Consider the following 57671-nt stretch of genomic DNA (forward strand, 5'->3'; position numbering starts at 1 on the left):
GGCCGGTCCGGTCTCCCGCCGGGTCCTCCAGGTCCTCGACGGTGACCCGGACCGGGTAGAGCTGTTCGAAGGCGACCCAGAGCCGGTCCAGGTCCCACTCCTCGGGGAAGCCCTCGGCGGTCTCGACGGCGACGTACGCGCGGATGGTGTCGTCCATGAAGTGGAGGATCTGTTCCCGCAGGTCCTCCCCGGCCAGCACCCGGCGGCGTTCCGCGTAGATGAGGGTGCGCTGGCGGTTGAGCACCTCGTCGAACTTGAGCACGTCCTTGCGGGACTCGAAGTGCTGCTGCTCCAGCTGGGACTGGGCGGAGGCGATGGCGCGGGTGACCATCTTGTTCTCGATGGGGACGTCGTCGGGGACGTTCGCCATCGACATGACGCGCTCGACGACCTGGGCGCGGAACAGCCGCATCAGGTCGTCCCCGAGGGAGAGGTAGAAGCGGGAGGCGCCCGGGTCGCCCTGGCGGCCTGAGCGGCCGCGCAGCTGGTTGTCGATGCGGCGGGACTCGTGGCGCTCGGTGCCCAGCACGTACAGGCCGCCGAGTTCCTTCACCTCGTCGTGCTCGGCGGCGACGGACTCCCTGATCCGTTCCAGGGTCTGCCGGTGTTCGTCCCGGTACTCGTCCGGGTTCTCCTCGGGGGTGAGGCCGCGCCGGTCCAGCTCCGCGAGCGCCATGGCCTCCGGGTTGCCGCCGAGCATGATGTCGGTGCCCCGGCCGGCCATGTTGGTGGCCACGGTGACCGCGCCCCTGCGGCCCGCCTGCGCGACGATCTGGGCCTCACGCCGGTGGTTCTTCGCGTTGAGCACCTCGTGCCGTATGCCGCGCTTCTTCAGCTGTGCGGCGAGCAGCTCGGACTTCTCGACGGAGGTGGTGCCGACGAGGACCGGCTGGCCCTTCTCGTGCTTGTCGGCGATGTCGTCGAGGATCGCCGTGTACTTGGCGTCGACGGTCCGGTAGATCTGGTCGGGGTCGTCGGCGCGGGCCATCGGCCGGTTGGTGGGGATCGGCACCACGTGGAGTTTGTAGATCTGGTGGAACTCGGCGGCCTCGGTCATGGCGGTGCCGGTCATCCCGCCGAGCTTCTCGTACAGGCGGAAGAAGTTCTGCAGGGTGATGGTGGCGAGGGTCTGGTTCTCGTCCTTGACCGTCACCCCTTCCTTCGCCTCGATGGCCTGGTGCAGGCCCTCGTTGTAGCGGCGTCCGGCGAGGATGCGGCCGGTGTGCTCGTCGACGATGAGGACCTCGCCGTTGACGACGACGTAGTCCTTGTCGCGCTTGAAGTGCTCCTTCGCCTTGAGCGCGTTGTTGAGGTGGCCGATGAGGGGCGTGTGGTCGGACTCGTAGAGGCTCTCGATGCCGAGCTGGTCCTGGAGGAACTCCACTCCGGGGTCGAGGATCGCGACCGTGCGTTTCTTCGGGTCGTACTCGTAGTCGTGGGTGGCGCGCAGCCGGGCGAGGCGGTCCTTGTCGGCGGGCGTGGTGAAGTTCTCGTCCTGGACGGCGACTCCGCGCATGCGGGTGACCATCGTGGCGAACGCCTCGTACCAGTGGGTGGGCTGGTCGGCCGGGCCGGAGATGATCAGCGGGGTGCGGGCCTCGTCGATGAGGATCGAGTCGGCCTCGTCGACGATCGCGAAGTGGTGTCCGCGCTGGACGAGTTCGTCCCTCGACCAGGCCATGTTGTCGCGCAGGTAGTCGAAGCCGAACTCGGTGTTGGTGCCGTAGGTGATGTCGCGGGCGTACTGCTCGCGCCGCTCGGCCGGGGTCGACTGGGTCCTGATGACGCCGACGGTCAGCCCGAGGAAGCGGTAGGCGCGGCCCATCCAGTCGGCGTCGCGCTGGGCGAGGTAGTCGTTGACCGTGACGAGGTGGACGCCCTTGCCGGTCAGCGCGTTCAGGTACACGGGCAGGGTGGCGACCAGGGTCTTGCCCTCACCTGTCTGCATCTCGGCGATGTTGCCGAGGTGGAGGGCCGCGCCGCCCATGAGCTGTACGTGGAAGTGGCGCATCCCGAGGGTGCGGCGGGCGGCCTCGCGCATGGCGGCGAAGGCCTCCGGCAGCAGGTCGTCGAGGCTCTCCCCGGCCTCGTACCGTTCCTTGAACTCGGGGGTGAGGGATTGCAGTTCCTCGTCGGTCAGTTGCTCGAAGTCCGGTTCGAGGGAGTCCACCTGGTCGGCGATGCGCTGCAGTCTGCGGACGATTCTTCCCTCGCCGGCCCGCATGATCCTGCCGGTGATGTTGTCGAGACCTAGTACCGGCACTGGGACTACCCCCTGACACGGATTCCACTGACCCGGACCTGATGACTCTTCGGGGGCCGGCCGGCGGGGGGCCCGTCGCTCCCCCGCGGCGGGGCCGCACATACCGCGGGCCCCGCGCCCCTGAAGGGCGGCCATCGTGGCGCACGATTTGTCCCCGTTCGCCATTCCGCTCATTGTTGACGCACACCTTTCGTGCGGCAAGCAGCAGAATGACGACGGGGACGGGAGTGCGTTCCTGGGGAAAAGGTCAGCGGATGGGGCGGTGGACATTCTCCTTCTCGGACGCTCCGGGTGTCGCGTCGGCGATCCAGGGACCGTCGCCCGACGGGTCGACGATCCCGTTCTCCAGCCAGGTGTAGGCGCCGCCGAGGACGCCCTTGACGACCTTGTGGTCGACGTCGTCGGTGTTGGACCACAGGCGGCCGAAGAGTTCCTCCACCCGGATACGGGACTGGCCGCAGAAGGCGTCGGCCAGTTGGTAGGCCTCGCGGCCGTGGGCCTCGGTGGTGCGCAGGAGTTCGGCGCGGACGCAGGCGGCGCTCATCGCGAACAGTTCGGCGCCGATGTCGACGATCCGGCCGAGGAAGCCCTGCTTGGTCTCCATCCGGCCCTGCCAGCGGGACATGGCGTAGAAGGTGGAGCGGGCGAGCTTGCGGGCGGAGCGTTCCACGTACCGGAGGTGGCCGGACAGGTCCACGTGGCCCGCCGGGTGGAAGTCGCCGTACGAGCGCGGGAGCTGGCCCGGTCCCGCGATCAGTTTGGGGAACCACTTGGCGTAGAAGACTCCCGCGTTCGCGCCCGCCCTCGCCTTGTCCGACAGGGACTTGTCCGGGTCGATGAGGTCACCGGCGACGGAGAGGTGGGCGTCGACGGCCTCGCGGGCGATCAGCAGGTGCATGATCTCCGTCGAGCCCTCGAAGATGCGGTTGATGCGCAGGTCGCGCAGGACCTGCTCGGCGGGGACGGCCCGTTCGCCGCGGGCGGCGAGCGAGTCGGCGGTCTCGAAGCCGCGGCCGCCGCGGATCTGGACCAGTTCGTCGGCCATCAGCCAGGCCGTCTCGGAGCCGAACAGCTTGGCGAGGGCGGCCTCGATACGGATGTCGTTGCGGTCCTCGTCGGCCATCTGGGACGACAGGTCGAGGACGGCCTCCAGGGCGAACGTGGTCGCCGCGATGAAGGAGATCTTCGCGCCCACGGCCTCGTGGTGGGCGACCGGCTTGCCCCACTGCTCCCGCACGGACGACCACTCGCGGGCGATCTTCAGACACCACTTGCCGGCGCCGACGCACATGGCGGGCAGCGAGAGGCGGCCGGTGTTGAGGGTGGTCAGCGCGATCTTGAGGCCGGCGCCTTCCGCGCCGATACGGTTCGCGGCGGGGACCCGGACCTGGTGGAAGCGCGTGACGCCGTTCTCCAGGCCGCGCAGCCCCATGAACGCGTTGCGGTTCTCGACGGTCACGCCCTCGGCGGCGGCCTCCACGACGAAGGCGGTGATGCCGCCCTTGTGTCCCTCGGACTTCGGCACGCGCGCCATCACCACGAGCAGGTCGGCGACCACACCGTTGGTCGTCCAGAGCTTCACCCCGTCGAGGACGTAGTCGTCCCCGTCAGGCACCGCGCTGGTCGCGAGCCGCGCCGGGTCGGAGCCCACGTCCGGCTCGGTGAGCAGGAAGGCGGAGATGTCGGTACGGGCCAGGCGCGGCAGGAAGGCGTCCTTCTGCTCCTGGGTGCCGAAGATCTTCAGCGGCTGCGGTACGCCGATCGACTGGTGCGCGGAGAGCAGCGCGCCCAGCGCCGGGTTCGCGGAGCCGACCAGGGCGAGCGCCTTGTTGTAGTAGACCTGCGTCAGGCCGAGGCCGCCGTACTTCGTGTCGATCTTCATACCGAGGGCGCCGAGCTCCTTGAGCCCGTTGATCACCTCGTCGGGGATGCGCGCCTCCCGCTCGATGAGCGCGGAGTCGATCCTGGTCTCGCAGAAGTCGTGCAGTTTGGCGAGGAACTCCTCGCCGCGCTCGGCGTCCTCGTCCGGGGGCATGGGGTGGGGGTGGATCAGGTCGAGCCGGAAGCGGCCGAGGAACAGCTCCTTGGCGAAGCTGGGTTTGCGCCAGTCCTGCTCCCGCGCGGCCTCGGCGACCTGACGGGCCTCACGTTCGGAGACAGCGGGCTGGTGGGGTGTTGCGGACAAGAGGCTCACCTCGCCGCGAATAGGGATCTTGGTCCGGTTACGTTACTCACCGGTGCTACTCGATCGTATGTACCCGATAACGACCCCGCTCACCAGTCCTCGCGCACCATTTGGGGGCAGGGCAGGCCCACAGGGCCGTCCTGCCAGGGGCGCGGGGAACTGCGCGCCCGACCCCCACCGGCCCGCACCCGCCAAACACACCCCGTCCCCCACCCCGGTGGGCACCCCCGCATCAGACGGAGTCGAAGCGCTTCGACAACCTATGGACACCCACTCGCCATCAAGCTACTGTCGAGCCACCCTCACTCGCCCCTGTCCTCAACGCGCACTGTCGAAGCGCTTCACACGGTGCCTTTCACACAACGCTTGGAGAGCTGGATGGTCACCCTCGCCGAGGTCGCCCAGCACGCCGGAGTCTCGGCGAGCACGGTGAGCTATGTCCTCAGCGGCAAGCGGTCCATCTCCGCGGGCACGCGGCAGCGGGTCGAGGAGAGCATCCAGCAGCTCGGGTACCACCCCAACGCGGGAGCCCGGGCGCTGGCAAGCAGCCGGTCCAACATCATCGCGCTGATGATCCCGCTCCGCACGGACATGTACGTACCCGTGATGATGGAGATCGCCATCGCGGTGACGACCTCGGCGCGCTCCCACGGGTACGACGTGCTGCTGCTCACCGGCGAGGAGGGTCCCGACGCCGTGCGCCGGGTCACCGGGAGCGGGCTCGCCGACGCGATGATCCTGATGGACGTCGAGCTCGACGACGAGCGGCTGCCGCTGCTGCGGGGCACCGACCAGCCGTCCGTGCTCATCGGGCTCCCCGCCGACACCAGTGGTCTGACCTGCGTGGACCTGGACTTCGGCGCGACGGGCGCGCTGTGCGCCGAACATCTCGCGATGCTCGGCCATCGTGACATCGCTGTCATCGGTGAGGCGCCCGCGGTGTACGAACGGCACACGGGGTTCGCCGAGCGCACGCTCGACGGGCTGCGGACCCGGTCGCGGGAGCTGGGCCTGCGGGTGCTGCACCGCCCGTGCGAGGGCGGCTTCGACGCCATGTCCCTGACCCTGGCCAGGGTCTTCGACGAGCGCCCCGGCACCACGGGCTTCGTCGTGCAGAACGAGTCCGCGGTCGAACCGCTGCTCGCGCTGCTGCGCAGGCAGGGCCGGGCCGTGCCGGAGGACGTGTCGGTGATCGCGATCTGCCCGGACCAGGTCGCCGTCCAGGCCTCGGTGCGGCTGACCTCGGTCGCCATCCCCGCCCAGGAGATGGGCCGTAACGCGGTGGAGCAACTGATCGCCAAGCTGGAGGGGCACGGCAAGGGCGAAGTCGTGCTCATCGCACCCGAGTTGACGGTCCGGGCGAGCACGGGCCCGGCCCCGGCCGCTTCCTGACCCGACCGACTTCCGGCCCGACCGCTACCCGGCCCGGCCGCCCGGCCCCGCCTCCCCCGCATGCCGCCGGGTCCTGTCGCCATTCCTTCCTTCAGGAGCACCCCGTATGAATCAGCCTGCCGAGAACCAGCACGGACGACCGGGAATGCCCGTACAGCCGGGACAGTCCGGCCCGGGGTCCGCCAGTCTCGCCCAGTCCTCCCCCACCGTCGGCACGTTCCGTGAACGCGACGGCGCGCTGGAGTGGAGCGGCCGCCAGGAGACCGTCCGCATCGAGCCGTGGGGCCCCGACGCCGTGCGGGTCCGGGCCAGGCTCGGCGGACCCGTCCTGGAGGGCCTGCCCGCCGCCGTGCTCGACGAGGCGCCCGCCACCGAGGCGACCGTCAAGATCGAGGGCGGGCGCGGCCTGCTGACCGTCGGCGCGCTGACCGTGGAGGTCGACGCCGAGGGCCTGATCCGTTTCGTCCGCACCGACGACGGCGCCGAACTCCTCACCGAGGAGCGCGCCCACTTCTGGTGGCCCGGCCCCCGTCTCTACACACCCGTCGGCAACGGATACCACCGCCTGGAGCAGCGCTTCGCCGCCTACGAGGGCGAGAAGCTGTACGGCCTCGGACAGCACCAGCACGGGCTGCTCGACCAGAAGGGCGCCGTCCTCGACCTGGTGCAGCGCAACGCCGAGGTGACCATCCCGGTCCTCACCTCCAGCCGCGGCTACACCCTCCTGTGGAACAGCCCGGCGATCGGCCGCGTCGAGCTGGCGGGCAACGGCACGCGCTGGGTGGCGGACTCGGCCCGGCAGATCGACTACTGGATCACGGCGGGCCACCCGGCCGACGCGCAGCGCCGGTACAGCGCGGTGACCGGCCGTACGCCGATGCTGCCGGAGTGGGCGGCGGGCTTCTGGCAGTGCAAGCTGCGCTACCGCACCCAGGACGAACTCCTCGGTGTGGCACGGGAGTACAAGCGCCGCGGGCTGCCCATCGACGTCATCGTCTGCGACTTCTTCCACTGGACGCATCTGGGCGACTGGAAGTTCGACCCGGCGGAGTGGCCGGATCCGGCGGGGATGCAGCGGGAGCTGGCGGAGCTCGGCATCAAGCTCGTCGTGTCCGTCTGGCCGTCGGTCTCGCCGCTCTCCGAGAACCACCGGCTCATGGAGCAGCGCGGCTGGTTCATCGGCACGCAGTACGGTCCCGTGGCGCACGCCGACTGGCCGGACAAGGAGGTCGCCTCCACCGTCCAGGTCGCCTTCTACGACGCGACGAACCCCGAGGCGCGCGACTTCCTGTGGTCGAGGATCAAGGACAACTACCTCGACCGGTACGGGATCACGTCCTTCTGGCTGGACGCCTGCGAGCCGGAGCTGAAGCCGGGCTTCCAGGAGAACCTGCGGTACTGGGCGGGCCCCGGGCTCGAAGTGGGCAACATGTACCCGCGCGAGAACTCCCGCACCTTCCACGAGGGCATGCTGGCGGCCGGCGAGAGCGAGATCGTCACCCTCAACCGCTCGGCGTGGGCGGGCAGTCAGCGGTACGGGGCGGCCCTGTGGTCCGGCGACATCGGCACGGACTTCGCGACGCTGCGCCGCCAGATAGCGGCAGGCCTCAACACCTCACTGTCCGGCATCCCCTGGTGGAACACCGACATCGGCGGCTTCCACGGCGGCGACCCGGACGACCCGGCGTACCGCGAGGTGATGATCCGCTGGTTCCAGTTCGGCGCGCTGTCCCCGCTGATGCGCCTGCACGGCTTCCGTGACCCGGGCACCCCGCTCGGCCCGGAGATGACCGGCGGCCCGAACGAGGTGTGGTCGTACGGCGAGGAGGCCCGACCGATCCTGGAGAAGTACCTCCACCTGCGCGAACGTCTGAAGCCTTACGTCCTGGAGGTCATGCGGGAGGCGCACGAGGAGGGGCTGCCGGTGATGCGGCCGCTGTTCCTGGAGTTCCCCGAGGACCAGGCGGCCTGGTCGGTGGACGACGCGTACCTCTTCGGGCGGGACCTGCTGGTCGCGCCGGTGCTCACGGCGGGCGCGACGGTCCGTACGGCGTACCTTCCGGCGGGCGCGCGCTGGACGGACGCGTGGACCGGCGAGTCGTACCCGGGGGGTGCGGCCGTGACCGTGGACGCCCCGCTGGACCGCATCCCGCTGTTCCTGCGGGACGACGCGAGGCTGCCCGTGACGGAGTAGTCAGGACATGACGGTGCGGCCGACTCCCCGAAGGGCGTCGGCCGCACCGTCACGCGCGGTGCGGGTCCGTCAACTGCTGCTGACCGTCAGGTTGTTGGTGACGAAGTCCAGGCCGCCGGACGAGGAGGTGACCTCGAAGCCGAACTGGACGTCGCCGATGGTCTCGTTGCCCATCCAGCCCTTGGTGTCCTTGATCCACTTGAGGATCGGCAGGATGCTGACGGAGCCGGAGTTCGAGTCCGAGGTGCGCAGGAACGAGAAGACCTCGTTGGCGCCGTTGTTGCCCTTGTAGACGGCCCAGGTGTGACCGCCGAGCGTGACGTTGCCCTGCGAGGTGCCGAGCGGACCGACGGCTCCGTTGTAGTTGACCCAGAGCATGATCTCGTAGTCGTAGTCGGTGTCCCAGATGTCGTACGAGGTGTTGTACGCGCCGGCCGACGGGACCGTGACGTTGTAGCTGCTGGAGAGCGAGCCGAGCGAGGTGATCGTCTTGTTGATCACCTTCTTGGAGTTGGGGTACGACTTGATGCCGCCGGTGCCCGGGTGGTTGGCCCAGACTCCCCAGTTGGTACCGGAGTTGGCCCAGATGCACTGGCTGCCGGCGCCGGAGCCCCAGATGTTGTTGTAGAGCGTGTAGCCGTTGAGGCTGGTGTTGCCCCACTGGTCGCAGGAGTTCCAGACCGCGGCGGAGGCGGGGGCGGAGGCCAGCCCGACGGTCGCTCCGAGAGCGAGCGCGGGAGCCAGCAGTGCCTTGGTGATCCTGTTCCTCTTCGACTTCATGGTCAGCGTGCGTGTTGCCATGGTGTCCCTTCCATGGGTGGGGGGATGTGGGGGATGGCTGCGCCGTGCGTGTGCCGCGGCCCCAGGGTGAGGACGCGGTCCTCTCCGGCACGCAGGGAGAGCTCTCGCGTACCGGAGGGAGTTCTCAGGTCGATGGAGCGGGTGCGGGTGGGCCGGAGCACCGCCCGGGCCTCCCGCGGACTCCAGCTGAGGTCGACCTCGGCGCCGAACCTCGTCCGTACGCCCAGGAGTTCGCCCGCGAGGAGACCTGCGGGCAGTGCGGGGAGGAGGACCAGCCGGTCGGGGGTCGACTGGATCAGCGTCTCGACGATCAGGGCGGGCAGGGTGTGGGCGGCGTCCGCGTTGTAGACGTCGCGGTGCGGGTAGTGCGCGCTCATGAGGGAGGTGTGGAAGAAGTCGCCCTCCAGCACCTCGCCGAGCGCGTGCGCGACCCGCTCGCCGTCCCGCAGCCGGGCCGCTACGAGGGCGTGGTGGAGATGGCCGTGCGCGGAGTCGTTCTCGGCGCCTCGCAGTTCGAGCGCCCGGTGCGCGGCTGCCGCGAGCGCCGGGGTGTCGTAGGGGTTGATCTCGTCGAGGGGCCAGACACCGTACAGATGGCTGAGGTGCCGGTGGTCGTACGTGTCGTCGAGGCCGGGCCACGCCCACTCGGCCAGCGCCCCGTCGTCGTTGACGCGGTGCGGGGGCAGCCGCCCGGCCAGCGCCCGCCAGCGGTCGGCGTCGGGGCCCGGGTGGTAGGCGGCCGCGGTGAGCAGGGCGTGCCGGGCCGCCGAGAGGTCCATGGCGGCGTTGACCGCGCCCCAGCTCGCGTTCGCAGGGCGGTTCTCGGGCGAGTAGGAGGGGACGACGACGAGATGCCCGTGCTCGTCGGTGCGGGTGAGGAAGTCCTCGTAGAACAGCGCGACTTCGGCGAGGACGGCGGCCAGCCGCGGGTCCCGCTTCCCCCGGGCATCGTCGTGGTCGACGAGCGGTTTGAGCAGCCAGTCGGCGCCCGCCGTCCACAGGTGCAGGGGGTATTCGCGGCTGAAGTGGTACGTGTGCCCGGACTCGCCGTCGGTGTGGGGCGGGGCGACCACTCCGCGCGCGCCGAAGACGGCCCGGGCGTTGTCCCGCCAGTGCGGCAACTGGCCGTGGATCAGCGTGGCGTGGGCCTCGACGACCTCGGGCAGAGCGGCCGCGACGGCCGACGCGGTCTGCAGGTTGAGGTTGGCGTCCGTGGTGAAGGCGCCGGACCAGGCCGTGTCCCAGTCTCCGGTCCACAGCCCGGTGAGTCGCGGTGGCAGCATCCCGCCGGCCGACAGCAGGTGGTAGCGGCCCGCCGCGAAGAGCCGTTCGAGAAGGGCCGGGCTCTCGGGCCGCCTGAGCAACTCGGAGCCGGGGAGCGCGCGTTCGGCGTCGTCGGCGCCGAGGGCGAGCGAGGTGCGGGTGTACGCGGTGCGGTGGAGGCGCAGGTGGCGTTCCAGGAGGCCGCCGTACGGGTCGGCGCCGTCCGGCAGCAGCTCGCGCAGGGCCTGCGCCCGCGCCACCGTGTCCATTTCCCCGGTGTGCCGCTCCACGCGCGTCAGCAGCAGGACCGGCCCGGCGCCCGCCACACGCATGCCGGGCGGGGTCAGCGTCGTCCGGCCGCCGGTGACCACGGCCAGCGTCACGCCGGTGTACGCGCGGTCGCTGCCGGGATAGCGGGCGCTCAGGGTGAGCACGGCGCCCTCGGGGGTGAGGACCGCTCCGTCGCTGACCCGCAGCCCGTCGGGGGCGCCCGGGAGCCGGTGGTCGAGCGTGATGTCCAGGGCGGGCCCCGGCGAGCTCACGTACTGGACGATCACGTCGTCGGCGCGGGAGACGAAGACCCGGCTGCGCCAGCCCGCGCAGTGCGCCTCGGCGACCCCCGTAGTGAAGTCGACCGTACGGCGGTAGTCGCGCTCCCCGTCGGACGGCCGCCGCATCCGCACCTGGAAGGCCGGGTGGAAGGGCTGCACCCACTGCAGGGGGCGCCCGTCCGTGAACTCCTCGGCCGCGGTCGGGTCACCGGCGAGCAACCTGTCCTGGAGGGAGGCAAGTTGGGCCGCCAGCTCCGGAGGTCGGGCGTGCTCGCCGCCGTTGGGCCGGACGAGGGTGTGATGGGTGACGATCACCCGGTCGTCGTTCGGATCGCCGAACACAAGGGCGCCATGCCGGCCGTTGCCGCTCAGGAAGCCGTCCTCCCAGCGCCCGGCCGGGCTCGGCTCCCAGGTGCCGTGCGACGAGGGAAGCGGGGCTCCGGAACCGGAACCGGTACCGGCGTCGGCGCTGATACTCATCGTGCGAGCACCGCCACTCCGTACCGGCCCAGCTCCAGCGAGTCCGTGACCTGTTGTGCACCGAGCAGGTCCCGGTACGTCCCCGGCACCGCCGCCGTGACCGGGTCGCGCCCGTGGTTGAGGACGAAGAGCAGGTCCCCCCGGCGTACGGCCTCCACCTGCGCGGGCAGTCCTTCGAGCACCGGCCGCACCCCCGCGTCGGCGGCCACGCCCTCCAACAGCGCGCGCAGCGCGTCGGGTTCGGGGAGCGTGGAGACGTACCAGGCCCGCCCTCTGCGCAGCACGGCGGGCAGTCCGTCGAGTTCGCCGCCCTTGTAGAGGGAGTGCGCGACGACGTCCCCGGCCTCGGTCAGGGGCTCGATCTCCTCCGACCACAGCGTGCCCCGGAAGCCGTCGCACTCGGCGTGCTCGCCGGGGCCGAGCGGCCACCGCTCGTGCAGGATCCGGATGCCGAAGAGCTCCCGCAGCCGGGCGTCCATGCCACCGGTCCGTACCCGGTCGTCCTCGTCCGCGACCCCGGTCAGGAAGCCGCAGACCAGGGTGCCCCCTCCTCGTACGTACGCGACGAGGTTGCCGATCGCGGTGTCGGTGAGCAGGTAGAGCTGTGGCACGACGACGAGCTTGTACGCGGACAGGTCGTGCTCGGGGTGCGCGAAGTCCGTGGTGATGTGCGCTTCCCACAGGGCGCGGTGCCAGGCCCGCACGATCTGCGGGTGGTCGACCTCCTGGGAGAGCCGGCCGTCCTGCGCGCCCGCCCACCAGGCGTTCCACTCGTGGAGAATGGCGACTTCGGAGGTCGAGTGACTGCCCGTCACCTCACCTCCTATGCGGGCGAGTTCGGCGCCGAGCTGCTTGACCTCCTGGTAGGTGCGCCCCTGCTCCCCCGCGTGGCCGACCATGCCCGAGTGGAACTTCTCCGCGCCCTGCCGGGACTGCCGCCACTGGAAGTAGCAGACGGCGTCGGCACCCCGGGCGACGGCCTGGAGGGACCAGAGCCGGTTGAGGCCGCGGGGCTTGGGGTGGTTGACACCCCGCCAGTTGACCGAGCCCGCGGCCTGTTCCATCAGCATCCACGGCCCGCGGGCCTGGGAGCGGGTCATGTCCTGGACGAGCGCGCCGTCCTGCGCGCCGAAGGGGTCGCGCGGATCCGGATAGAGGTCGACGGAGACGACGTCCTCCTCCCGCGCCCACCGCCAGGCGTCCTGGCCCGCCCACATCGGCATGAAGTTGGTGGTCACCGGCAGGTCCGGGGAGTACCGGCGGACGATGTCGCGCTCGGCGACGTAACACTCCAGGAGCATGTCGGACGTGTAGCGCTTGAAGTCGAGCACCTGGCTGGGGTTGTTCATGTAGTGGGCGCGGCGCGGGGGCAGGATCTCCTGCCAGTCGCCGTATCCCTGGCTCCAGAAGGCCGTTCCCCAGGCCGTGTTGAGCGCGTCGAGGGTTGCGTACCTGTCCCGGAGCCAGCGGCGGAAGGTGCCGGCCGCCTCGTCGCCCCAGTCGTAGGTGCAGTACTCGTTGTTGACGTGCCACATCGTGAGGGCGGGGTGGCTCCCGTAGCGGGCGGCCAGGTCCTCGGTGATGGCGGCGGCGTAGCGGCGGTAGGTGGCGCTGGAGTGCGAGAAGTGCTGGCGGCCTCCCCACCACTCGGTGCGGCCGTCCGCGTCGACGGGCAGGGTGTCCGGGTGTAGCCGGCCCAGCCAGGGCGGGGGCGAGGAGGTGGGCGTGGCGAGGACGACCCCGATGCCGTTCTCGTGCATGAGGTCCGTCAGCCGGTCCAGCCAGCCGAACTCCCGGACCCCTGGGCTCGGTTCGAGCTTCGCCCAGGAGAAGACGCCGAGAGTGACGGAGTTGACGCCCGCCTCCCTCATCAGGCGTACGTCCTCGTGCCAGGTGTCCTCGGGCCACTGCTCGGGGTTGTAGTCGCCGCCGAAGAGGACGCGGCCACGGGCGGCGCCGGCGAGACCGGGGCGCGCGCGGCCTTCGTCCACGGTTGTCGGCCCGGTCATCGGGCGGGCTCCCCGTACTGGATGCCGCGCCCGTTGGTCGCCAGGTACACCCGGCCGTACACGCGCGGGTCGCCCACGACGGTCTCTCCGGTCCAGCCCCACTGATGGGCGTCGTCGTTGATCCGCGTCCAGGTACGCGCCTCGTCGTCGGAGCGGTACACGGCGGTGACGGTCTCCGTGGCGCCGACCTGGTAGACCGCCGGATACCCGCCGGCGTCACCACCGTCGGCGGCCTTGCCGAACCCGAGGGTGTACGAGGCCCAGCAACTGTCCACCTTCGAGAAGCTCACGCCTCCGTCGGTGGACCGGTAGAGCCCGTTCCACTTCACCGAGAGCCACAGGTCGCCGGAGCGCCCGGGAGCCGCGACCACCTTGAACTGGCTGTCCCCCGACGGCAGTCCGCCCGCGCGCGGCGTGAACGTACGACCGCTGTCGGTGCTGCCGTACAGGGTCCCCGCGTCGGTGTCGTACGCGTAGAAGAGTGTCGGGTCGACCGGGTCGGCGACCGGTGTCGCGCCCTTCGGGAAGGAGTCGACCTCGGACCAGGTCGCGCCGTCGTCCGTGGAGCGGTGGGCCGGATGCTTCGTGCCGTCCCAGTGCACGAAGGACCACAGCAGCACGCCGCCGTCCGCGTTGACGGCGATCGGGCCGGGCGCGTCCTTGGCGAGGGCGGGCTGGGCCGCGAAGGGCGTCCAGGTCCGTCCGCCGTCGCCGGAGCGGGCGCCGTTCCCGTGGTCGCCCCAGCCCGTCCGGACGACGTAGGACGGTTCCGCGGCTGCCTGGGCGAGTCCTGTCGCCGTCCCGAAGACGGGGTTCGACGCCATGCCGCGCGACGGGGACGCGGTGAGCCGCTCGTGGTACATCACCCCGATGTCCCCGAGCCCGCTGAGCAGGTGCGCCCGCCCGGCCGGGGGCGAGATCAGCTGCCGTACGGAGGTCTCCTCCAGCCCCCTGACCTGCGGCGCCCAGCGCTTCAGATCACGGGTGCCGTAGAGGGTCGCCCCGGTCCCGTACACGATGTGCCGCGAGTCGTACGGGTCCACGGCCAGCGCCTGGATCCACCAGCCGAACTTCGGTTCGTCGCCGCCCCACTTGAGGTAGGGGGTCTCGGACACGTCGAGGACGGCGGTGTCCTTGAGGGACGTCCAGGTACCGCCGCCGTCGGTGGAGCGGTACAGCGTGTCGACGGCGGCCCAGCGGTTGTTGGTGGAGACGACGACGGTGCCCGGGCGGCGGGCGTCGACGGCGACCCCGCCGTAGCCGAAGGTGTCGGCGGACCCGTCGGGGTTCGTACCGCCGGGCTCGACCGGGGTCACCTCGGCCCACTCGCCGGTCACGGTACGCAGCTTGTGCACGCTGCCGCCGGACTGGCCGTTGGGGCCGGGCGCGTCGGCGTAGGTCACGTACAGCTCGCGCGTGTGCCTGTCGTGGGCCGCCCGGAGCGGGACCTTGGCGGACGTGCCGGAGGGCTGCCCGGGAACGGCCTCCCACGCCGTTCCGTCGGCGGTGCGGTAGAGGTTCGCCGTGCCCGGGGTACCGTCGCCGTCACCCCAGCCGGCATAGACGGACCGCCCGGCGGCGACCAGGAACACGACGCCCTGCCCGGCCGCGCCCGGCTTCGCCGGGAAACCGTGCGCGACCGTCCAGGTGGCCCCGCGGTCGGTGGACTTCAGCAATCCGTCGTGCCGCGTCCCCAGCCACAGCGTGTCGCTGTCCCGCGGATCGACGAGCAGCCGCTCCCCGGCGCCCCGCCCGTCCTCGTTGGCCCCGAGCTTCACATCGAGGTCGGTCCGGCTCCAGGTGACCCCACGGTCCTCGGACCGCAACACAGCCCCGTTCCCGGCCCACGACTGCGCGTACGTACCGAGGGCGAGGTAGACCCGGTCGGGATGCGCGGCGTCGACGGCGACCGCCTCCACCCCGAGCAGGTTCCAGTCGGCCCACCCGAGATGGTCGGTGAGCGGGATCCACCGGGCGGCCCGGTCGTCCCACCGATAGGCCCCGCCGATATCGGTACGGGCGTAGGCGAGCCCTCGTACGGACGGATGGAACAACACCCCGGTGACGAACCCGGTCCCCCCGATGACGACATTGCGCCAGCGATAGGCGGGCGCGTCCGTCGCGGGGGCGGCCGCCGCGGGGGCGGCCGCCGCGGGGGCGGCGACGGCGGGGACGGCGACGGCGGGGACGGCGATCACGGCAGCGGCGGCCGTGCTCCCTGCGATAACGGCTCGCCTGCTCGGGCGGGGCGTGCGCATGACATACCTCGTTCTAAGAGAGGAGAGGTTCAAAAGGAGGAGCGGCCAAGGCTCCCAAGGGGCGCGGGGCTGTGACATGTGCGGCTCCGCCGCGTGGGCGCGACCAGCCACAACGGACCCGCACCCGACAATCGACGAGCAGTCCCCATCCGTCGGAGAAACAGCGGGCCGACCGGCGCCGAAGGCGCAAGGTCAGCCTTTGACCGCCCCGGTCAACATCCCCTTCTTGAAATGCTTCTGGACGAACGGCGAAAGAAACGCCACAGGCAACAACGCCAGCACCATCACAGCCATCTGCACGGCGAGCGCGGACAGTTGCCCCGTCTTGATCGCCTGCCCCAGCCCCACCGGAGGTTCCTGCTTCTGGACGAGCTGGATCATGACGTTCTGCAGCGGCATCATGTCCTGATCGCTCAGATAGATCGACGCGTTGAACCAGGCGCTCCAGTACCCGACGGCGTAGAAGAGCGTGATCACCGCGATGACGGCGCGGGACAGCGGGATCACGATCTGCCAGAGGATCCGCCAGTCCCCCGCCCCGTCGATCCGCGCGCTGTCGGTGAGTTCCGGCGAGATGCCCATGAAGAACGCGCGCAGCACCAGGATGTTGAAGACACTGATCGCGCTCGGCAGGATCAGCGCCAGATACGTGTCCGTCAGCCCCAGCGACTGCACCAGCAGATACGTGGGGATGAGCCCGGCGCCGAAGAACATCGTGGCGAGCAGGATCATCAGGAACCAGCGGTGCCCGAGCGACCCGATGCGCGAGAGCCCGTACGCGGAGAGGATCGACACCGTCATCGAGAACAGCGTGCCGACGAGGGTGACGCCCAGGCTGACGACGGTGGCGCGGGTGACCTGGCCGCCGCTCAGCAGCTCCTGGTAGGCGATGAAGGTGATGTCCCGGGGGATCAGCACCAGCCCGCCGGCCTCGCTGATGGTCTGCTTCGTGGACAAGCTGGTGACGACGACGATCCACAGCGGGAACAGCACGCCCAGGCAGGCGATGGTCAGGGCGATGCCCTTGCCCGCGAGCCCGGCCTTGCGCGGCTCCTCCTCCCAGACGGGCCTCGGCGGGGCCGCCCAGCGGCCGAGCCCCTCGGGGCCGGAAGCCTTCCGCCCCGCGGCCTTCGGCCGATCCTCGGTCACGGAGCCCTCCGTCACGGCACTCATTTCTTGTACACCCCCTGCTCGCCCATGAGATGGGCGATCTTGTTCGCGGCGAGGACGAGTCCGAGACTGACCACACCCTTGATCAGGCCGGCCGCCGCCGCGTAACTGAAGTCCTGGTTGCGGACGCCGTTCCACCACACATAGGTGTCGAGGACCTCCGCCGCGCCCGGTCCCACCGCGTCCCTCTGGAGCAGGATCTGCTCGAAGCCGACCGTGAGCGCGTCCCCGACGCGCAGCACCAGGAGCAGGGCGATCACCGGACGGAGCGCGGGCAGCGTGACGTGCCACATGCGGCGCCACCGGCCGGCGCCGTCCATCGCGGAGGCCTCGTACAGGTCGGGGCTGACGGAGGCCAGCGCGGCGAGGAAGACGATGACGCCCCAGCCGGCGTCCTTCCACACGCCCTCCGCCGTCACCAGGAACTTGAAGATCCCCGGGTCGGTCATGAGGTCGAAGCCCTCGTGGCCGTGCTCTCGCAGGGTCTGCGCGATGATGCCGGCGCCGCCGAAGATCTGCTGGAAGACGGTGATGACCAGCACCCAGGAGAAGAAGTGCGGGAGATAGAGGATCGCCTGGGACACCGCCCGCACCCGGGGTCTGATCACGCTGTTGATGAGCAGCGCGAGCAGGACCGGGACCGGGAAGAAGAGCAGCAGTTGCAGCCCGAACAGGACGAGGGTGTTCTGGACGGCGTCCCAGAACGCCGAGTCCTCGAACAGCCGCGAGAACTGCTCGAAGCCGACCCAGGGGCTGTGGAAGATGGCGACGAAGCCGTTGTCGCTGATGTACGGGTCGTACTCCTGGAAGGCGACGACGTTGCCCAGGATCGGTATGTAGTTGAAGACCAGGACCAGCAGGACGGCCGGCAGGGTCATCAGGACCAGCGTGCGGTCCCGCTTGAGGCGGGCTTTGAACGTGCCGCCGTTCGCGGCCTTCCTCGATGCCCTCCTCGACGCCTTGCGCAGGGTCCTCCGCTCGGCCTCGGAGACCCCCGCGTCGGGCGGTGCGTCGGTGACCGAGGTGGCGCCGCGCGATGCGGTGCCGCGCGGAGTGCTGCCGTGGGGAGTGCTGCCCTGTGGTGAAGTGCCGCCGCGTGAAGTGGTGCCGTGTGCCACCGCGTCACCCCTGCGCGGATCCGCTGTCGTCCAGCAGTTTCCCGTACCAGTCCCGCAGCTTGTCGCCGCCCTGGCTCTTCCAGTCCGACACCGCCTGCTGCATGTCGCTGATCTTCTTGCGGCCGCGGACGATGTCGTCCTCCAGCTGCTCGAAGTCGTTGGAGAGGTTGGTGTAGCGGGCCGGCTCGATGATCTGGAGACCGTAGAAGGAGGACTTCTTGGTGAAGGCGCCCATCCGCTGCTGCCATTCGACCTGCGCCTTCGCGACCTCCGGGAGGTCGGGGTGCGCGATCGTCGAGGCGGGGCTCGCCAGCATCACGAAGGCGTTCAGGACCTCCTGGTTGCCCTTGTCGTTCTTGGTGGGCGTGCCGTCCTTGAGCGTGTAGTGCGTGCCCTCGACCCCGTAGTTGGTGAGCATGTACTCCTCGGTGCCGTACGGCGCGGCGGTGACGTTCGCGGCGGCCAGCACGTCCTGGATCACGGCCTTCGACGCCTTCTTGTTGACGAAGGCGAAGATGCTCGCGGGCGCGCCGGCCCACAGCGTGGGGTCCCCGCCGTCGTGGCCGAAGATGTCCATGCCCGCGATGCGGAAGTCCTTGTTCTGGGCGGCCTGTTCGGCGGTCTTGGCCCACCAGTGCGAGATGTCGTTGTTGTAGAAGAGGACCTCGCCCGAGGCGAAGCGCAGGGACGAGTCGCCCTGGTTCTGCGCCTTGGCGTCCGGGTGGACGACTCCGGCGGCGTACAGCTTGCGCGTCCACTCCAGCGCTTCGAGGTACTCGTCGGTCTCGACGCGGTAGACCAGTTTGCCGCCGACGGAGTTCCAGCCGAGCGACTTCTCGCTGCCGGACAGCACACCGAAGCTGTTGAAGGCCGTCCACTTCATGTCGTCGCAGGCCCACACCTTCGCCCTGGCGTTGGTGATCTCCTTGGCCAGGGCCAGGAACTCGGCCGCCGAAGTGGGGAGTTCGTAGCCCTTCTTGTCGAAGATGTCCTTGCGGTAGTACGGCACGATGTTGGCGACGTACGAGCTGGGCATCGGCAGGCCGCGCAGCTTGCCGCCGAAGATGGAGCGCTGCCAGGCGTCGGTCGGGACGGCGGCGAGGTTCGGGTACTCCTTGACCTTGTCGCCCGAGAGGTAGGGGCCGAGGTCGGCCATCTTGCTGATGATGGCGCTGGGTATCTTGCCGCCCATGTTCCAGCCGGGGATCACCACGACGTCCGGCATGTCGCTGGAGGCGAGCACCGCGCCGAGCTTCTCGTCGTACGTGTTGCCGTCCTGGTTCTGCCAGACGACCTTCGCGCCGATCTTCGCGTTCATCGCCTCGTAGTAGGGGTTGTCGCCCTTCGGCGGCGTGCCCCAGAACGGCGACATGATCTTGATGGTGCTGCCCTTGCCGAGTTTCCCGGACACCGAGGTCTTCAGGTCGGCGAGCGAGAGCTTGCCGGTGAAGCCGAGCGAGGACCCGTTCTTCGACGCGATGTCCGGCGTCACCACGTTCTGCGCCACGAAGGTGGGAAGGATCTTCTTCGCGTCCTTGCCCGAGGTCGTGCCCTCCTTCTTGCCCCCGTCGGAGCCACCGCAGGCGGCCAGCAGCGGCATCCCGCCGGCCACCGCGGCGGTGGCGACCGCCGTGGAGGCGAGGAAGCTTCTCCGGCTGGGGCCGGAGGCGGAGGTGTTCGGCGTCATTGCGTCAACCCTTCGTGGCGCACAGCAGGACACCCGGCGGTGTGGCCGTCGGCTGCGGTGTCTTGAGTGGAACTGGCTGAGCCGAAGCGGAGCCGGCTGAGCTGAAGGACCTCGGAGGTCTGCGCACTCAGCAGCGGCGTCTTCGACGGTCGAAGAGAGTCGAAGCGCTTCGATGTTGCTGCGAGGTTAAGTGAACACCTGAGGGTGCACAAGGGCCGATTCAAACATTCCTCGGAGGTGTGAAGGTCTGTACCGGTCGCTTCCACCCCCGCGAATCCCCTTGGAATCTCCGTGAGATGACGGTGAGGATCAGGAGTTGTCGCGGCTGGGTGTCTTGACACCCGACCACTCGTCGAATGAGCATCGAAGCGCTTCGAAAGCTCGGTACCGCTCCTCCTCGTCTTCCGTAAAGGGATCCTCGCGTGACTGCACAAACGCCGCCTTTCCGCGACTCGCAGCTGCCGTTCGCGAAGCGCATCGACGATCTTCTGTCGCGACTCACCCTCGACGAACGGGTGGCGATGCTGCACCAGTTCGGGCCCGCGGTGGAGCGCCTCGGCATCGCCGCGTTCCGCACCGGCCAGGAGGCCCTGCACGGGGTGGCCTGGATGGGCCCCGCGACCGTGTTCCCGCAGGCGGTCGGCCTGGGCGCGACCTGGAACGAGGAGTTGGTGCGCCGGGTCGGCGAGGCCGTCTCCACCGAGACCCGCGCCATGCGCTCGCGCGACGACCGCGTCGGCCTCAACGTCTGGGCGCCCACGGTGAATCTGCTGCGCCACCCCCTGTGGGGCCGCAACGAGGAGGGCTACTCGGAGGACCCGAAGCTGACCTCGGCGATCGCCACCGCGTACACCCGGGGGCTGCGCGGCGACCATCCCGCCTACTGGCGCACGGCGCCGGTCCTCAAGCACTGGCTGGCGCACAACAACGAGACGGACCGCGCCACCGCGTCGAGTTCGGTGCGCCCCAGGGTGCTGCACGAGTACGATCTGCGGGCCTTCCGCGAGACGGTCGAGGCGGGCGCGGTGGCCGGTGTGATGCCCGCGTACAACCTGGTCAACGGCCGCCCCAACCATGTGTCGCCGTATCTGGGCGAGCATCTGCGCGCCTGGACGGACCAGGACCTGCTGGTCTGCTCGGACGCGGGCGCGCCCTCGAACCTGGTCGACTCCGAGCACTACTTCGACACGCACGAGGAGGCGACGGCCGCGTCGCTGCTCGCCGGCGTCGACAGCTTCACCGACCACGGCACGGACAGCTCGAAGATCGTCGAACGTGTCCAGGGCGCCCTGGAACAAGGCCTGTTGACCGAGGCAGACATCGACGCGGCGGTCCGCCGCCAGCTCGCGGTCCGCTTCCGCCTCGGTGAGTTCGACCCGCTCCTGGACCCGTACGCGGACTCCAAGGACTTCGACACGCCCGCGCACCGGGCCCTCGCCCGGGAGGCCGCGGAGCAGGCGGTCGTCCTGCTCAAGAACGACGGCCTGCTCCCCCTCACCGGGACAGGCACCCGTATCGCGGTGGTCGGCCTCCTCGCCGACGAGTGCAAGCTCGACTGGTACAGCGGCACCCTCATCCACCGCTCCACACCGCTGGAGGGCCTGTACGACCGCTTCGGCGCCGACCGCGTGCACTTCGCCGAGGGCGTGGACCGCGTACGCCTGAAGACCTCCGACGGTACGTATCTGAACGTGCCGCGGGCCGACGACGCGGGCGACGAGGTCCGCGGGGCCGAGGGCGCGCTGGACCCGGCCCTCCTCGCGGGCCGCACCGACCTGCCCCCGCTCACCACCGACGCCACGGGCACCGAACTCGCCCTGATCGACTGGGGCGAGGGCGTCCTCACGTTCCGCGCTCCCGACGGCCGCTACCTCTCGGTCGCCGAGGACGGCTTCGTGCGCGCCTCCGCGGACCAGCCCGGCGGCTGGGTCGTCCAGGAGACGTTCCGGCTGGAACCCGTCGGTTCCGCGGAGACCGGGACCGGAACTCGGCACGGGAACGGGCACCTCCTGAAACATGTCGGTACGGGTCGCTACGTCTCTGTCACCGCCGACGGCGTAAAGGTTGCCGACGAGAACCCGGCGATCCTCGAACTGGAGATCACGGAACGCGGCGAGGCCGCGGTGGCCCGTGCGGCGGCCTCGGCCGACGTCGTCCTCGTGGTCGCGGGCAACGACCCGCACATCAACGGGCGCGAGACGGAGGACCGCACCACCCTCGCCCTCCCCGCCCACCAGCGGCGGCTGCTGGACGCGGCACGGGCCGCCAACCCGCGCACGGCCCTGATCGTCACGTCCTCGTACCCCTACGCCTTCGACCCCGCCGACCTCCCCGCCGTCCTCTGGACGGCCCACGGCGGCCAGGCGGCCGGCACCGCGCTGGCCCGCGTCCTGGCGGGGGACGTCTCCCCGGCGGGCCGACTGCCCCAGACCTGGTACGCCTCCGACGCGGACCTGCCGGACCTCCTCGACTACGACGTGATCGGCGGCCGACAGACGTATCTGTACTTCGAGGGCACCCCGCTCTTCCCGTTCGGCCACGGCCTGTCGTACGCGTCCTTCACGTACGGGGACTTCGCGGCGAGCGTCAGGGAGGAGTCCGCGCACGTCACCTTCACGGTCACCAACACCGGTGACACGGCGGCCGACGAGGTGGCGCAGCTCTACGGCCGCCCCGTGGCCCCGTCCGTGCCACGCCCCCGCCGTGAACTGCTGGCCCACCGCCGGGTCCACGTTCCCGCGGGCGCCTCCACGGAACTCTCCTTCGAACTCCCGCTCTCCGCCTTGGAGTTCTGGGACGTGGCGCACGGCGGACGGCGTCTGGAGCCCGGCGGGTACGAACTTCTCGCGGGCGCGTCCGCCGAGGACATCCGCCTGAGCGGGACGATCGAGCCGGCCGGAACCCCGTCCGCCCCGCGCCCGGTCCTCGAACTCGGCCTGGACGCGGCCGGTTTCGACGCGCAGACGGGCGCCGGGATCGTCGACCGTACGAAGCTGTCGGGCGACGCGGTGACGCCCACGAACCCGGACGCGACCGGTGGGGCCGCGGAACTCGTCTACCGGGCCTGTGACTTCGGCCCGGCGGCCCGGTCCGTCACGGTCGAGGTGTCGGGCGAGGGCACCCTCGAACTGGCCCTGGGCGACGGGCAGGTGATCGCCCACCTGGACATCGCCCCCACGACGGGCCCGTACGCCTACACGTCCGTGACCACCCCGTTCGACGCGTCCGGCGTCCACGACCTGCGCGTCGAACTGCGTGGCCCGCTGCGGCTCTCGCGCGTCGGCTTCTCCGGCTGAGGACCCGGAGCCCGCCTGCGGCACGGAGTGCTCCGGCGGCACAGGGAAGGGGCCCGGCACCGTAAGGCAGCGGTGCCGGGCCCCTTCGTCCGGGGGTGCTTCGTCCGGGGGTTGTGCGTCCGGAGGTCGGGCGGTGTCACCCCTCGGGCTGGATGAGCCCGCGCTCGTAGGCGCGGATCAGCCTGCGGGGTACCGCGTACTCGCGCCCGTCGACGTGGAAGGGGACGAGATCGGGTGTCGCCGCCTTCCACTGGGAACGACGGTGCCGAGTGTTCGAACGGGACATCTTACGCTTCGGGACTGCCATGCCCGGCACACTACATGAAAATGATTGTCACTAGCCATAGGGCAGCCGCGGAGCTTCGGTCCCCGGCCTCAGAGGGCGAGCCCCGTGAGGACCAGCACGCGCTCGTAGGTGTAGTCGTCCATGGCGAACCGCACGCCCTCCCGCCCGACACCGGACTGCTTCACCCCGCCGTACGGCATCTGGTCGGCGCGGTACGAGGGAACGTCACCGATCACCACACCGCCCACCTCCAGCGCCCGGTGGGCCCGGAAGGCAGCCTGCAGATCGTGGGTGAACACCCCGGCCTGCAGCCCGTACTTGGACTCGTTGACGGCGGCGAAGGCGGCGGCCTCCCCGTCCACCTTCTGCACGGTGAGGACGGGCCCGAAGACCTCCTCGCAGGAGATGGTCACCCCGTCCGGTACGCCGGCCAGCACGGTCGGCGCGTACGAGGCACCGTCCCGCTTGCCGCCGGCGAGCAGCTCGGCCCCGGCCGCGACGGCCTCGTCGACCCACGACTCGACACGCCTGGCAGCGTCCTCGCTCACCAGCGGGCCGACGTCGGTCGTGTCGTCGGACGGGTCCCCGGTCACCTGGGCCTCGACCGCGGCGACGATCCGGGGCAGCAGCCGGTCGTACACCGAGGCGTCCGCGACGACGCGCTGCACGGAGATGCAGGACTGGCCGCCCTGGTAGTTGCTGAAGGTCGCGATGCGCGTCGCGGCCCGGTCGAGGTCCTCGTCGCTCGCCCAGTCGGCGAGCACGACGGCCGCGCCGTTGCCGCCGAGCTCCAGGGTGAGGTGCTTGCGCGGTACGGAGTCCATGATCGCGTAGCCGACCTTGTCGGACCCGGTGAAGGAGATGACGGGCAGCCGCTCGTCCCGCACCAGCGCGGGCATCTTGTCGTTGGCGACGGGCAGCACGGACCAGGAGCCGGCCGGCAGCTCGGTCTCGGCCAGCAGCTCGCCGATGACCAGGCCGCTCAGCGGGGTCGCGGGCGCGGGCTTCAGGATGATCGGCGCGCCTGCCGCGATGGCCGGGGCGATCTTGTGGGCGCACAGGTTCAGCGGGAAGTTGAAGGGCGCGATGCCGAGCACGACGCCCTTCGGGAAGCGCCGGGTGAGGGCGAGCCGTCCCTGGCCCCCGAGGTCGGTGTCGAGCCGCTGGGCCTCGCCGCCGTTGAACCGGCGGGCCTCCTCGGCGGCGAACCGGAACACGGACACGGCCCGGCCGACCTCGCCGCGGGCCCACTTGACCGGCTTGCCGTTCTCGGCGGAGATGAGCCGGGCGATCTCCTCGGTCCGCTCCACGAGCCGCTTGCTCACGTGGTCCAGGGCGGCGGCCCGTACGTGGGCCGGTGTGGCGGCGAACTCGTCGCGCACGGCGTACGCGGCGGCGACGGCCTCCTCGACCTGGGCGTCACTGGGGACGCCGACCCTGCCGACGAGGTGCCCGTCCCAGGGGGACGTGACGTCGAAGGCGGTCTCACCGGTGGCCTGGCGCCCGGCGAGCCAGAAGGCGTGGGTGGAAGTCATGAGGGCCCGGCCCTTCCATAAAGTAGGTCAACTGCTCGACCACCCCACGGTAGGCCCGGAGCCCCGCACACCCACTTGTCCAAGACGTAGCAGTGCTCCCCGACACAGCTCCACTTCGTCAGACACCGTGAGGGGCTCCCACCCAGGGGCGCGGGGAACCGCGCGCTCCACCACGACGCGCCCGCACGCGACACTCCAGGCCCCCCACCGCCAAGGGGCGCGGGGAACTGCGCAACACCTCAGCCCTCACTCACCCGCACCCGGCAAAGAGCCCGACAAGAACCGCCTACTGCTCCCTCGAAGGCGAAGCCGCAGCCGTCGCTTTCAACGCCAACCACAACTCCATCCGCACATCCGGATCATCGAGAGACCTCCCGAGAATCTCCTCGACCCGCCGCATCCGGTACCGCAACGTATGCCGGTGCACCCCCAGATCCGCCGCGGCCGCATCCCACTGCCCGTGCCGCGACAACCACGCCCGCAGCGAGGCGACCAGATCCCCCCGCCCGGTCGCGTCGTGCTCGTGCAACGCCCGCAGCAGCCCGTCGGCGAACGCCCGCACCGCGTCGTCCGCCAGCAGCGGCACCACCGACCCCGTGGCCACGTCCTCGTGCTCGACCAGCACCCGCCCCCGCCGCCGGGCGACGGACAGCGCCTGCTCGGCCTGCTTGTAGGCGGCCCCCGCGGCGACCGGCCCGGCGGGCGCGGACACCCCCACGACCAGCTCGTCCTCGTCGGTCCCCTGTTCGGAACCGCTGCGCGCGATACCGACGGTCTCCGCGTACCGGGTGCAGGCGGCGACCACCGCGCCCCCGTCCGCGGCGAGCACCACGAGCCGCTCCCCGTCGGGCACGACCAGCACGGCCTCGCCGGACCGGGCGGCGGCTGCCTCCGCGACCTCGACGAAACCGCCCACCAGATCTCCCCCGGCGTCGGCGAGCATCATCCGGTAGGGCGCGTCCAGCAGCCCTCCGTACAGGTCCCCGGCGACCCCGCGGGCGTGGTCGGACTGTCCGGCGAGCAGCATGCGCAGCACGGCCGCGCCGATCCGCTGCTCGGCGGAGTACAGCGACCGGGAGCGTTCCGTGACGAGTGTCAGGAGGGCGATCGCGGAGTGCACGGCGTACCGCTCGGCCGTGCCCAGCGCGGACGCGGTCCCGACGGCGAGCGCGCCGCGGGCGCGGCGCCCGGTCCCCAGCGAGTGCAGCTCGACCCGGTCCTCGCCGTCCGTGCCGTCCGCGGGGTCCCCGCCGACGACGGAACTCGCGGGCGCGGGCCGGTCGCGCAGCCGCTCCACGTCGGCGGTGATCCGGGCGGCCCTGCGTCCCGCCCATTCGGGTGCGGTGGCGACGACGGCCCCGGAGGCGTCGTACAGCGCGGCCCATCCGTCGACCTGTGAGGCGAGTGCGGACAGCAGTCCTTCGGGGCCGTCGCTCAGTGCCTGCCGGGTCAGTTCGCGCTGCGCGGCGAACCCGGCGGTCACCGCCCGGTACTGGTCGGCGGCGATGGCCGCGGAGACGGCTTTGCTGATGGCCAGAAAAGGCGTGCGCCGGGGGACCTCCAGGAGCGGCAGCCCCTCTTCCACCGCCGCTTCGACCAGTGCCCCCGGGATCTTCTCGTAGTGCACTCCGACGGCGAAGCCGAGCCCGGCCACCCCGGCGCCGACCAGCCGCTTCACGTACCGGCGCATGGCGTCGGCGTCCTCGGCGTCCAGCTTGAGCGCCGTGATGAGGAGGAGTTCCCCGCCCTCCATGTACGGCACGGGGTCGGCGAGCTCGCTGGCATGGACCCAGCGCACGGGGGTGTCCAGCCGTTCCTTGCCCGCGCGGACGGTGAGCTTGAGCGTCGAGTGATGGACGAGCGAGGCGAGCGTGGGGGGCATGAGGCCTTCAGGTCTTCACAGGTTCTTCGACAGTCACGGACGAGGTGATCCTTTGGCCGCGATGTATGAACGACCTTCGCCGATTCTGCCTCACCGTACGGTCGACCAGTGACCATATGTCCAGACACCTTGCCCGCGTACCGCTGAAGGCTCCGGCGCGGCTCAGCTTCCCGGGTTCCGCAGGTCCACCAGCAGGGGCGGAGCGTGCTCGCCGCGCACGCTGGTGAGCGAGAGCACCGCGTGCCCCGGCGGCACCCCGTGCGCCAGCTCGGACGCCGACCACCGTTCCCGCTCGACCTGGCGCACGGTCACGGCCCGGGCGGTGGGCGCGTTCCCGGTGATCACCCGGCGCAGCATGTGGACGGCCTTCCCGGCCGGTGTCTCCGCGATGATCTGCCGGTCGGTGACGTCCCGCGCCTCGATCCACTCCTTGCCCCAGACCTCGGCGAAGTCCTGCCCGTCCCACGGGGTGAGCCCGGACAGCGCCACCCGGCACCCGATCGCGCCGAGCAGCGGCGACCGCAGCGGGCGGGGCGCGTCGTCGAGCGTGCGCAGGGTCATCACGACTCCCGCGTTGGCGGACCGCAGCCGCTGGATCCCCCGTACTGCCTCGGGGGTGACGACCCCGGCGGCGTCGTCGAGGACGAGGCAGGCGAACAGGGACCGGTCCTCGCGCACCGCGACGCTGGCCGCGAACTGGGCGAGGACCAGCCGCGACAGGATCCGTGAGGCGTCCGCGTGGCCGCGCTGGGGCAGGTCGATCCGTACGCGTACGGGATGGTCGAGCGCGCGCAGCGAGAAGGGCCGGGTCTGCCCGGAGGTGTCGAAGAACCCGGCGAAGGCGGGCCGGTCGAGCAGCGCGACCCGGTCCGCGAGCACCCCGCCTACGTCGCCGGGCTGCCCCAGCTGCCGTTCGCGTGCGTCGAGTTCCCGCAGCAGCGACTCCTGGCCGCTCTCGGTGAGCGCCTTGCGGAGCGCGCCGAGCGGGCCGGGCGCGCCGTCGAGGAGCTGCCGCAGTTCGGGCACGGAAGGGAAACGGCCGTGGACGGTCCGGTACGGCCCGAGCAACTGGGCGAGCACGGTGGTGGACCGCCGGCTGTCCCCGCTGGGGTGCGGGTCGGCGAGATCACCGACGAGCGCCTCGGCCAGCACGGCCGCGGCCTCGTCCGGGTCGGTGGTGCCGCCGTACAGATCGAGGTCGTACACGGACTCGGGATTGCCGACCCGCACCACGACGTCGTACGCGTCCACCGGGCCGAGGCCCGCGCCCGCGGCCCCGACGACGACCACGGCGGCCCGTCCGGCGAGCGCGTGCAGGCACAGCGACTCGACGAGCGGCCGGACGACACCGCCGGTCTTGCCGGATCCGGCGGGCCCGACGGCCAGCAGCGAGGTGCCCAGCAGCTCGGGCCCGAGCGCCATCCCGGTGCCGCGGTAGGCGTACGGGTTGCGGGGGTCGTCGGCGGTCGTGCCGAGGCGCACCTGCCCCGTGACGAGGTCGTGCTGCGCGAGGCGGCCGGGCAGATCCCGGTCCCCGGAGGGGTGCAGGCAGGCGGCGGCACCCTCCCGGAGCACGGCGCCGGTGAAGGTGGCGAGGCTGTGCCGCCCGCTGCGCACGCCCTGCCAGGCGCGGGTGATCCGGGCGTGGTCGACATCGCGCATGAGGCCGGCCCGGGCGTCGGAGCCCAGCCGGTCGGCGGCGTCGGCGGCTCCGGCGGCGCGCAGGGCGTTCCACTGCGCGGGGTCCTCCTCGGGGGTGGGCGGCCGGTCGTCGACGGGTGCGGCCCGTCGCCAGGCGGGCAGGCCGTACCGCCGCCAGACCTCGCTCCACCGGCCGAGCCGGCCGACGCCGATCATGATGCCGAGCGCCACGGCCACGTAGTAGGCGTAGACGACCACCACGGAGCCGAAGCTGTGCGGCTGGGCCCAGGAGTCCGGGATCATCGCGTACAGCGGGAGCAGCCACCAGCCGCCGAGGTAGCCGTTCCACAGCAGCGACCAGATCAGGTAGCCCACGAGGAACGCGATGAACGCGCCGCTCAGCAGCTGCCGGGCCGGGATCTGCTCGGGCTCCACCTCGGGCCGGGGCCGGTGCCCGAACCGCCACACGCCCGGCGCGGCCTCGGGCCGGGAGGTGCGCAGCCAGGTGAGGAAGGCGGATCCGTCCGGCCGCGGCGGCCCGCCGGGCGCCTGGGCGGGCCGTGGCGGCACCCGGGGCGGTCCGGCCGGCCGCGGCACACGATCGGCGTGCGTGCCCCGTGCGTCGTGCGTGCCGTCGCTGTCCATCGCCTCTGCCACCCCTGACCAGCCGCTCCGTACGTGGTTCCGAGTCAATCTAACGCCCTCACAAGGGGAGTTCACCGCTCACCCGGCCGGGTGAGCGACGAGACGCGCCCCCACCCCCTTGGACGTTCCCCGGCCGCGCCATGTCCAACACGGACAAGCGGCTTCTCCGACACCGCCCAGATGGAGCATGCCCACCCCCCACCCCCGGCCCTAGCCTGCGGGGAAGGAAACCCGTCAGCCCGTCGCACGACCCCAGGGAGCCCCTCATGAGCGCAGTTCCGCAGGAGCGCCGCATCGTCACCGCCATTCCCGGCCCGAAGTCGCAGGAACTGCAGGCCCGCCGCACCGCCGCGGTCGCGTCCGGTGTGGGGTCCGTGCTGCCGATCTTCACCGCGCGCGCCGGCGGCGGGATCCTGGAGGACGTCGACGGCAACCGCCTCATCGACTTCGGTTCCGGTATCGCCGTGACGTCCGTCGGCGCCTCCGCCGAGGCCGTCGTGCGCCGGGCCGCCGCCCAGCTCCAGGACTTCACCCACACCTGTTTCATGGTCACGCCGTACGAGGGTTACGTGGCCGTCGCCGAGGCGCTCGCCGAGCTGACCCCGGGCGACCACGCCAAGAAGAGCGCCCTGTTCAACTCCGGCGCCGAGGCCGTCGAGAACGCCGTCAAGATCGCCCGCGCCTACACCAAGCGGCAGGCGGTCGTCGTCTTCGACCACGGCTACCACGGGCGCACCAACCTCACGATGGCGCTGACCGCGAAGAACATGCCGTACAAGCACGGCTTCGGCCCGTTCGCGCCCGAGGTCTACCGCGTGCCGGTGGCGTACGGCTACCGCTGGCCGACCGGTCCGGAGAACGCGGGCGCCGAGGCCGCCGCGCAGGCCATCGACGAGATCACCAAGCAGGTCGGTCCGGACAACGTGGCCGCGATCATCATCGAGCCGGTGCTCGGCGAGGGCGGCTTCATCGAGCCCGCCAAGGGCTTCCTGCCGGCCCTCAGCGAGTTCGCCACGGACAACGGCATCGTCTTCGTCGCCGACGAGATCCAGTCCGGGTTCTGCCGTACCGGCCAGTGGTTCGCGTGCGAGGACGAGGGCATCGTCCCGGACCTGATCACCACCGCCAAGGGCATCGCGGGCGGTCTGCCGCTCGCCGCCGTGACGGGCCGCGCCGAGATCATGGACGCCGCGCACGCGGGCGGCCTCGGCGGCACCTACGGCGGCAACCCGGTGGCCTGCGCCGGCGCGCTCGGCTCCATCGAGACGATGAAGGAGCTGGACCTCAACGCGCGGGCGAAGAACATCGAGTCCGTCATGAAGGCCCGGCTGGGCGCCATGGCCGAGAAGTTCGACATCATCGGCGACATCCGTGGCCGGGGCGCGATGATCGCGATCGAGCTGGTCAAGGACCGTACGACGAAGGAGCCGAACGCGGAGGCGACCGCCGCGCTCGCCAAGGCCTGCCACCAGGAGGGCCTGCTGGTCCTTACCTGTGGCACCTACGGGAACGTGCTGCGCTTCCTGCCGCCGCTGGTCATCGGCGAGGACCTGCTGAACGAGGGCCTCGACATCATCGAGCAGGCTTTTGCCCGTATCTGACCCGCATCTGAGCGAGGTCGCTCTCATCGGTTCCGGTCTCGGGGTCCCGAGGAGCGGGGCGTGTGAAGAAGGTGTGCGAGGTGCATGGCGGGATCCGATTCCGTCTGTCGGACGCCTTCCGGCTGTCGTAGGTTCTACGCAGATGAGAGATGCACCCCGCCCACAGGGGACTGTGGGCGATATCAGGACGGGGCCTCCCCAGCTTCGCCCTGGTCGTGCCTTCGCGCACACAACCGGGGCCTTCGGCTCCGGGTCTCCTCACCGATCGGACAGTCGCTCGCCCCAAACCCCCCGGGGCGCGCGACAACCCGATCAGAACGGCCGCCTCGGCGCCACTTCGTGAACGTCCGCGCGAGCGGGTGGCAGCGAGTGGTGGGTCGGGGTGCCTGTACCACCGAAGGGCTTGCACCTACCCCCCCTGGTGCAAGCCCTTCGGCGCGTCCCGGCCCGGCTGCGGGCCGGCTCTTGTGGTCCGTTCCGCGCTTGTGGTCCGTTTCGCGCTTGTGGTCCGTTTCGCGCTTGTGGTCCGTTCCGCGGCCGGGTGTGGTTCGCGGCTGCGGGTCGCGTGCGGCTGGGCGCGCGGTCCCCGCGCCCCTGACGGGGCCCGGCCGGGTCCTGCTGGCACGCTGTACGGCATGACCAGCGTTCCGGATCGGCGGTCCTCGCCGCATGCCCCCGACAGCGGCAGCCAGGGCGAGGGCGAAGGCCCGCCTGCTGCGGGGAGCCGGGGCCGGGGGCCGGCCCCGCTCGTCCTCCTCCTCCTTCTTCTTCTCTTCGGCCTCCTCACCTGGCAGGTCTGCGTCGACGGTCCGCTGCGCCGGGCGGACGAGCGGCTAGCGCGGACGGTCGAGGGCAGCCGCCTCCCGGAGGGCGCCGCCGAGTTCCTCGCGGACCTCGGCAACATCCAGGTCGCCGTCCCCGTCCTGGCCGCGGTCGCCGCGTACGTCGCCTGGCGGGCTCTGCGTGCGGGCCTCCCCCGCTGGTGGCTGCCACCGCTGGCGGCCCTGATCACCATGGCCGTCGTGCCGCTCCTGGTCGTCCCGCTGAAGGAGGCCGTCGGCCGCACCGGGCCGCCCGGCATGGCGGGTGACGGCTACTACCCCTCGGGGCACACCGCCACGGCCGCCGTCGCCTACGGAGCCGCCGTCCTGCTGCTGCTCCCCTGGCTCCACAACCGCTACCTCCGCCGGGAACTCGTCATCGCCTGCCTGGTCCTGGTGGCAGCCGTGAGCTTGGGCCTGGTCCGCCGCGGCTACCACTGGCCGCTGGACGTGGCGGGGAGCTGGTGCCTGAGCGCCGTGCTGCTGCTGGGACTCTCGATGTTCCTGTCCCGCGGCGGCACGGCGGCTCGGTGATCCGGCAGCCGCGACCCCTCAGCCGAAGTAGCCGTCGAAGTTCTTCGAGAACTCCCAGTCGCCGAAGCGGTCCCAGTTGATCGACCACGTCATCAGGCCGCGCAGGGCGGACCAGGTGCCATGGGTCGCGTACGAACCGCAGTTGGTCTTCTTCGTCAGGCAGTCCAGGGCCTTGTTGGTCTCCGACGGCGGTACGTGTCCGTTGCCCGCGTTCGTCGAGGCCGGCATGCCGATGGCTGTCTGCTCGGGGCGCAGCGGCGGGAAGACGTTGGCCGCGTCGCCCGCCACCGGGAAGCCGGTGAGGAGCATGTCGGTCATGGCGATGTGGAAGTCGGCTCCGCCCATGGAGTGGTACTGGTTGTCGAGGCCCATGACCGGCCCGGAGTTGTAGTCCTGGACGTGCAGGAGGGTCAGGTCGTCGCGCAGGGCGTGGATGACCGGGAGGTAGGCCCCGGCGCGCGGGTCCTGGCCGCCCCACTTGCCCGTTCCGTAGTACTGGTAGCCGAGCTGGACGAAGAACGTCTCCGGGGCCATCGTGAGGACGAAGTCGTCGCCGTACTTGGCCTTGAGGGTCTTCACCGCCGATATGAGGTTCACGATCACCGGTGTCTTCGGGTTCTTGAAGTCGGTGTCGTCGGCGTTCAGGGAGAGCGAGTGTCCCTCGAAGTCGATGTCCAGGCCGTCGAGTCCGTACGTGTCGATGATCTTCGAGACCGAGGAGACGAACGTGTCGCGGGCGGCCGTGGTCGTCAGCTGCACCTGGCCGTTCTGGCCGCCGATCGAGATGAGGACCTTCTTGCCCGCGGCCTGCTTGGCCTTGATCGCCGCCTTGAACTCGGCGTCGGTCTCGACTCCCGGGCACTCGGCGGCCGGGCAGCGGTCGAAGCGGATGTCGCCCGAGGTCGTGGTGGTCGGTTCACCGAAGGCCAGGTCGATCACGTCCCAGCTGTCCGGGACGTCGGCCATCCGCGTGTAGCCGGAGCCGTTGGCGAAGCTCGCGTGGAGGTAGCCGACCAGTGCGTGGGCGGGGAGGTCCGCGGGGTCGCCGCCGCCCGGGCCGGCCGCGGTGGTCGCCGTGACGGCCGGGGACTTCGCGGACTCGCCTGCGGTGTTCACGGCGGTGACCTGGAAGGAGTACGCGGTCGAGGGGGCGAGGCCGTTGACGGTGGTCGAAGTCCCGGTCGGCGTCTGGATCTTCGTCCCGTCGCGGTAGACGGCGTAACCCGTCGCGCCCGGTACCGCGGGCCAGGACAGGCCGACGCCGGTGGACGTGACCGTGCCGACGGTGAGGCCGGTGGGTGCGGCCGGCGGCTGTCCCGCGTCGACGCCGGGGCCGACCAGGGTCACGTCGTCGGCGTGGTAGGCGCCGGTGCCGTACCAGCCGTGCGTGTAGATCGTCACCCGGGTGGTGGAGGGGCCGGTGCGGAAGGTGGTGGCGAGCCGCTGCCAGTCCGGCGCGGACTGGGTCCAGGCGGAGACGTCGGTGGTGCCGGTGCCGCTCGCGCCGAGGTAGACGTAGGCGCCGCGGACGTATCCGGCGAGCGTGTACTGGGAGTCGGGCCGGACGGTCACGGTCTGCGCGCACTGCGCGTTGTCGCTGCCGGCCGGGGTCGCCTTCAGCGCCGAAGCACCGCTGCGGACGGGTGAGCCGACCACGGCACCCGCCGTGCAGGTCCAGCCGTCGAGGCCTGACTCGAACCCGCCGTTGCGGGTCAGGTCCGCGTCGGCCGCACGGGCGGCCGACGAGAGTGCGGTGATACCGGGCACGGCCAGGACGGTGGCCGCGCAGACGGCGAGGACTGCTCTGCGGACTGCTCTGTGGACAGGTCTGCGGACAGATCCGACGCGATCCACGAGTACCTCCCGGCGTGGGGGAATTGGAGGGTGGAGCGCGCCCAACTTGGTCCAGACCAATTATCTTGTCAAGACCTCCGGCAGCTATCCGTCACCGACGGCCGGTCCGTGGTCGACCGCCGGTCCGTGGTCGACGGCCGGTCCGTGGTCGACCGCCGCCATCAGTCGCCGGACCCATCGCGGTCACCCGTCGCCAGGGCCGCCGCGGCCTCGTGCATGGCCAGTTCCAGCAGTGCCGGGTCGGTGAGCGTGCCGGAGCCGTCCGGGGGAATCAGCCAGCGGACCCCGCCGGTCGAGCGCCCGGGATACGGCACGACGATCCACGTACCGCGGCCCGCCGTGCGCACCCCCGTGCCCAGCCAGCGCGCGGCCGTCCCCGGCGGGACGAAGAAACCCATGCGCGCGTCGCCGAAGTCGACGAGTACGGGACCCGGTTGGTCGAGCACGCGGGACAGCACGTCGAGCGTCGGGTAGCCGAGCCGGCCCGGCAGGATGAGCACGTCCCAGAGCCTGCCCGCCGGCAGCAGCGCGATCCCCGCGGGGTTGCGCTCCCACTCCCAGCGGCAGGCCTCGGGATCCGGTGCCACGGATGCCAGCCACTCGACCGCCGTCTTGGCCCCTGTCATGGCGGAACCTCCCTCTCTCGTGTCGACGCTGGTCGCGTCACAGGGGAGAGGGAGGTTCGGGCCGGGCATTACGCGGCTTTCGGCAACGAATTGCGGGAGAGTTCTGCGTCCGTCTCAGCTGTCGAAGCCGAGACCCGCCTTGTCCATCGTCCGCAGCCACAGATTGCGCCGGCCGCCGTGCGCGTCCGCGCGTGCAAGGGACCACTTGGTGAGCGTGATGCCCGTCCACGCGAACGGTTCCGGCGGGAAGGGCATGGGCTTCTTGCGGACCATCTCCAGCGACGTACGCTCCGTGCGCTCCCCCGCCAGCAGGTCGAGCATCACGTCCGCGCCGAACCGGGTCGCGCCCACACCGAGGCCGGTGTAGCCCGCCGCGTAGGCGACCCGGCCCCCGTGCGCCGTACCGAAGAAGGCCGAGAAACGGGAGCACGTGTCGATCGCGCCGCCCCAGGCGTGGGTGAACCGGACGCCTTCGAGCTGCGGGAAGCAGGTGAAGAAGTGCCCGGCGAGCTTCGCGTACGTGTCCGGCCTGTCGTCGTACTCGGCGCGCACCCGGCCGCCGTACGGGTAGACAGCGTCGTAGCCGCCCCACAGGATCCGGTTGTCGGCGGACAGCCGGAAGTAGTGGAACTGGTTCGCCGAGTCCCCGAGCCCCTGCCGGTTCTTCCAGCCGATCGAGGCCAGTTGTCCGGCGGTCAGCGGCTCGGTCATCAGCGCGTAGTCGTAGACCGGGACGGTGTACGGGCGCACGCGCTTGACCAGGTTCGGGAAGATGTTCGTGCCGAGGGCGACCCGGCGGGCGCGCACACTGCCGTACGGCGTGCGGACGGCCATTCCCGCGCCGTACGCCCGCAGGGTGAGCGCGGGCGTGTTCTCGTACACGCGCACCCCCAGTTCGACGCAGGCGCGCTTGAGTCCCCAGGCGAGCTTGGCGGGGTGCAGCATGGCGACGCCCCGGCGGTCGTGCAGACCGCCGAGGAAGGTCGGCGAGTCCACCTGCTCCCGTACGGCTTCGGTGTCCAGGTACTCGACGCCGTCGGCCAGGCCCCGGTCCTGCAACTCCAGGTGCCATTCGCGCAGTTCGGCCGCCTGGTACGGCTCGGTGGCCACGTCGATCTCGCCGGTGCGCTCGAAGTCGCAGTCGAGGGAGTAGCGGGCGACGGTCGCCTCGATGCCGTCGAGGTTGCGCGCGCCCAGCTCCTCCAGCGTGTGGATCTCGTCGGGCCAGCGGGTCAGGCCGTTGGACAGGCCGTGGGTGAGGGAGGCGGCACAGAAACCGCCGTTGCGGCCCGAGGCGGCCCAGCCCACCTCGCGGCCCTCGACCAGGACGACCTCGCGCCCGGGGTCGCGCTCCTTGGCGAGGAGCGCGGTCCACAGTCCGCTGTAGCCACCGCCGACGACGAGCAGGTCACAGGTCTCGACGGTGGTGAGCGCGGGCTCGGGGCGGGGTCTGGCGGGGTCGTCCAGCCAGTACGAGAGCGGCTGGGCGTCGGAAAGCGACTTCGCCCAGTTCCTGTCGGTCCGATTGTTGTCACTGCTCATGGCGCTCGGGGCCATGATTTCAACTCCCAACGAATTCGCTGCGGTTATGCCTTCTGGCGGTTGCGGCGATTACTGATGACCATTCCGGCCAGCACGAACAGTACGGCGACGAGGAACATGGCCGTGCCGATGACATTGATCTGAACGGGTGTTCCGCGCTGTGCCGAACCCCAGACGAACATGGGGAACGTGACGGTGGAGCCGGCGTTGAAATTGGTGATGATGAAGTCGTCGAAGGAGAGCGCGAAAGCGAGCAGCGCTCCCGCGGCGATACCGGGCGCGGCGATGGGCAGCGTGACGCGCAGGAACGTCTGTACGGGACCCGCGTACAGGTCCTGCGCCGCCTGCTCCAGCCGCGGGTCCATCGACATGACACGGGCCTTGACGGCGGTCACCACGAAGCTCAGACAGAACATGATGTGGGCGATCAGGATCGTCCAGAAACCCAGCTGGGCGCCCAGGTTGAGGAAGAGCGTGAGCAGCGAGGCGGCCATGACGACCTCGGGCATCGCCATCGGCAGGAAGATCAGCGAGTTCACGGCGCCGCGTGCCCGGAAGCGGTAGCGGACCAGCGCGAAGGCGATCATCGTGCCGAGGACGGTGGCGCCCAGGGTCGCCCAGGCGGCGATCTGCAGGCTCAGTGAGAGCGAGCCGCACAGGTCCGCCACCCCGCAGGGATCGGTCCAGGCGTCCGTGGAGAACTGCTGCCATTCGTAGTTGAAGCGCCCCTTGGGGTTATTGAAGGAGAAGACCGTGACGACGATGTTCGGCAGCAGCAGATAACCGAGCGTCAGCAGACCCGCGATGACGACGAGACGGCGTTTGAACCAGCGCAAGAGGCCCATCTAAACCAGATCCTCCGTCCCGGACTTGCGGATGTAGAGCGTGACGATGGCGAGGATCCCCGCCATGAGAATGAACGAGAGCGCAGCGGCCGTCGGATAGTCGAGAATGCGCAGGAACTGCGTCTGGATGACGTTTCCGACCATGCGGGTGTCGGTGGAGCCGAGCAGATCGGCGTTCACGTAGTCGCCGCTCGCCGGGATGAACGTGAGCAGCGTCCCGGAGACGACGCCGGGCATCGACAGCGGGAAGGTCACCTTGCGGAAGGTGGTGAAGGGGCGCGCGTACAGGTCGCCGGCCGCCTCGTGCAGCCGCCCGTCGATGCGTTCGAGGGAGGTGTAGAGCGGAAGGATCATGAACGGCAGGAAGTTGTACGTGAGACCGCAGACCACGGCGAGCGGGGTGGCCAGCACGCGGTCCCCGGCCGTGGCGCCGAGCCAGCTGGTGACGTCCAGGACGTGCAGTGTGTTGAGGACGCCGACGACCGGGCCGCTGTCCGCGAGGATCGTCTTCCAGGCGAGCGTACGGATCAGGAAGCTGGTGAAGAACGGCGCGATCACCAGGATCAGGATCAGGTTGCGCCAGCGGCCCGCACGGAACGCGATCAGATACGCGAGCGGATAGCCGAGCAGCAGACACAGGATCGTGGCGGTACCCGCGTAGGCGATGGAGCGCAGGAACTGCGGCCAGTAGTCGGCCACCGCGTCCCAGTAGGTCGCGAAGTGCCAGGTGACCTGGTAGCCGTCCTCCAGGGAGCCCGTCTGCACGGACGTGGAGGCCTGATAGACCATCGGCAGCGCGAAGAAGACGACCAGCCAGAGGATGCCGGGGAGCAGCAGCCAGTACGGGGTGAGGCGGCCCCTCTTGCGAGGGGGGCGCTCCTTCGGGGCGGGTGTCGGCGCCAGGGGTGGCGCGTCGGTGACGGTCGCCATCAGGCCGCCGCCCCCTCTTCCTCGACGGTCTCGATACCGGCATCGATGTCCTGGGCGGCGTCGAGGCCGAAGGTGTGCGCCGGGTTCCAGTGCAGAACGACTTCGGCGCCGGGTACGAGCCGGGGGTCGCGGTCGATGTTCTGGGCGTAGACCTCGAACTCCGGGCAGACCGGGCTGTCGATGACGTACTGCGTGGAGACGCCGATGAAACTGGAGTCGGCGATCGTGCCGGTGATGCGGTTGCGGCCGGCCGGGATCTCGCCCGCCTCGTCGGCGTGCGTGAGGGAGATCTTCTCGGGGCGGACCCCCACCAGGACCTTGCCGCCGGTCGTCGTGGGCGCCGAACATCGGGCCTCGGGCAGGACGAGCTTGCCGCCGCCCGCCCTGAGGACGATCTCGTCGCCGCTCCGGGCGTCGACCTCGGCCTCGATGAGGTTGGAGGTGCCGAGGAAGTTGGCGACGAACGTGGTGTTCGGGTTCTCGTAGAGGTCGGCGGGCGAGCCGAGCTGCTCGACGCGGCCCGCGTTCATCACGGCGACCGTGTCGGCCATGGTCATGGCCTCCTCCTGGTCGTGCGTGACGTGGATGAAGGTGATGCCGACCTCGGTCTGGATGCGCTTGAGCTCCAGCTGCATCTGGCGGCGCAGTTTGAGGTCGAGGGCGCCGAGGGGCTCGTCGAGGAGGAGCACCCTGGGGGTGTTGATCAGCGCGCGGGCCACGGCGACGCGCTGCTGCTGGCCGCCGGAGAGCTGGTGCGGCTTCTTGCGGGCCTGCTCGCCCAGCTGGACGAGGTCGAGCATGTCCACGACGCTCTTCTTCACGGACTTGATGCCGCGCCGGCGCAGACCGAAAGCGACGTTCTCGAAGATGTCGAGGTGCGGGAAGAGGGCGTACGACTGGAAGACGGTGTTCACCGGGCGCCGGTACGGGGGCAGGTTCGTCACGTCCTGGTCGCCGAGGAAGACCGTGCCGGAGGAAGGTTCCTCCAGGCCGGCGATCATGCGCAGCGTGGTGGTCTTGCCGCAGCCCGACGCTCCCAGGAGGGCGAAGAAGGAGCCCTGGGGAACGGTCAGGTCGAGCGGCTGGACGGCGGTGAAGGAGCCGTAGGTCTTGCTGATGCCCGAGAGGCGGACGTCGCCGCCGGCCTCCGCGCCGTTGTGCGCACTGTTGTTGGTGGTCACGGTGATCACGCCCCCGTCAGCTTTGCGAACTTCTCTTCGTACGCCGTCTCTTCCTTGGTGCTCAGGGAGCGGAAGGAGTGCGACTTGGCCGCCATCGCGGCGTCGGGAATGATCAGCGGGTTATTGGCCGCCGACTTGTCGATCTTCGCCAGTTCGGGCTTCACACCGTCGACGGGACAGACGTAGTTGATGTACGCGGCCAGCTGGGCTGCCGGACCGGGCTCGTAGTAGTAGTCGATGAGCCGTTCGGCGTTGGACTTGTGCCGCGCCTTGTTGGGGACCAGCAGGTTGTCCGTGGACGTCAGATAGCCGCTGTCCGGGATGAGGAAGTCGACGTCCGGGCTGTCCGCCTTGAGCTGGACGACGTCGCCGGCCCAGGCCAGACAGGCCGCGAGGTCGCCCTTGGTGAGGTCGGACGTGTAGTCGTTGCCGGTGAAGCGGCGGATCTGGCCCTTGTCGACGGCCTTCTGCAGCCGGGCGATCGCCGCGTCGAAGTCGTCGTCCGTGAACTTCGCCGGGTCCTTGTCCAGGTCGAGCAGCGTCATGCCGACGCTGTCGCGCATCTCGGACAGGAGGCCGATACGCCCCTTGAGCCTGGGGTTGTCGAGCATGTCGGAGAGGGACGTCACCTCCACGCCGTCCAGCGCCTTCTTGTTGTAGGCGATGACGGTGGAGATACCGGTCCAGGGATACGAGTACGCGCGTCCCGGGTCCCAGTCGGGGGTGCGGAACTGCTGGGAGAGGTTGGCGTAGGCGTGGGGCAGGTTGGACGCGTCCAGTTTCTGCACCCAGCCGAAGCGGATCAGCCGCGCGGCCAGCCAGTCGGTGACGCAGATGAGGTCGCGCCCGGTGTCCTGGCCCGCCGCGAGCTGCGGCTTGAGCTTCCCGAAGAACTCGACGTTGTCGTTGATGTCCTCGGTGTACTTGACCTTGATGCCGGTGCGTTCGGCGAACTCGTCGAGCGTCGGGTGCCGCTTCTCGCTGTCGTCGACGTCCATGTACTCGGTCCAGTTGGAGAAGTTGATCTGCTTCTCCTTGGCCGAGTGGTCCTCGGACGAGACGCCCGCGGTGTTCTTCGCCGCGGGGATCCCGCAGGCGCTCAAGGTCCCCAGTCCGCCGAGGGCGAGCGCGCCGCCCGTCGAGGCGCGCAGCAGCGAACGGCGGCTGAGGGAGGCCCTGCCATGGCGAAAACTGCGCCGCATGGCGGCCAGTCGGGCCGGGGACAGTTGATCGGGCTCGTACTGCTCCATGCTCGTGGTGCCCTTTCGGGAGGGTTCGGCCTGGTCCGGGCCGATGGCGACTAACGGTCCCCGAAGATCGTGCGGTGCCAGTCCTTCCTGGCCACCGCCGTGTTGTCGAACATGACGTGCTTGATCTGTGTGTACTCCTCGAACGAGTACGAGGACATGTCCTTGCCGAAGCCGGACGCCTTGTAACCGCCGTGGGGCATCTCGCTGATGATCGGGATGTGGTCGTTGACCCACACGCAGCCCGCCTTGATCTCGCGCGTGGCCCGGTTCGCCCGGTACACGTCACGGCTCCACGCGGAGGCGGCGAGACCGTACGGGGTGTCGTTGGCGAGCCGGATGCCTTCGTCGTCGCTGTCGAAGGGCACCACCACCAGGACCGGGCCGAAGATCTCGGACTGCACGATCTCGCTGTCCTGGGCGGCGTCGGCCACGAGCGTCGGCCGGTAGTAGGCACCGTGCTCAAGGCCCTTGGGGATCTCCCCGCCGGTGACCACGCGCGCGTAGGAGCGCGCCCGGTCGACGAAAGCGGCGACACGGTCGCGCTGGGCGAACGAGATGAGCGGCCCGAGGTCGGTGTCCGGCGCGAACGGATCGCCGAGCCGGACGCTCTCCATGAGCTCCGCGGTCCTCGAAACGAACTCTTCGTAGAGGGGCCTCTGCACGTACGCGCGCGTGGCGGCCGTGCAGTCCTGGCCCGTGTTGATGAGCGCGCCCGCGACCGCGCCGTGCACGGCGGCCTCCAGGTCCGCGTCGTCGAAGACCACGAAGGGCGCCTTGCCGCCGAGTTCCAGGTGGAGGCGCTTGACGGTGGAGGTGGCGATCTCGGCGACGCGCCTGCCGACGGCGGTGGACCCGGTGAAGGAGGTCATGACGACGTCGGGATGCCCGACGAGGTGCTCACCGGCGTCCCTCCCCGCCCCCGTGACGATGTTGACGACACCGTCGGGAATGCCCGCCAGGGTCGCGGCCTCGGCGAACAGCAGGGAGGTGAACGGGGTCAGCTCGGCGGGCTTGAGGACGATCGTGTTGCCCGCGGCGATCGCCGGGAGGACCTTCCAGGCCGCCATCTGGAGTGGGTAGTTCCAGGGGGCGATGGACCCGACCACCCCGATGGGCTCCCGCCGTACGTACGAGGTGTGGTCGCCGGAGTACTCACCGGCGGACTGGCCCTGCAGATGCCGGGCGGCGCCCGCGAAGAAGGCGGTGTTGTCGATCGTGCCCGGGACGTCGAACTCCCGGGTCAGCTTGATCGGCTTGCCGCACTGCAGGGACTCCGCCTGAGCGAACTCCTCGGCACGGTCGGCGAGCACGGCGGCGAAGCGGTGCATGGCGTCGGAGCGCTCGCCCGGGGTGGCCCCGGACCAGCCGGGGAACGCCTCCCGGGCGGCCCCGACCGCCGCGTCCACGTCGTCCGTGCCCGCCAGCTCGTACGTGTGGATCTCGTCGCCGGTGGCGGGGTCGACGACCGTGTGGCTCCGGCCGGACGTCCCCTTGGCCGGCCGGCCCGCGATGTACTGCGCGCCGTCCGCGAAACGGTCCTGCGCCTGGAAGCGATGGCCCGGATTGTGCATGTCGCTCTCCTCCGCCGCCCGCCCCGCAACCCGGGGGTCGGCGTAGCTCCAGCTCGATTTGAGTGCCGATCCTGACAGAGCAATGGTGCTCCAACAAGTGATTCCGTTGTTGCCTTTTGGTTACGCAACGGAATCTGTCGACCAGGTGTCGAGTCGCTGAGGAAAAGGCGGGACGGATTGTCAGTGGTGCGTGCCAGACTCGCGTGCATGGGGGAGATCGAATTTCACACCGATTCGCCGTTCCACTCCCGGGACACGCTGATCAGCGCGGTCCGGGCGGGCGCGAAGGTCAAGTACCTGCACTTCTGGGGCCACCGCCCCCGCCCGGACGGTCGCATCGGATCGAGCTGTCTGAGCCAGTGGTGGCCGTCGCCGTTCACGGTGGACGGGGTGGAGTACCGGACGGCCGAGCACTGGATGATGGCGCGGAAGGCGCGGCTCTTCGGTGACGCGGAGGCGGAGCGGCTCGCGCTGGACGCGGCGAATCCCGCGCTCGCGAAGAAGGCCGGGCGGCTGGTCCGGGGCTTCGACGAGGCTGTGTGGGAGCGGGAGCGGTTCGGGATCGTGGTCCAGGGAAGCGTGGCGAAGTTCGCGTCGGACGACGGACTTCGCGGGTTCCTGCTGGGCACGCACGGGAGGGTGCTGGTCGAGGCCAGTCCCATGGACCGCGTGTGGGGCATCGGGCTGGCCGCGGACGATGTGCGGGCGTCCGACCCCACCCGCTGGCAGGGCCCGAACCTACTGGGCTTCGCCCTGATGGAGGCCCGAGACCGCTTGCGCTCGGCTTGAACCCCAACGAGCGACCCGGCTGAGGCTGCCCACACCCGCGCCCCCGGTGGGGGCTGGCCGCGCCGTTCCCCGCGCCCTTGAAGGGGCCGGTTCGTGGGGCGGCCCCTTCAGGGACACAGGAACTGCGCGCTCAGCCACAACACACCCGCACCAGAAACCCACCGCCCCCACCCACCAAGGGGCGCGGGGAACGGCGCGGCCAACCCAAAGAGACCCGCACCAGACACCCACCCTCACCCCCACCCACCCAGGGGCGCGGGGAACTGCGCGACCAGCCCAAACGGACCCGCACCAGACAACGCGCGTCAGCCCCCGGCGCTCAGGGGCGCGGGGAACGGCGCGGCCAACCCCCACCGGTCCGCAGCCGACACACGGCCGATACACAGCCCGCCCCCGGCCAGGGGAACCTCAGCCGTCGACAGACAAAGACGCGCTGAAGCCCTCTCCCCCGCCCCCCGAGTCGCTCTCGGAATCCTCCGGCATCACCAGAAACACCACCAAAAAGGCGATCGCCAGCGCGACACCGACCGCCCCACAGATGATCCCCGCCAGCGCCTGCCCCGGATTCGTCGCCTCCCCCCGCCGAACCTTCCCCCGCCCGATCCCCCCGAAGATCAGCGCGAGAACCCCGCACACGATCGCCACCGGCCACAGGCAGAACCCGACCGCCGCGATGATCCCGAGCACGAGCGACGCGGTGCCCATCCCGTTGCTCGGCGCCATGGGCATCCCGGACCAGCCGTACCCGGGCGGCCCGCCCTGCGCATAGCCGGGACCACCGTGCGCGCCTCCGTAGGAGGGCCCGTGGTGGTGGCCATGGGTGTGGGCGGGGTAGACCGGATAGCCGTACCCGTACGGCACCTGCCCCGGCCCGCCCGGAGCGATGGGCGGCGGCGGCACGGCGGATCCCCCCGGAGGCGCGAACGGATCCTGGGGAACCGAACCCGCCCCGGGGAACGAGGTGACGGTCTGCTGGTCGTGCACCGAGGACGGCGAGACCGGTATGGGCGGAGCCCAGGGATTCGGCTCGACGGAAGGCCCGGCCGGAGGCCCGGCGGCAGGCCCGACGGGAGGCCCTGCCGGAGCTCCGGCGGGAGATCCGGCGGGAGATCCGGCGGAAGGTTCGACAGGCGGCTTGCCCAGCGACACCCGCGGCTCATCGGCCGGCACACCCGGTGTCTGCGCGTCCTCGGACATGCACGGAGTCCCCTCTGTCGTACGTGGCGTCATGCTACGGCCCGAGCCTCCCCTCGCGCGGACCGCGGCCTACGATGATCCTCGAACCACCGATCAGCCGATCACCCGCGTCCGCCGCACACCGGCCGGGCGCCGTTCCTGGGGAGGAACCTTGACCGACCTGCACGCCTTCATCGCCGGACTGCCCAAAGCCGAACTCCACGTGCACCACGTCGGCTCGGCCTCCCCCCGGATCGTCTCCGAACTGGCCGCCCGCCACCCCGACTCCAAGGTGCCGTCGGACCCCGAGGCCCTGGTCGACTACTTCACGTTCACGGACTTCGCCCACTTCATCGACGTGTACCTGTCCGTCGTCGACCTGATCCGCACACCCGAGGACGTACGCCTCCTGACGTACGAGGTCGCCCGTGACATGGCCCGGCAGCAGATCCGCTACGCCGAGCTGACGATCACGCCGTTCTCGTCGACCCGTCGCGGTATCGACGAGGGTGCCTTCATGGACGCGATCGAGGACGCCCGCACGGCCGCCGAGGCCGACTTCGGCACCGTCCTGCGGTGGTGCTTCGACATCCCGGGCGAGGCGGGACTCGAATCCGCCGAGGAGACGGTCCGGCTCGCCACCACCGACAAGATCCGCCCGGAGGGCCTGGTCTCCTTCGGGCTCGGCGGGCCCGAGATCGGCGTACCCCGGCCGCAGTTCAAGCCGTACTTCGACCGTGCGATCGCGGCCGGCCTGCACTCCGTACCACACGCGGGCGAGACGACGGGACCGGAGACGGTCTGGGACGCGCTGACGGATCTGCGGGCCGAGCGCATCGGCCACGGCACGACCTCCGCCCAGGATCCCAAGCTCCTCGCGCACCTCGCCGAGCACCGGATCCCGCTGGAGGTCTGCCCCACCTCCAACATCGCCACCCGCGCGGTCCGCACCCTCGACGAGCACCCCATGAAGAGGTTCGTGGAGGCCGGCGTCGTCGTCACCGTCAACTCCGACGACCCGCCGATGTTCGGCACCGACCTCAACAACGAGTACGCGGTCGCCGCCCGTCTCCTGGACCTCGACGAGCGGGGCCTGGCCGCGCTCGCCAAGAACGCCGTCGACGTCTCCTTCCTGGACAGCGCCGGCAAGGCGGCGCTCGCCGCGGAGATCGACACGTACACCGCCGGGTGGCTCGCGCCCTGAACCGGCGCACCAGCACAATGGGCCGATGCGTACCGTGACTGCCGTGGCCCATCGCGGCGACCCCTACCGCGTCCGTGAGAACACGGTCGACTCCCTGCGTTCCGCGTTCCGACAGGGCGCGGACGCCGTGGAGATCGACGTCCGGCTGACCCGCGACGACGTGCCCGTGCTGCTGCACGACGCCACACTGAAGCGGCTGTGGGAGCAGGACCGGCCGCTGCTGTCGCTCTCCGCCGACGAGGTGCGGGGGCTGACTTCGGGCGGGATTCCCACCCTGGAGGAGGCCTTCAAGGCGGCGGACGAGGGCCGGTTCATGGTCGACCTGCCCGGTCCGGCGGACGCGCGCGCCGTCCGCCGGATCGTCGGCGCCATCCATGATCTGGGCGCCCAGGAGCGCGTGTACTACAGCGCGGGCGCCCGGAGCATGCTCGCCGTCCGCGCGGCCGACCCCGCCGCGGAGATCGCCCTGACCTGGACGAGCCTCGCACCGCCGCGGCCCGCGCTGCTCGACGCGGTGCGGCCGCGCTGGCTCAACTACCGCTTCGGGCTGGCGAGTCGTGATCTCGTGGCCCGGGTCCACCGGGACGGATACCTGGTCTCGGTGTGGACGCCCGACACCCGGCGGTCCATGCGACGGCTCCTCGAAGCGGGCGTCGACTCGATCACGACGAACCGCCTCGACACCCTGCGGTCCCTCCGGACGTCCTGAGGCTCGATCACTCCGGACAGAAAAAGGGCCCGGACAGAACAAAAGGCAAGGAGCGCGATCTCCTTGCCACTCTCAAGCTATAGCCCACCGGGGGGCTTGCGGCAAGACCGGGGGTGTCCCGCAGAATCGGCGGCCCAAAGCCGGAATCCGCGGACATGGGGGTCACGACGTGCGTGTGCTGCTGACGACTTGGGGATCGCGCGGAGACGTCGAACCGCTGGCCGCACTGGCGGCGCGGCTGCGGGAACTCGGCGCGCGGGTACGGGTGTGCGCGCCGCCCGACGAGGAGTTCGCGGTGCTGCTGGCACGTGCCGGTGTGCCGCTGGTGCCGCTCGGCCCGTCGGTGCGCTCGGTGGTCGCCGGTACGAGGCCACCGACGGCGAAGGACGCGTTCCGGCTCGCTCCCGAGCTGGTCGCGGCCCGGTTCGACACGCTCACCACGGCGGCCGAGGGATGTGACGCGCTGCTGGCGACCGGCCTGATGCCGGCCGGCGCCCGGGACGTGGCCGAGAAGCTGGGCATCCCTTACGTGCTCGCGTGCTTCCACACGCTGGGCCTGCCGTCGCGGCACTTCCCTCCGGGAAGGCGGCCGGGCACACCGTCGCCGGAGGGCGAGACCGACAACCGGGTGCTGTGGGAGCAGGACGCCCAGCGGGTGAACGCCTTGTACGGGGAGGCACTCAACAGCGGCCGGGCGGCGATCGGCCTGCCGCCGGTGGACAACGTCCGTGACCACGTCCTCACCGGCCGGCCGTGGCTGGCGGCGGACCCGACGCTGTGTCCGTCACAGGGCATGACGGACCTCGACCCCGTACAGACCGGGGCGTGGATCCTGCCCGACGACCGGCCGCTCCCGAAGGAGCTGGAGGCGTTCCTCGACGCGGGCGAACCGCCGGTGTACGTGGGCTTCGGCAGCATGGCCGCACACGCCCCGCAGGACATCGCCCGGGTGGCCACGGAGGCGAGCCGCGCGCAGGGCCGACGGGTGCTGTTCGCCCGTGGCTGGGCGGACCTGGCCGCGATCGACGACTCCGACGACTGCTTCGTCGTGGGCGAGGTCAACCAGCAGGCGCTGTTCCGCCGGGTGGCCGCCGTCGTGCACCACGGCGGCGCGGGTACGACGACCACGGCGGCCCTGGCCGGTGCGCCCCAGGTGGTGGTCCCCAGGATCGCGGACCAGCCGTACTGGGCGAGGCGGGTGGCCGAGCTGGGCATCGGCGCCGCGCACGAGGGCCCGGTACCGACCTCCGATTCGCTGTCGGCCGCGCTCACCACGGCCCTGGCGCCGCGGACCCGCGAACGGGCGGGGGCCGTGGCCGGCACGATCCGCACCGACGGGGCGACGGTGGCCGCGAAACTGCTGCTCGACACCCCCCTCCGGGACCACCGGGTGCGGAGCTCTAAGGGAAATCCCTGACAACACCCTTGCCCGGTACGGCAGTTGCTCGGGGGCCGGACCAGGGTCGCCGCCCTCCCGGAGGAGGATCCGCGGTACGGCGTACGGCCGGAGGATGAAGGTCGTCGATCACTCCGGGAGTCACCTGATGCATGCCCGTATCCGTACCGCCTGTGCCGCCCTCGTGGTGCTGGGCCTGGCCGCGGGCCCCCTGGCCGGGACCGCCCTCGCCGCCTCCCCCACGGCCTCGTTACAGGAGGCCGTGGCTCGGGGCTCGGTGGATCCGGCCACCGGCAGGGCCCTGCGCGCCGCGATCGAGGGGCTTCCGGACGACGACGCGACGGCGGCACTCGTCCGGGTGTCGGGCAAGGACGGCACCTGGCGGGACAGTGCCGGGGTGCACGATCTGCCGAGCCGGCGCGAGGCGCTGGAGGACGGGCGCTTCCGAGCCGGTTCCACGACGAAGGTCGTCACCGCTGCCGTGGTGCTCCAGCTCGCCGCCGACGGTGAGCTGGACCTGGACGGGCACGTCCAGACGTACCTCCCCGGCCTCCTCTCGAAGGCCTTCGAGCCCATCACCGTGCGGCAGCTGCTCACCTTCACCAGCGGTCTGAAACCGGGCGCGACTCTCGGGGACGTGAACGGCGAGGGGTTCGAAAGGCGGTACGAGACGCTGACGCCCGAGGAGGTGGTGGCCGCCTCGGTCGCCCAGGGTCCCGCCTTCTGCCCCGGCAAGCGGCAGAACTACAGCAACATCGACTACACGGTGCTGGGCCTGCTCATAGAGAAGGTCACCGGCGACTCGTACGAGCACCAAGCGGCGGTACGGGTGCTGCGGCCGGCCGGGATGCGGCACACGTCCTTCCCCGGCGGCCCCGACCCGCGCATCCACGGCCCGCACAACCGCGGCTACCAGAAGCTGGCGGACGGCAGGCTGGTGGACGCCACCGAGTGGAACATGTCGGACCGGTGGGCCGCCGGCGACATGATCTCCACCACGGCGGACCTGGAGCGGCTTCTCCACGCGCTGTTCCGGGGCCGGCTGGTCCCCCGGCCACTCCTGGACAAGGAGATGTTCACGCTCCCCGACGTGCCGGGCGCGACCATGAGCGCCGGCCTCCAGCGGTTCGACATGGGCGACGGCAGGATCGTCTGGGCGAAGTCGGGTGCGCGGCCCGGGTACAGCACACTCGTCGCGGCCACCCGTGATCTGTCCCGCACGCTCGTGTACTCGGTCAACGCGACCGACGCGAAGTCGGAGGACATGAACCCGGTGGCCGAACGGATCGTACGGGCGGCGTTCGGCGGGTGAGACCGGCCGCGGCGGACGGACCCCGCCCTCGGAAGCGGGGCGGGGAGCCGCGGTCACCCGGTCAGCCGCGCGTCCGGGCCGGTCCGCCGAGGGCCTCGGCACGCTGCGCGAGGCGCTTCAGGACGGTCTCGCCCCAGTGGAGGTTGCCGCGTTCCAGGGCGATGCCGCCCTGGAGGGTGAGGTAGGGGCCGATGCGGTCGGCGGACGCGAGGTACTCGTCCTCGGTGCGTCCGGCCAGCATGCGTTCCCGCATGCGCAGATAGCGGGCGAGTTTGGCGTCGGACCGCTCCACGCGCTCGGCGACCGCGGTCCGTACGGCCTCGATGTCCTCGGCGTCCCCGATGTCGACGCACTGGACCTTGACCATCAGCTCGTCCCTGATGGCCAGGGGCTTCGCGGGGCCCTCGGTGACGAACGCGCGCAGGACCCGGCGTCCGGCCTCGGTGAGCGAGAAGAGCCGCTTGTTGGGCCGGCGCTCCTGCTGGACGACACGGGCGGAGACGAGCCCGTCCCCCTCCATACGCTCCAGTTCGCGGTAGAGCTGCTGGGGGGTGGCCATCCAGAAGTTGGCGACCGAGGCCTCGAAGCCCTTCGCGAGGTCGTACCCGGACGCCTCGCCCTCCAGAAGCGCGGCCATCACCGCGTTGCGCAACGCCATGAGCCCAAGCTAGCACCGGGTTGATTAGTCAAGGACGCGACTACTGCTGCCCGGACCGCCCTGACCTGGGACCTGGCGAAGGGCCTGCCCCGGTTCGGCGGGCGCGGGCGCAGGCGCGACGGCGGGCGCAGGGGCGGGCGCGGGCGCCACAGCGGGCGCGGGGAATTCGGCAGCCGCAGCCGCAGCCGCATCCGTCTCGAAAAGAAGCGGCGGCAGCAGAGTCGGCCGCTTCGCCTGCCGGCCGTCGCCCGAGGACCGGCCCCGGACCCGGCGCAGGAGCCAGGGTCCCAGGAAGCCGCCGACCCAGCGCAGCTCCGCCCCGACGACCCGCAGACGCGTGGCCGCCGACGCGCCGGGAGACAGCGGCAGCGGCTGCGTCCAGGTGTCGTCGCTGCCGGGCAGGCCGAACGCGTGCGCGACCGCGGCGGCGATGCGCTCATGGCCGAGCGGGCTCGCGTGCAGCCGGTCCGGGCTCCACAGCCGGGGGTCCGTCACCACCTCGTGGGCGGACATGTCGGCGATGACCACTCCGTGCCGTCCGGCCGCCTCCCGGATACGGGCGTTGAGGGCGAGGACCCGGGGGCCGAGCGGCCGGGCCAGCGGGGTCAGCCGCCCGATGTCGGGAAAGGTGACCGTCGCGACGCGGGCGCCCTGCCCGGTCAGCGCGGCGAACATCGCCTCCAGGTGGCCGCCCACCTCGTCCGCGTCGAAGCGGCGCCGCAGCAGGTCGTTCATCCCGGCGACCACGGTGGCCAGATCGGGCCGCAGCGCGAGGGCGGCCGGGAGCTGCTCGGCACGCACCTGTCCCGCGAGACGTCCGCGGACGGCGAGATTGGCGTACAGAAGATCCGGTGACCCCTTCGCCAGCTCCTCGGCCAGCCGGTCGGCGCACCCGCGCAGCCCTCGCACGTCGTCGCCGTCACCGAGTCCCTCGGTCTGACTGTCCCCAAGGGCGACGTACCGCAGATATCCGCTGTCGGACATGGGGTGACCACCTTTCTCCATAGCCCACTAATACCCTATTCACATTGTTGACTATGACAAGGGGCGGGAGAACGCGTCCTCCCGGTCGGCCCACGATGACCTGATTCATGTGCCGCACGGCCGCACTTGCCCGGCCCAGGCAACCCACGGATCCCGTTTCGCTTCCTTCGGGGCGCGAGGGGCTCCCGGGACCGACGGGGCGCCCGCGCTCGAAGTGTGGGGAGGGGAACCCTTGAACCGGACCCGGCGAATAGGTGTCACCGCCGTGGCCGCGCTGGCGGTCCTGGCGGGCTCACCAGGACCGGCCCAGGCCCAACAGCCGTCCCAGGCCCAGTCATCAGCAGCGGAAGCCTTGAGATCCGTGAAGGCCGCCGACAGTCCGCTGCCCCCGGGCTGGCGTGTCATCGGGCGGGGCGCCGGGCGCGAGCTGGTCTGGCGGTCGGACAGAGCCGTGCCCGTGGGCGACGCCCGTGTCGAGTTCCACGCGGACGGGCGGCTGCTCGGGGTGCCGAAGGCGGCCGGGGACGGCCACACGTTCCGGCTCGCGCTCGGCGGCGCCGCACCGCTGAAGGACCTGCGAGTACTCGCCGCCGGGCGCCGGTTGGACGAACCCGCCGACAGCGACCGCAAGGACGGCAGCACCGGCAGGGACCGGGGGAACTCCCCGCAGACCGCGCGGCCCCCGGCCCGGCTCCCCGAGAACTCCGTGGACCCGGGCAGACCGGGCGCTTACCGCACGGTCACCGGGGACTACGACCTCGACCCGGTGAAGCTGCCCGGCCTGGCCCAGCCCGTCGAGATGGAGGCCGTCGTCGTCGCGCCCGAGGGCGCCACGGGCGAACGGCCGCTCGCGCTGTTCCTGCACGGCCGCCACCCCACCTGCTACAAGCCGGGCGGCTCCGAGGACGACCTGACTCTGGACTGGCCCTGCTCGGCCGGCACCCGGCCCGTCCCGAGCCACAAGGGCTATCTGAAGGACCAGAGGCTGCTGGCCTCCCAGGGGTATGTGACGGTGTCGATCTCGGCGAACGGCATCAACGGCCAGGACGCGGACATCGAGGACGCCGGTGCGCAGGCGCGCTCCTCGCTGGTGCGGCAGCACCTCGCCGAGTGGGCGGGCTGGGCCGCCCACCCGGACACCGCCCCGGCGAGCGTGCCCGACGCGGCGAAGGCCGACCTGTCCCGCGTCCTGCTGGTCGGCCACTCGCGGGGCGGCGAGGGCGTCAACCGGGCCGCCATGGACAGCCTCTATCCCCCACCCGCCGCGCAGGACGGCTACCGGGGCCCGGTGCGCTGGAAGATCCGCGGGACCGTCCTCGTCGGACCGACGATCTTCGGCCAGAATCCGGTCGCCGACGTGCCGTCCACGACGATCCTCCCCGGCTGCGACGGCGACGTCTCCGACCTCCAGGGCGAGGTGTACGCCGACGGGACGCGCGGAGTCAGCCGGGGCACCGCGCTGCACAGTTCCGTCTACGTGGTCGGCGCCAACCACAACTTCTTCAACAGCGAGTGGACGCCCGGCCGGTCCGAGGCCCCCTCCTTCGACGACTTCTGGGAGGACCCGGAGGATCCGGAGGGGCCCGACCCGGTGTGCTCCACGAGTGCTCCCACCCGGCTGACCGCCGACCAGCAGCACCAGGCGGGCGCCACCTACATCGCCGCCGCGGCCCGGCTGTTCGTCGCCGGCGACGACCGGGTGCGCCCGCTGCTCGACGGTTCCGGAAAGCGGGCGCCGTCCGCGGACCCGGCCCGCGTACTGACCCACGCGGTCGGTGCCCGCCGCACGGGCGGCTTCCTGCCCGACGCCGGGATGAAGGTGACCGGCGGCGGCAGGCTGTGCTCGGCGATCGACCCCGATCCCGCCGTGGCCTGCCTGGCCCCCGACACCGAAGGGTCGTCGCCGCACTTCGCGACGTGGTCGTGGCGGTCGGACAAGGAACCGGGTCGCGGGGCGGTCGCGCTGAAGTGGTCGGCGCCGGGCACCGCGGCGGAGATCCGCCCCGCCGCCCCGGTGTCCCTCTCCGGCTCCAAGAGTCTCGCGCTGCGCGTGTTCGTGCCGCCGAACACGACCGGCACCGAGCTGGACGTGACAGTCACCGACTCCTCCGGCCGCCGGGCCGAGCTCGGCCGGGTCCGGGCCGACGGGCTGCCGGGCACCGAGCGCACCTCCTCCTACTGGGCGCGGGAGGTGCGGGTCCCGCTGACCGCGGCCACCCGCGCGGGCCTCGACCTGCGGCACGTCAAGTCCCTGTCGCTGACCCCGCGTTCCGGGTCCGGGCAGGCCTGGCTGATGGACGCCTGGGGCTGGGCCCCCGGTACTCCGGTGGTCAGGGCGGCGGCGCTGCCGCGCGTCGACATCGGCCGGTTCACCGTCGAGGAGGGCGACTCGGGCACCCGCACGTACCACATCCCGGTCAAGGTCTCCGGGAACGGCGTCGGCGGCAGTGGTGCCGACGGCAGTGGCAGTGGCGGTGGCAGTGGCGGCAACAAGGTCCGCTTCCTGGTTCTCGACCCGGACACCGGAGCGGCGGAGGAGAAGCTGGTCGCGGTACGGCCGGGCAGCGATCCCGTCGACGTGACCGTGGAGGTGAAGGGCAACACCCGCTTCAGCGACGACAAGCAGTACGACCTCATGGCGAAGGCCGTGCGCGGTGCCGTCATCGGCTCGTACGGGGGCGGGGTCACCGTGCTGAACGACGACCCCGCGCCCGCGGTCACCCTCACGCCGGTCACCGACCGGGTGGCCGAGGGAGGGACGCTGACCTGGCGCATCTCCCTCTCCGAGTCCGTCGACTCGGGTTTCTGGCAACCGGTGCGGGTGCTTCCGGTCGGCGAGGGTGCCGAGTTGTCCACCAAGGACGTGGACCCGCAGTGGCTGATGGACTACTCAGGTGACCTCCCCGATCCGGAGCGCCCGCTCTCCGAGGCGAACCTGTGGGTGTGGACGCTGATCCCGGCCGGGAGCACCGGCGCCGACTTCGTCGTGCCGACGGTGCGGGACGCTCTGGCCGAACCGGCCGAGTCGCTGCGCCTCGCGCTGACCGACGACACCGCCGAGCCGCTTCCCGGCCATCCGGTACTGACGGGCACGGTGACGGACACGCAGTGAAATTCTGGGTCCGAGCCCCGGTCGGGGCTCGGACCCAGCATCTCGGACACCGAACCTCGGCCCCAGGATCTCGGCCTCAGGGCCCCGTCCTGAGGCCGAGATCCTGGGGACCCCGGCCTCAGTACCCCGGCCTCAGTACCTCGGTCTCAGGACCCCGGCCTCAGGGGGTGAGGTAGCAGGTCTTGCTCACGCCGGGCAGCGGATCGCTGCCGAATGCGGCCGTCGTACAGCCGCTGCCGCCGGTGAACGACTTGTACACGAAACTGCCCCGCGCGCCGTAGGCGACGGTCCGCTGCCCGCTGAAGGCGCAGGTGCCGCCTTCGGCGGAACAGGCCGTGCCGTAACCGGCCGGGCCGCCGGTGGCGGTGTAGCAGGACTTCGACTCCCCGGGGATCGGGTCGCCGAAGGTGGCGTCGGTGCACGAGGTGTTCCCGGTGGCCGTGACGGTGGTGAACGCGCCGAAGGCTCCGTACATCACCGGCTGGCCGGCGGCGGCCGGACAGGTGCCGTTCTGGTCCGCGCACTTGGTCCAGCCACCGGGTGGCGCCCCGGCCGGTGGCAGATAACAGGACTTGGTGACGCCGTCGACGGGATCGCCGAAGTGGGCGTTGGCGCAGGCGACGGAGCCGTTGGTGACCTGGTGGGCGAAGTTGCCGTTGGCGCCGTAGACGACGTCACGGTTGTGGCCGGGCACGGAACAGGTGCCGCCCTCGGCCGCGCAGACGGTGTATCCGGGCGGGCCGCCCGCGTCGGCGACGTAGCAGGACTTGACGAGGTTCGACGCCGGATCACCGCCGAAGGAGGCACTGGTGCACGCGGTGCTGCCGGTCACCGTCTTGTACCGGTAGGTCCCGGCCCCGTAGGCCACCGCGCGAGTGCCGCTGAACGAGCACGTACCGCCCTCGCCCGCGCACCGGGTGAAGCCCGCGCGCAGGGCTCCGGTACCCGGCTCGGCGGGCGCGGCGGGATTGCCCAGCCCGGTGGCGGTCACGGTGTAGCCGCCGGGGGCGACACCGGTGAGGTAGACGTAGGTGTCGTCCTGGTTCGCGCCGGTGACGCCGGAGACGGGCGTGAAGTTTCCGTCGCGCCATACGACGGTGCCGTTCACGGACACCGAGACGTTGCCGCCGCCGAACTTCGGGACCCCGATACGGCCGGTGGTACCGGCCGGGCTGGTGAGCCGCGCCGTGTACGTACCGGCGGCGGGGGCGCGGGACCAGGACGCGTCGACGGCACCCTGCGGCATGGTGATGCGGCCCTCGGCGCTGGTCAGGTCGCCGGGATGCGGAACGAAGCGGTACGCGCCGGCCGCCGACTCCGGTGCGGTGCCGAGCACGTCGAAGGTGAGCGTGGAGGTGGGCGCGCTGGACCAGCCGTGGGCCAGGCTCATGAACGAACCGCCGTAGGCGAGGCCGCCGTCGGCCTTGATCCCCTCCCAGAAAGTGCTCCTGGTCCCGATGTCGCTGTTCAGCATGTGGCCCCAGGTGCGGCGGATCTGCTGCAGGGCGCCGTGGTCGTCGTTGGCGGTGAAGCGGGCGTTCAGCTCCATGCCGCCCACGAAGGGCGAGACGTTGCCGCCCCATTCGGGAGTGGTCGGGCCGTAGGTGCCCCAGCGGGTGCCGAGCCCCGCGATGACACTCTTCGACTTGGCCGTGGAGTCGGTGAGCCCGTACCAGACGGCGAGCGAGTTGCCGTCCTGCGGATACAGACCGCTGGTCGGGTTGTCCTTGTACATGCCCTTCGAGGCGTCCCACAGCCGGGAGTTGGCCGCGGTCCTGAGGGCCGCCGCCCTGCTGCTCCAGCTCGTGGCGAGCGCGCTGTCGCCCTTGACCGTGGCCAGGGTGACCCCGCCCCTGAGCGCCGCGTACAGCAGCGCGTTGGCGGAGATGTTCTCACCGCCCTGACCGGCCCGGGCCCAGTCCTGGGTGGCGGTCACGTTCAGAAGGCCATTGCCGTTGATCTTGTCGATGATGAAGGCCATGCCGCGCTTGTAGTCGGCCCATTCGGAGTCGAGCCACGCCCGGTCGGCCGTGTACGTGTAGTACGTCGCCGTGCCCAGCAGCGTCCAGGTGTGGTACGTGTCCGAGCCCTTGAGGTTGAACGGCGGCCCCGACCACGGGATTTCACCTTCGGCGGACATCGCGTCGTACATCGTGGTGAGCGCGTTGCGGGTCGAGGTGAGGTCGTCGGAGTACGCGTACTGCGTGGGTACGGCGATGCCAAGGTCACCGGGCCACACCGTACGGTCGCGTTTGGCGCCGTCGACCAGGACGGAGTCGCCCACGCCGACGGTCGCGCCGTTGTCCCACTCCGAGGACGGCGGCGGCCAGGCGCGCCCCTGGTCGGAGGCGATCGTGTTGAGCTGCACGGTGTACGCCCCGGCGTACCAGATGCGGTTGAGCAGATCGTCGCTGGAGTGGAAGTAGTTGGCGTAGTCGGCCGGGTTGGCCTCCCCCGGAGCCGCGGTGAAGCCGAGACTCACGCCCTTGAGTTCCACCCAGCCCGAGGTGTCGAGGAAGACGGTGAGGTAGCGGAAGCCGCCCCTTTGTCTGGCGGTGGGCACCGTGTACGTGCCGTTGGCCGAGGCCGTCGTGTAGAGGGCCCCGTCCTCGCCGTCACGGCCGCTGCTGCGGTCACTGTTGTTGCCCACGTACAGGGACGACTCGCTGAAGGCCAGACCGACCCGTCGGCCACCGCCGCTGACGGCACCGAAGGATAACGTTGTCACGCCACCGACCTCTTTGCCGAAGTCGAGGGTGACGGCCGACTGCGCGCCGGAGATCCGCGTCGGCTGCCCGTCGAGGACGTTCTGCGGGTTCTCGACACTGCCGGACGTGCGGTGGACGGCGGTCGGCTTGAGGGTGCGGGAGGACGGCGAGTAGTTCAGGGGGTCGACGGCGGCTCCGGGAACGGCCGTTGCGGTCGCCGCCGACGACGGTACGGACCCGGGCGGCGACAGCGAGGCGGCCCCGGCCGGGGACACGACCGGGGCCGGCGGCATCGACACCGCCGCGGCCGCCCCGGCCGGCTGCGCGGTGGCCGCGACCGGCCCGAAGGCCATGATCATGGCGAGGCCCAGCAGGCGCCCCGGGCCGGGTGTTCGGTGCGGCAGTGAACGGCGGCGGCGCATGAGTACCTCCTGGATGGAGTGCGGGAACCAAGTGCGGGAACCGGACGCTTGAATCGATTCAAAAAGATCGGCCAATGCGGCCCGGGGACGAGCGGAACAGTGGGTGTGCGAGGCGCCTCGCCGAAGTTGCCCCGATGATGGGCGCCCGGAAATGGACTGTCAAGCCATCGCGCCCCGCGTGAACTCCACCGGAAAAGCCGCCCGTTGCGGCATTGACAGGGACCCGCCAAAACGGTTCACTGCCTCGAAGACAGGTATGGACCAGTGCTCGATTCCTGGCCGACCCGGCAGGGCTGTCGGTCGACGGACGCGCCCGCCGGACGGCGTCCCCCCATGGCGAATCCGAGGCGAGTTCGATGACCTTGCGCAGCTCAGACATCGTTGTCAGACCACGGCTCACCAGGTTCCTGGTGGCGGCCGTTCTCGCAGGCGCGGCCCTGTCCCCGAACGTGGCGTCGGCGGCCACCGCCGATGCCACGTCCAGCGACACCGCCACCGCCGTGGCTGCCGCGGCCCCGGTGTGCGCGCTGTCCTGCGACACGCTGGATCCGTCGCGGGCCCGGCAGGAGAGCTTTCCCGTACCGGCCAAGAACCTCAACGGCCGCCGCCTCGAACTGCACGTCTCCGACGCGGACGACATGGCGTGGGCGAGCATCGACAACGGGGTGAGCGGCGACGCGGTGTGGCTGGACCGCTCCTGGGACGGCGGCGCCACCTGGGAGGGCCTGCTCGGCAAGGCGAGCGTCCCGGGAAGCTGGACCGGCACCAGGACGCTGATGTACAACATCACCGATCCCCGCAACCACCGACGCGGGCTCGTGCGCGCCTGCGGCGACGCCGCCGGCGTCGGCTGTACGAACTGGGTCCACCCCACCGTCTGCGACAAGCTCTGCGACGGCGCCGACGCGGGCCAGGCCGCCGGTGACGACCAGCCGGTGCCGTCGACCACCCTCCACGGCCGCACGATCCGGCTGCACGTCGACCAGCCGAACTCCATGGCCTGGGCGAGCGTCGACACCGGTGCTCCGGGCGACGAGATCTGGCTCGACCGCTCCTGGGACGGCGGTTCGACCTGGCCGGACGGCTCCTCCCTCGGCCGCGTCGGCACCCCGTCCGGGGCCACCGGCACCCGTACCGCCATGTACGCCACCCGCGATCCGCGCGGCCTCCTCCACGGCGGCGCGGTCCGTGCGTGCGGCCGGGCCGCCGGCCATGCGGAAGGCAGCTGCACCGCGTGGGCCAGGCCCGCGCCGACCAGGGCGCGCGGCGCGGCGGACGCGCTGATGGCCTCGTACGACCCCTACAACGGCTGGTGGCCGAGCAGTTGGTGGAACTCCGCCGCCACCCTCACCTCCCTCATCGACTTCGCGAGGACCACCGGCCGGCACGACTACGACTGGGTCATCGCTCGCACCTTCGAGCAGAACAAGGGTGTCTTCGCCGCCGGGGTGCGCAGTTCGGACGCGATCGAGGGCCACTTCATCAGCCGGTCCATCGACGACTCGGCGTGGTGGGCCATCGCCTGGCTCGACGCGTACGACCACACCGGCGACTCCCGCTACCTCGACGAGGCCGTCACCATCGCGAACTACGTCCACCGGTACTGGGACACCGGCACCTGCGGAGGCGGCGTGTGGTGGGACCGCGAGCGGACGTACAAGAACGCGGTGACGAACGGGCAGTACCTCTGGCTGACCACCGCGCTGCACCAGCGCATCGCGGGCGACACGGTGTGGCTCCAGCGGGCGAGGACGTCCGCCGCCTGGTACCGGTCCAGCGGGATGATCAAC

General features: G+C 71.0%; 36 protein-coding genes and 1 pseudogene (2 of these 37 only partly in view). 12 read left to right on the top strand and 25 right to left on the bottom strand.

Annotated elements, in window-relative coordinates:
• A protein-coding gene (gene secA, locus OHS59_RS13430) for a preprotein translocase subunit SecA (RefSeq protein WP_328499187.1) crosses the window boundary here: on the bottom strand, positions 1-2224 show its 5' portion. The gene continues 524 nt to the left of window position 1, outside the view; 2224 of the gene's 2748 nt are visible here — the first part of the coding sequence; its start codon is at positions 2222-2224; the stop codon falls past the left edge of the window.
• Between the two features lie 286 nt (positions 2225-2510).
• Positions 2511-4457, bottom strand: coding sequence for an acyl-CoA dehydrogenase family protein (locus tag OHS59_RS13435; protein WP_328493646.1), 1947 nt, complete (start codon positions 4455-4457; stop codon positions 2511-2513).
• Positions 4458-4826: 369 nt separating this feature from the next.
• On the opposite strand from OHS59_RS13435, the gene OHS59_RS13440 reads away from it, so the two are divergent.
• Positions 4827-5840 carry a LacI family DNA-binding transcriptional regulator gene (locus tag OHS59_RS13440; protein ID WP_328493647.1) on the top strand — a complete coding sequence of 338 codons (1014 nt, stop codon included), beginning with the start codon at positions 4827-4829 and terminating at the stop codon, positions 5838-5840.
• Positions 5841-5946: 106 nt separating this feature from the next.
• Positions 5947-8034 carry a glycoside hydrolase family 31 protein gene (locus OHS59_RS13445; protein WP_443061432.1) on the top strand — a complete coding sequence of 696 codons (2088 nt, stop codon included), beginning with the start codon at positions 5947-5949 and terminating at the stop codon, positions 8032-8034.
• Between the two features lie 69 nt (positions 8035-8103).
• Here the strand turns inward: OHS59_RS13445 and OHS59_RS13450 are convergent, their stop codons facing one another.
• The 7 genes from OHS59_RS13450 to OHS59_RS13480 form a co-directional block, all read right to left on the bottom strand.
• Complete coding sequence (locus tag OHS59_RS13450; RefSeq protein ID WP_328493648.1) at positions 8104-8835, bottom strand: glycoside hydrolase family 12 protein; 732 nt, start codon at positions 8833-8835, stop codon at positions 8104-8106.
• Entirely contained in the window at positions 8817-11129 is a 2313-nt protein-coding gene (locus tag OHS59_RS13455) for a glycosyl hydrolase family 95 catalytic domain-containing protein (protein WP_328493649.1), read from the bottom strand. Before OHS59_RS13455 ends, OHS59_RS13450 begins: the two co-directional genes overlap by 19 nt.
• Positions 11126-13138 carry a beta-galactosidase gene (locus tag OHS59_RS13460; protein WP_328493650.1) on the bottom strand — a complete coding sequence of 671 codons (2013 nt, stop codon included), beginning with the start codon at positions 13136-13138 and terminating at the stop codon, positions 11126-11128. The genes OHS59_RS13455 and OHS59_RS13460 overlap by 4 nt, the downstream gene beginning before the upstream one ends.
• On the bottom strand, positions 13135-15396 hold the full coding sequence (locus OHS59_RS13465) for a 1,4-beta-glucanase (RefSeq protein WP_328493651.1): 2262 nt from the start codon (positions 15394-15396) through the stop codon (positions 13135-13137). Before OHS59_RS13465 ends, OHS59_RS13460 begins: the two co-directional genes overlap by 4 nt.
• A 192-nt stretch (positions 15397-15588) precedes the next feature.
• Positions 15589-16569, bottom strand: coding sequence for a carbohydrate ABC transporter permease (locus tag OHS59_RS13470; RefSeq protein ID WP_443061433.1), 981 nt, complete (start codon positions 16567-16569; stop codon positions 15589-15591).
• Positions 16566-17684 carry an ABC transporter permease gene (locus OHS59_RS13475; RefSeq protein ID WP_328493653.1) on the bottom strand — a complete coding sequence of 373 codons (1119 nt, stop codon included), beginning with the start codon at positions 17682-17684 and terminating at the stop codon, positions 16566-16568. Before OHS59_RS13475 ends, OHS59_RS13470 begins: the two co-directional genes overlap by 4 nt.
• 4 nt (positions 17685-17688) lie before the next feature.
• Entirely contained in the window at positions 17689-19371 is a 1683-nt protein-coding gene (locus tag OHS59_RS13480) for an extracellular solute-binding protein (protein ID WP_328493654.1), read from the bottom strand.
• Positions 19372-19793: 422 nt separating this feature from the next.
• On the opposite strand from OHS59_RS13480, the gene OHS59_RS13485 reads away from it, so the two are divergent.
• Positions 19794-22667, top strand: coding sequence for a glycoside hydrolase family 3 C-terminal domain-containing protein (locus OHS59_RS13485; RefSeq protein WP_328493655.1), 2874 nt, complete (start codon positions 19794-19796; stop codon positions 22665-22667).
• Positions 22668-22803: 136 nt separating this feature from the next.
• Here OHS59_RS13485 and rpmF read toward each other — a convergent pair whose 3' ends face one another.
• The 4 genes from rpmF to OHS59_RS13505 all read right to left on the bottom strand — a co-directional run bounded on the left by rpmF (position 22804) and on the right by OHS59_RS13505 (position 28656).
• A complete protein-coding gene (gene rpmF / locus OHS59_RS13490; protein ID WP_328493656.1) occupies positions 22804-22974 on the bottom strand; it encodes a 50S ribosomal protein L32 in 171 nt (56 codons plus the stop codon).
• Positions 22975-23042: 68 nt separating this feature from the next.
• Complete coding sequence (locus tag OHS59_RS13495; protein ID WP_328493657.1) at positions 23043-24488, bottom strand: aldehyde dehydrogenase family protein; 1446 nt, start codon at positions 24486-24488, stop codon at positions 23043-23045.
• Between the two features lie 286 nt (positions 24489-24774).
• On the bottom strand, positions 24775-26370 hold the full coding sequence (locus tag OHS59_RS13500) for a PucR family transcriptional regulator (protein ID WP_328493658.1): 1596 nt from the start codon (positions 26368-26370) through the stop codon (positions 24775-24777).
• Between the two features lie 162 nt (positions 26371-26532).
• Entirely contained in the window at positions 26533-28656 is a 2124-nt protein-coding gene (locus OHS59_RS13505) for an ATP-binding protein (RefSeq protein WP_328499189.1), read from the bottom strand.
• A 266-nt stretch (positions 28657-28922) separates the two neighbouring features.
• On the opposite strand from OHS59_RS13505, the gene gabT reads away from it, so the two are divergent.
• Entirely contained in the window at positions 28923-30257 is a 1335-nt protein-coding gene (gabT, locus tag OHS59_RS13510; protein ID WP_328493659.1) for a 4-aminobutyrate--2-oxoglutarate transaminase, read from the top strand.
• A 635-nt stretch (positions 30258-30892) separates the two neighbouring features.
• Entirely contained in the window at positions 30893-31612 is a 720-nt protein-coding gene (locus OHS59_RS13520; RefSeq protein ID WP_328493660.1) for a phosphatase PAP2 family protein, read from the top strand.
• An 18-nt stretch (positions 31613-31630) separates the two neighbouring features.
• Here OHS59_RS13520 and OHS59_RS13525 read toward each other — a convergent pair whose 3' ends face one another.
• The 8 genes from OHS59_RS13525 to OHS59_RS13560 all read right to left on the bottom strand — a co-directional run bounded on the left by OHS59_RS13525 (position 31631) and on the right by OHS59_RS13560 (position 41411).
• Positions 31631-33385 (bottom strand): chitinase, encoded by a 1755-nt coding sequence (locus tag OHS59_RS13525; RefSeq protein ID WP_443061630.1) that lies wholly within the window; start codon positions 33383-33385, stop codon positions 31631-31633.
• A 242-nt stretch (positions 33386-33627) separates the two neighbouring features.
• Complete coding sequence (locus OHS59_RS13530; protein ID WP_328493662.1) at positions 33628-34092, bottom strand: hypothetical protein; 465 nt, start codon at positions 34090-34092, stop codon at positions 33628-33630.
• A 114-nt stretch (positions 34093-34206) separates the two neighbouring features.
• A complete protein-coding gene (locus tag OHS59_RS13535) occupies positions 34207-35649 on the bottom strand; it encodes an NAD(P)/FAD-dependent oxidoreductase (protein ID WP_328493663.1) in 1443 nt (480 codons plus the stop codon).
• 29 nt (positions 35650-35678) lie between these two features.
• A complete protein-coding gene (locus tag OHS59_RS13540) occupies positions 35679-36479 on the bottom strand; it encodes an ABC transporter permease (protein WP_328493664.1) in 801 nt (266 codons plus the stop codon).
• The gene (locus OHS59_RS13545) at positions 36480-37409 is read right to left on the bottom strand and encodes an ABC transporter permease (RefSeq protein WP_328493665.1); all 930 of its coding nucleotides are present in this window, start codon (positions 37407-37409) and stop codon (positions 36480-36482) included. It abuts the gene before it with no gap.
• A complete protein-coding gene (locus OHS59_RS13550; RefSeq protein ID WP_443061434.1) occupies positions 37409-38599 on the bottom strand; it encodes an ABC transporter ATP-binding protein in 1191 nt (396 codons plus the stop codon). The genes OHS59_RS13545 and OHS59_RS13550 overlap by 1 nt, the downstream gene beginning before the upstream one ends.
• Positions 38596-39840 (bottom strand): polyamine ABC transporter substrate-binding protein, encoded by a 1245-nt coding sequence (locus OHS59_RS13555; protein ID WP_328493666.1) that lies wholly within the window; start codon positions 39838-39840, stop codon positions 38596-38598. The genes OHS59_RS13550 and OHS59_RS13555 overlap by 4 nt, the downstream gene beginning before the upstream one ends.
• Positions 39841-39890: 50 nt before the next feature.
• On the bottom strand, positions 39891-41411 hold the full coding sequence (locus tag OHS59_RS13560) for a gamma-aminobutyraldehyde dehydrogenase (RefSeq protein ID WP_328493667.1): 1521 nt from the start codon (positions 41409-41411) through the stop codon (positions 39891-39893).
• A gap of 207 nt (positions 41412-41618) precedes the next feature.
• Between OHS59_RS13560 and OHS59_RS13565 the strand changes: the two genes are divergently transcribed.
• Positions 41619-42200 carry an NADAR family protein gene (locus tag OHS59_RS13565; RefSeq protein WP_443061435.1) on the top strand — a complete coding sequence of 194 codons (582 nt, stop codon included), beginning with the start codon at positions 41619-41621 and terminating at the stop codon, positions 42198-42200.
• A gap of 408 nt (positions 42201-42608) precedes the next feature.
• On the opposite strand, the gene OHS59_RS13570 is transcribed toward OHS59_RS13565, so the two are convergent.
• The gene (locus OHS59_RS13570; RefSeq protein ID WP_328493669.1) at positions 42609-43100 is read right to left on the bottom strand and encodes a DUF4190 domain-containing protein; all 492 of its coding nucleotides are present in this window, start codon (positions 43098-43100) and stop codon (positions 42609-42611) included.
• A gap of 328 nt (positions 43101-43428) precedes the next feature.
• Between OHS59_RS13570 and OHS59_RS13575 the strand changes: the two genes are divergently transcribed.
• The 4 genes from OHS59_RS13575 (at position 43429) to OHS59_RS13590 (ending at position 47997) form a co-directional block, all read left to right on the top strand.
• Positions 43429-44580, top strand: a complete 1152-nt coding sequence (locus OHS59_RS13575; RefSeq protein WP_328499191.1) for an adenosine deaminase — start codon at positions 43429-43431, stop codon at positions 44578-44580.
• Between the two features lie 25 nt (positions 44581-44605).
• A complete protein-coding gene (locus tag OHS59_RS13580) occupies positions 44606-45289 on the top strand; it encodes a glycerophosphodiester phosphodiesterase (protein WP_328493670.1) in 684 nt (227 codons plus the stop codon).
• Positions 45290-45458: 169 nt separating this feature from the next.
• Complete coding sequence (locus OHS59_RS13585; RefSeq protein ID WP_328493671.1) at positions 45459-46706, top strand: glycosyltransferase; 1248 nt, start codon at positions 45459-45461, stop codon at positions 46704-46706.
• A 94-nt stretch (positions 46707-46800) separates the two neighbouring features.
• The gene (locus tag OHS59_RS13590) at positions 46801-47997 is read left to right on the top strand and encodes a serine hydrolase domain-containing protein (RefSeq protein ID WP_443061436.1); all 1197 of its coding nucleotides are present in this window, start codon (positions 46801-46803) and stop codon (positions 47995-47997) included.
• Positions 47998-48058: 61 nt separating this feature from the next.
• On the opposite strand, the gene OHS59_RS13595 is transcribed toward OHS59_RS13590, so the two are convergent.
• Positions 48059-48655 carry a PadR family transcriptional regulator gene (locus OHS59_RS13595; RefSeq protein WP_328493672.1) on the bottom strand — a complete coding sequence of 199 codons (597 nt, stop codon included), beginning with the start codon at positions 48653-48655 and terminating at the stop codon, positions 48059-48061.
• Positions 48656-48865: 210 nt separating this feature from the next.
• Positions 48866-49639: pseudogene (locus tag OHS59_RS13600) on the bottom strand (SGNH/GDSL hydrolase family protein); the annotation flags it as partial.
• Positions 49640-49871: 232 nt separating this feature from the next.
• On the opposite strand from OHS59_RS13600, the gene OHS59_RS13605 reads away from it, so the two are divergent.
• On the top strand, positions 49872-52751 hold the full coding sequence (locus OHS59_RS13605; protein WP_328493673.1) for a hypothetical protein: 2880 nt from the start codon (positions 49872-49874) through the stop codon (positions 52749-52751).
• 160 nt (positions 52752-52911) lie between these two features.
• Here the strand turns inward: OHS59_RS13605 and OHS59_RS13610 are convergent, their stop codons facing one another.
• Complete coding sequence (locus tag OHS59_RS13610; RefSeq protein WP_328493674.1) at positions 52912-55881, bottom strand: alpha-L-rhamnosidase-related protein; 2970 nt, start codon at positions 55879-55881, stop codon at positions 52912-52914.
• A gap of 356 nt (positions 55882-56237) precedes the next feature.
• On the opposite strand from OHS59_RS13610, the gene OHS59_RS13615 reads away from it, so the two are divergent.
• On the top strand, positions 56238-57671 hold the 5' portion of the coding sequence (locus OHS59_RS13615) for a glycoside hydrolase family 76 protein (RefSeq protein ID WP_328493675.1). Its footprint extends 483 nt past the window's final position; only the first 1434 of its 1917 coding nucleotides appear in the window; it begins with the start codon at positions 56238-56240; its stop codon lies off the right edge, out of view.

The organism is Streptomyces sp. NBC_00414, from assembly GCF_036038375.1.
GTDB lineage: Bacteria > Actinomycetota > Actinomycetes > Streptomycetales > Streptomycetaceae > Streptomyces.

Coding starts and splice junctions, on each gene's coding strand:
- OHS59_RS13440 (WP_328493647.1), top strand. CDS start 4,827: ATGGTCACCCTCGCCGAGGTCGCCCAGCACGCCGGAGTCTCGGCGAGC.
- OHS59_RS13445 (WP_443061432.1), top strand. CDS start 5,947: ATGAATCAGCCTGCCGAGAACCAGCACGGACGACCGGGAATGCCCGTA.
- OHS59_RS13450 (WP_328493648.1), bottom strand. CDS start 8,835: ATGGCAACACGCACGCTGACCATGAAGTCGAAGAGGAACAGGATCACC.
- OHS59_RS13455 (WP_328493649.1), bottom strand. CDS start 11,129: ATGAGTATCAGCGCCGACGCCGGTACCGGTTCCGGTTCCGGAGCCCCG.
- OHS59_RS13460 (WP_328493650.1), bottom strand. CDS start 13,138: ATGACCGGGCCGACAACCGTGGACGAAGGCCGCGCGCGCCCCGGTCTC.
- OHS59_RS13465 (WP_328493651.1), bottom strand. CDS start 15,396: ATGCGCACGCCCCGCCCGAGCAGGCGAGCCGTTATCGCAGGGAGCACG.
- OHS59_RS13470 (WP_443061433.1), bottom strand. CDS start 16,569: ATGAGTGCCGTGACGGAGGGCTCCGTGACCGAGGATCGGCCGAAGGCC.
- OHS59_RS13480 (WP_328493654.1), bottom strand. CDS start 19,371: ATGACGCCGAACACCTCCGCCTCCGGCCCCAGCCGGAGAAGCTTCCTC.
- rpmF (WP_328493656.1), bottom strand. CDS start 22,974: ATGGCAGTCCCGAAGCGTAAGATGTCCCGTTCGAACACTCGGCACCGT.
- OHS59_RS13495 (WP_328493657.1), bottom strand. CDS start 24,488: ATGACTTCCACCCACGCCTTCTGGCTCGCCGGGCGCCAGGCCACCGGT.
- OHS59_RS13500 (WP_328493658.1), bottom strand. CDS start 26,370: ATGCCCCCCACGCTCGCCTCGCTCGTCCATCACTCGACGCTCAAGCTC.
- OHS59_RS13505 (WP_328499189.1), bottom strand. CDS start 28,656: ATGGACAGCGACGGCACGCACGACGCACGGGGCACGCACGCCGATCGT.
- gabT (WP_328493659.1), top strand. CDS start 28,923: ATGAGCGCAGTTCCGCAGGAGCGCCGCATCGTCACCGCCATTCCCGGC.
- OHS59_RS13520 (WP_328493660.1), top strand. CDS start 30,893: ATGACCAGCGTTCCGGATCGGCGGTCCTCGCCGCATGCCCCCGACAGC.
- OHS59_RS13530 (WP_328493662.1), bottom strand. CDS start 34,092: ATGACAGGGGCCAAGACGGCGGTCGAGTGGCTGGCATCCGTGGCACCG.
- OHS59_RS13535 (WP_328493663.1), bottom strand. CDS start 35,649: ATGGCCCCGAGCGCCATGAGCAGTGACAACAATCGGACCGACAGGAAC.
- OHS59_RS13540 (WP_328493664.1), bottom strand. CDS start 36,479: ATGGGCCTCTTGCGCTGGTTCAAACGCCGTCTCGTCGTCATCGCGGGT.
- OHS59_RS13545 (WP_328493665.1), bottom strand. CDS start 37,409: ATGGCGACCGTCACCGACGCGCCACCCCTGGCGCCGACACCCGCCCCG.
- OHS59_RS13555 (WP_328493666.1), bottom strand. CDS start 39,840: ATGGAGCAGTACGAGCCCGATCAACTGTCCCCGGCCCGACTGGCCGCC.
- OHS59_RS13560 (WP_328493667.1), bottom strand. CDS start 41,411: ATGCACAATCCGGGCCATCGCTTCCAGGCGCAGGACCGTTTCGCGGAC.
- OHS59_RS13565 (WP_443061435.1), top strand. CDS start 41,619: ATGGGGGAGATCGAATTTCACACCGATTCGCCGTTCCACTCCCGGGAC.
- OHS59_RS13575 (WP_328499191.1), top strand. CDS start 43,429: ATGCTACGGCCCGAGCCTCCCCTCGCGCGGACCGCGGCCTACGATGAT.
- OHS59_RS13580 (WP_328493670.1), top strand. CDS start 44,606: ATGCGTACCGTGACTGCCGTGGCCCATCGCGGCGACCCCTACCGCGTC.
- OHS59_RS13590 (WP_443061436.1), top strand. CDS start 46,801: ATGAAGGTCGTCGATCACTCCGGGAGTCACCTGATGCATGCCCGTATC.
- OHS59_RS13595 (WP_328493672.1), bottom strand. CDS start 48,655: ATGGCGTTGCGCAACGCGGTGATGGCCGCGCTTCTGGAGGGCGAGGCG.
- OHS59_RS13610 (WP_328493674.1), bottom strand. CDS start 55,881: ATGCGCCGCCGCCGTTCACTGCCGCACCGAACACCCGGCCCGGGGCGC.